Raw genomic sequence first — 57671 nt, 5'->3', positions numbered from 1 at the left:
GCGCTCCCGGGGCGCGCAACGCCCGCGTGAACGCCCGGCGGCGTACCGCCTGGTCGAGACAGACCAGTGCGGGGTGTACATACGCACCCCGGCCGGGCAGCGTACCGCGAGGATCAGGGACGCACTCGTCCTTGATCGCCACGATGCGCAGCAGATCAGTCTTGGCCGCTCGCTCCCGGCACCCCACACAGGTGCGTTCAGGGCATGCGCGGACGCGTGTCCGGCCAGACACAGTTCAGTCTACCTCCCCGTACGCTCCTCACCCCTTTGGGGCAGGATTCGAACAGTTGCCGCGCGATAACCTGACGTAATCTGAGCGACCTGCGGCTTGGATCTATTCCCCGGTCTGCTCGGTGTCCGGACGGATGTCGATCCGCCAGCCGGTGAGCCGGGCCGCAAGTCGGGCATTCTGCCCTTCCTTGCCGATGGCCAGCGACAGCTGGTAGTCGGGCACGGTCACACGCGCCGAGCGGGCGGCCATGTCCACGACCTCCACCTTGGAGACCCGGGCCGGCGAGAGCGCGTTCGCCACCATCTCGGCCGGGTCGTCCGACCAGTCGACGATGTCGATCTTCTCGCCGTTCAGCTCGCCCATGACATTGCGCACACGGCCGCCCATGGGGCCGATGCAGGCGCCCTTGGCGTTCAGGCCGCTGCGGGTGGACCGGACGGCGATCTTCGTACGGTGACCGGCCTCACGCGCGATGGCGGCGATCTCGACGGACCCGTCGGCGATCTCCGGCACCTCCAGGGCGAAGAGCTTCTTCACCAGGTTGGGGTGCGTGCGCGAGAGGGTGACGGACGGGCCGCGGACGCCCTTCGCCACCCGGACGACGTACGACCGAAGCCGCATCCCGTGCGGATACGTCTCCCCCGGGACCTGCTCCTGCACCGGCAGGATGGCCTCCAGCTTGCCGATGTCCACGAGGACGTTCTTCGGGTCGCGGCCCTGCTGGACCACGCCGGTGACGATGTCGCCCTCGCGCCCCGCGTACTCGCCGAGCGTCGCGTCGTCCTCGGCGTCGCGCAGCCGCTGCAGGATGACCTGCTTGGCGGTGGTGGCGGCGATACGGCCGAAGCCGGACGGGGTGTCGTCGAACTCGCGGGGCTCCTGCCCCTCCTCGATGTCCTCGGGATCCTCCTTCGCCCACACGGTCACATGCCCGGTCTCCCGGTTGAGCTCCACGCGCGCGTGGCGGCGGCTTCCCTCGGTGCGGTGGTAGGCGATGAGGAGGGCCGACTCGATCGCTTCGACCAGCAGGTCGAAGGAGATCTCCTTCTCCCGTACCAAGCCCCGCAGGGCACTCATGTCGATGTCCACGGCTACGCCTCCTCTTCCTTCTCGTTCTTGCTGTCCTTGCGGCTGAACTCGACCTGCACGCGCGCCTTGGCGATGTCAGGGAAGCCGAGTCTGCGGCTGGTGGCCTTGCGGCCCTTCACTCCGGGCACTTCGAGGTCGAGGCCGTCGTCGTCGACCTTCAGGATGCGGGCCACCAGCTCGCCGCCCTCGGCCAGTTGGAACTTCACCAACCGGTCGACGGCGCGCACGTAGTGCCGGTGCTCCGAGAGGAGGCGCTCAGCGCCCGGGGTGCCGACCTCGAGGGTGTACTCGCCCTCGCCCATCGCGTCCGTCTCGTCGAGCTTCGCCGAGAGCGCACGGCTCACATCGGCGATCTGGTCCAGGTCGGCCCCGGTGTCGGAGTCCACGACGACGCGCAGCACGCGCTTGCGTCCGACGGAGTCCACCGCGATCTCTTCGAGATCCAGGCCCTGGGAGCTGACGAGGGGTTCCAGCAGTTCTCGCAGCCTCTCGCTCTGGGTGGTGCTCATCCGGGTGACTCCTCGGCCGCGTGTGCTGTTGTGGGATGGGTCGCGTGTCTGGTCAAAGGGTATCCGGTCGCAGGGAGTGTTGCCGTCCACCTGCATGCGAACGGTGCCGCTGAGTGGTGCCGTCCGGTGGCGCGGGTACGGTGATCACGGGCCTGCGGCCCGCTGGTTCCGCAACTGCCTTCGCAACTGCTTTCGTAACTGCTTTCGTACGAGTTCCCCGAGGACGTCTGCCGTGCCGTACCCCTCGCCGCCGCGCTCCCCCTCGGGGCCGCGCAGAAGAACCCTGCTCGCCTCGGCCGCCGGTGCCGTCCTGCTGGTGGGCTGCTCCGCCGGGTCGGAGGACTCGGACGGCACCACGAGCGGCAGCCCGTCGCTCGCCGAGCGGGCACGCGCGCGTGCGGCCCGGGACAGCGAGGGGCTGGTCGAGCGGTACGACGCGGTGCTCGCCGCCCATCCCGGGCTGGCGGAGCTGGTGGGGCCGTTGCGGGCGGAGGCCGTACGGCATGCGGAGGCGTTCGGCGGCGGGCGTGCCTCGGCCAGTGCATCACCTTCGCAGTCGCCGTCGGCTCCCGGGTCGGCATCCCCTTCCGGGTCGCCGTCGGTCACCGTGCCCGCGAACGAGAAGGACGCCCTGGCGGAGCTCGCGGCAGCCGAGCGGGCGCTCGCGGACCGGAGGGCGAAGGCGCTCCTGGACGTACCCGGCGAGCTGGCACGGCTGCTGGCCTCCGTGGCGGCGGCCGGGGCGGCGCACGCGTTTCTGCTGACGGAGGGGGCCAAGTGAGCGAGGCACGCGAGAGCGGGAAGAAGCAGCGGCTGACGGCGCTCCAGGCGGCGCTCGCCGCCGAGCACGCGGCCGTGTACGGATACGGCGTCGTCGGCGGCCGGATCCGCGAGGGACGGCGCTCGGAGGCACGCGCGGCGTACGACGCGCACCGGGCGCGGCGGGACGCGCTGGCGCGCGAGGTGCGCGAGCTGGGCGCCGAGCCGGTCGCCGCGAGCGCCGCGTACGCGCTGCCGTTCCCGGTGCCGGACTCGGGCGCGGCCGTGCGGCTCGCCGCCGAGTTGGAGGACCGGGTGGCCGGGGTGTACTCCGACCTCGTGCGGGCAGCCGAGGGTGAGTTGCGCCGTACGGCCGCCGAGGCGCTGCGGGAGGCGGCGGTGCGGGCGGTGCGCTGGCGGGGCGAGAGCGTAGCCTTCCCTGGGCTCGCCGAGCGGGCGGGCACCGCGTCGGCATCGGCGGCGCCCACCGCGTGACGTGGGCCCGGGGAGCACGTACGGCAGTACGGGAAGGGAACGGCTCGCGCATGGCTTTCGAACCGCCGCAGCGTCTGGTCAGGGCGCTCGGTGAGACGGCACCGGACGGTGACGACTGGTTGGAGAAGCTGCCGGAGGCGGCCCGCCAGGCCGTCGCGCTACGCGAGTTGACCGTTGAGCGGGTGCAGGTGCCCGGCGGGCGCAGCAGCCTGGTGGTACTGGTCCGGCGCCCCGACGGGACCCCCGCCGTGCTGAAGCTGGCCCCGCCCCGGGCCCGTCCCGAGAGCGAGCGGGCGGCACTCGCCCATTGGGGCGGACTGGGCGCCGTACAGCTTCTGGAGCCCTCCGTGACCGAGGGTGTGCTGCTGTTGGAGCGGCTGCATCCGGATCTGTCGGTGCGGTCGCTGCCGGAGGCGAAGGCGCTGTTGGAGGCGGCGGGGACGTTGCGGCGGCTGTGGGTGGAGCCCCCGGCCGGGCATCCCTTCGAGACCGTGGCCGAGCGGACCGGACGGCAGGCCGAGGCGATGCGGGCGACCGCGTCGGCGGACGCCGAGGTGGCGGTGCTGGTCGATGCCGCGCTCGCCGCCCGGGAGGAGCTGCTGGCCGCGCCGCCGGAGCAGCGGTTGCTGCACGGGACGTTCCGGCAGAGCAAGGTGCTGGCCGGGGAGCGGATGCCGTGGCTGGCGGTGGGGCCGGATCCGGTGGTGGGTGAGTGCGCGTTCGATCTGGCGCGGCTGGTGCGGGACCGGGTGGAGGACCTGATCGCCCAGCCGTCGGGAGCGGCGACGACCCGGCGGCGGGTGAAGCGGCTCGCGGAGTCGCTGGACGTCGACCAGGAGCGGCTGCGGGGCTGGACGCTGTTCCGGGCCGTGGAGTCCGGAGTCAGGGCACGCAGGGTCGGACGGCCGCAGGACGCCGAGCTGTTGCTGGAGTTCGCGGGGTGGCTCTGAGCATGCCGGTGCGGGTCCCGGAACCGGAACCCGCACCGTGGGTCCGCCCTATGCGGCGAGGCGCGCGATCGCCTCGTCGACCGTGAGCTCCTCGCGCTCCCCGGTCCTGCGGTCCTTGAGCTCGACGACGCCCTCGGCCGCGCGCCGCCCGGCCACCAGGATCTGCGGTACGCCGATCAGCTCGGAGTCGGTGAACTTCACGCCCGGCGAGACACCCGCCCGGTCGTCGCACAGGACGCGCAGGCCGGCCGCGGCCAGCTTCTCGGAGACGTCGAGGGCGAGTTCGGTCTGCAGGGCCTTGCCCGCGGCGACCACGTGCACGTCGGCCGGGGCGACCTCGGCGGGCCAGCACAGGCCCTTGTCGTCGGCGGTCTGCTCGGCGAGGGCCGCGACCGCGCGGGAGACGCCGATGCCGTAGGAGCCCATGGTGACGCGGACCGGCTTGCCGTTCTGGCCGAGGACGTCGAGCTTGAGGGCGTCGGCGTACTTGCGGCCCAGCTGGAAGATGTGGCCGATCTCGATGGCGCGGTCCAGCTTGAGACCCGTGCCGCACTTCGGGCAGGGGTCGCCCTCCTGCACGACCACCACGTCGACGTACTCGTCGACCTCGAAGTCACGGCCCGCGACGACGTTCTTCGCGTGCATGCCCTCCTTGTTGGCGCCGGTGATCCAGGCGGTGCCGGGGGCCACGCGCGGGTCGGCGAGGTACTTGACCTTCTCGCCCAGGCCCTGCGGGCCGACGTAGCCGCGGACCAGGTCCGGGCGGCCGGCGAAGTCCGCCTCGGTGACCATCTCGACGACGGCCGGGGCGAAGTGGGCCTCGACCTTGTCCATGTCGACCTCGCGGTCGCCGGGGACACCGACGGCGACGATCTCGCCGTCGACCTTGACGAGGAGGTTCTTGAGGGTGGCCGAGGCCGGGACGCCGAGGGAGGCGGCGAGGGTCTCGATGGTGGGGGTGTCCGGGGTCGGGATCTCCTCGGCGGCGGGCGCGTCAGCCGCGTCCACCGGCTTGAGCTCGTACGTGATCGCCTCGGTGTTCGCCGCGAAGTCGCAGTTCGGGCAGTCCGCGAAGGTGTCCTCGCCGGCCTCGGCCGGGGCGAGGAACTCCTCCGACTTGGAGCCGCCCATCGCACCGGCGGTCGCGGCGCAGATGCGGTAGTCGAGGCCGAGGCGCTCGAAGACGCGCTGGTAGGCCTGGCGGTGCAGGGCGTAGGACTTGGCCAGGCCGTCGTCGTCGGTGTCGAAGGAGTAGGAGTCCTTCATCAGGAACTCGCGGCCGCGCAGGATGCCGGCCCGCGGGCGGGCCTCGTCGCGGTACTTGTGCTGGATCTGGTAGAGGATGACCGGCATGTCCTTGTAGGAGGACGCCTGGTCCTTCACCAGCAGGGTGAAGATCTCCTCGTGGGTCGGGCCGAGCAGGTAGTCGCCGCCCTTGCGGTCCTTGAGGCGGAACAGCTCCTGGCCGTACTCGTCCCAGCGGCCCGTGGCGTCGTACGGCTCACGCGGCAGCAGCGCGGGGAGCAGCACCTCCTGGGCGCCGATGGCGTCCATCTCCTCGCGGACGATGCGCTCCACGTTGGCGAGGACCCGCTTGCCGAGGGGCAGCCAGCTCCAGATACCGGCGGCGGTGCGGCGGACGTAGCCGGCGCGCACCAGCAGCTTGTGGCTGAGGACCTCGGCGTCCGCCGGGTCGTCGCGCAGCGTCTTCGCCATCAACTGGGACATGCGCTGGACCGGTGCGTTCGCCATCGTTCTCGTACTCCTGCCGGGTTTGGGTTATGGCAGGAGGTTAGCCGGGTGGGACGGGGCGGTGGAAATCGGTTGGCGGCGGCGCGATCGCCTACCGGCGGCGGAGCGGGAGTGGGGCGCCCATGACCGCGTACGGCTTCGGGGCGCTCGGGAACAGGACCTGGCGGGCGAGGTCCTGGTAGCCGAGGGAGCGGTACAGCCCGCGGGCCGGGCTTTCGACGTCGATCGCGGAGAGGATCGAGCGGGGTTCGACGGCGCCGTCCGTGATCGCGGTGATCAGGGAGCGGCCGATGCCACGGTTCTGGTAGCGGGGGTGGACGTGGAGTTCCGTGATGACGAAGGAGTTGTCGAGCCAGTCGTCGTGGCCCTGGGCTCGGAGGTAGGGCTCCACGACGGTGGACCACCAGTGGGTGCGGTCATTCGGCATGCCGTACACGAACCCGACGAGGCGCCCGGCGGTGGTGGCGCCGAGGGCGCGGGCGCCGGGGTAGGTCATGTGGCGCAGGACGATTTGACGGCGTACGGCTACCTCGTCGGGACCCAGGCCGAAGGCGACGGCTTGGACGGCGAGGGCCTCGTCGACGCGGGCCGGCAGGTCCAGGGGGCCGATCACGATGTCGTCTGGTTGGCGGCGGTGTCCGTGACCGGGAAGGCGCATGTGGGGGAGCCTACAGGGGGGTTCGCGCTGTGTTCCGGGTGCGGCTCGTTCGTGGTTGCTCGCGCAGTTCCCCGCGCCCCTAAGGGCGTTGCACTGCCGCCTCTCCGAGGGGAACGCGATCAGAACAGGACGCTCATGAACGCGCCCACCTCTTGGAAGCCCACCCTCGTGTACGTCCTTCGCGCCGCCGTGTTGAAGTCGTTGACGTACAGGCTCACCACCGGGGCCACGTCAGCCAGCGCGTAGCGCAGCACCGCCGCCATTCCGGGGGCCGCCAAGCCCTGGCCCCGGTACTCGGGGGCCACCCACACTCCCTGGATCTGGCAGGCGCGGTCCGTCGCGGCGCCGATCTCGGCCTTGAAGACGACCTTGCCGTTCTGGTCGAGGCGGGCGAAGGAGCGGCCGGAGCCCACGAGTTCGGCGACTCTCGCCTGGTAGAGGAGGCCGCCGTCGCCGGCCAGCGGCGATACGCCGACCTCCTCGGTGAACATCGCCACGCAGGCCGGCATGATCGTCTCCATCTCGTCCTTGCGGATGCGGCGGACGTACGGATCCGGGGTGATGTCGGCCGGCATACGGTCGGTGATCATGAGGGGCTGGTGGGCGCGGACCTCGCGGGCCGGGCCCCAGCCGGGTTCCAGCAGGCGCCACAGCTGGGCGGTGGATTCGGCGGGGCCGACGATGGACGAGCAGCGGCGGCCCGCTCGCCGGGCCCGGTCGGCGAACGCCCGTACCGCTCGCGGAGTCGCGCAGATCGGTACGAGGTTGGCGCCCGCGTAGCACAGGGACCTCAGCATGCCGTCCTCGTACCAGCCCCACATCTCGCCGCCGAGGCGCCACGGGTCGAGGCCGGCGACCTGGACGCGGGACGTCACGAAGGCGTTCACGACCGGCTCGCGGTCGAGGACGGCGAGTGCGGCGTCCAGGTCGCTCGGTTCGAGCACCCGTGAGGTGGTCTGGGTCAACACGTTCGGGGGGCCTCCGGGGAGCTGCTGGTCTCCGCACTGTACCTGCGGAAGCTGAGCCGTGCCGCCCTGCCTGGTGCCGCCCGCTTGGAGGTACCCGGCGTTGTCGTTGCCGTCGGCTGGGGGCTGCCGCCCCCAGACCCCCGCTTCGGCCCCGAAAGGGCCTCGTCCTCAACCGCCGGACGGGCTGACTGTTCCGACCGGCGTCAGCCGGCCACCGATACCGAAGGCTCGCCCGACGTCACGCCGTCCGCCTCCATCTGTTCGGCCAGCTTCATGGCCTCCTCGATGAGGGTCTCGACGATCTTGGACTCGGGGACGGTCTTGATGACCTCGCCCTTGACGAAGATCTGGCCCTTGCCATTGCCGGAGGCGACGCCGAGGTCGGCCTCGCGGGCCTCGCCGGGGCCGTTGACCACACAGCCCATGACGGCCACCCGCAGCGGGACCTCCATGCCGGTCAGGCCTGCCGTGACCTCTTCGGCCAGCTTGTAGACGTCGACCTGGGCGCGGCCGCAGGACGGGCAGGAGACGATCTCCAGGCCGCGCTGCTTGAGGTTCAGGGACTCCAGGATCTGGTTGCCGACCTTGACCTCCTCGACCGGCGGGGCCGAGAGGGAGACGCGGATGGTGTCGCCGATGCCCTGCGAGAGGAGGGCGCCGAACGCCACCGCCGACTTGATGGTGCCCTGGAACGCCGGGCCGGCCTCCGTCACACCGAGGTGCAGCGGGTAGTCGCACTGGGCCGCGAGCTGGCGGTACGCCTCGATCATCACGACCGGGTCGTTGTGCTTGACCGAGATCTTGATGTCGCGGAAGTCGTGCTCCTCGAAGAGGGAGGCTTCCCAGAGCGCGCTCTCGACCAGGGCCTCGGGCGTCGCCTTGCCGTACTTCTGGAGCAGGCGCCTGTCCAGCGAGCCGGCGTTGACGCCGATGCGGATCGGCGTGCCGTGGTCCTTGGCGGCCCGCGCGATCTCCTTGACCTTGTCGTCGAACTGCTTGATGTTGCCGGGATTGACGCGGACCGCGGCGCAGCCGGCCTCGATGGCCGCGAAGACGTACTTCGGCTGGAAGTGGATGTCCGCGATCACCGGGATCTGGGACTTGCGGGCGATCGTCGCGAGGGCGTCCGCGTCGTCCTGCGTCGGGCAGGCCACGCGCACGATCTGGCAGCCGGAGGCCGTGAGCTCGGCGATCTGCTGGAGGGTGGCGCCGATGTCCGACGTACGCGTCGTCGTCATCGACTGGACCGAGACCGGCGCGTCCCCGCCGACCGCCACGGATCCGACCTGGATCTGCCGGCTCTTCCGGCGCTCGGCGAGCTTGGTCGGAACGGACGGCATGCCGAGAGAAATCGCAGTCATCTGCTGTGCAACCCCAAGTCGTGGATCAAGGTCCGGTCCCGTCAGCAGCGGGCTCCAGGCTTCGAGATTACGGCACAGGCGCGGGCCCCAGCACATCACGGTGCGTAAACCCACTCAATGGAAGGCGGCCCGGGATACATGATCCCAGGCCGCCTCGAACTCCATGTGACTAGGAGATTCTCACCGGGTTAACCACGTCCGCCACCAGCACGAGCAGCGTGAAGCAGACAAAGATCCCGGCGACGACGTACGCCACCGGCATCAGCTTCGCCACGTCGAACGGGCCGGGGTCCGGGCGGCGCAGCACCTTCGCCGTGTTGCGGCGCAGCGACTCCCACAGGGCGCCCGCGATGTGGCCGCCGTCGAGCGGCAGCAGCGGGAGCATGTTGAAGAGGAACAGGGAGAGGTTGAAGCCGGCCAGGAGGAAGACGAAGGTGGCCAGCTGCTGCGAGGCCGGGATGTCGAGGGTGGCGATCTCGCCGCTGACCCTCGCCGCTCCGACGATGCCCATCGGGGAGTCCGGCTCGCGCGGGCCGTCACCGAACGCCGCGTCCCACAGGGCGGGGATCTTGGAGGGCAGGGCGACGAGGGAGTCGACGGCGTCGCCGACGCGGTCGGTCATCCAGGTCACGGAGTCGCCGAAGTCCTGTTTGACGACGCCGGTGGCGGCACTGAAGCCGAGGAAGCCGGCCTGGACGTAGTCGTCCTTGACGTACGCCCCGCCGGCGTCCTTCTTCACGACCCAGTTGGTGGCGATCTTCGCGTGCAGGGTCAGTTCCTCGCCCTTGCGGTCGACGACGATCGGCACGTCCTTGCCGGCGCTCTCGCGGATGAGGTCGGAGAGGGTGTTCCAGTCCTCGGTGCGTACCCCGTCGAAGGAGACGATCTTGTCGCCGGCCTTCATGCCCGCGGCGGCGGCCGGGGACCTGTCGTCGGACGCCTTGCAGTCCTCGCGCTTCTCGGTCTGCGCGATGACGCACTGGGAGACCGAGCTGACGGTGGTGGTCTGCTGCTGGATGCCGAAGCCCATCAGCACGGTGAGGAACAGGCCGAACGCGAGGACCAGGTTCATGAACGGGCCCGCGAACATCACGATGACCCGCTTCCAGGGCTTGCGGGTGTAGAAGAGGCGGGTCTCGTCGCCGGGCTTGAGTTCCTCGAAGGCGGCCGAGCGGGCGTCCTCGATCATGCCGCGCCAGGGAGATGTGGAGCGGGCCTCCAGGCGGCCGTCCGGTCCCGGCGGGAACATGCCGATCATGCGGATGTAGCCGCCGAACGGGATCGCCTTGATGCCGTACTCGGTCTCGCCCTTCTTCCGCGACCAAAGGGTCGGGCCGAAGCCCACCATGTACTGCGGCACGCGGATGCCGAACAGCTTGGCCGTGGACAGGTGGCCCAGCTCGTGCCACGCGATCGAGAAGAGCAGCCCGACCGCGAACAGCACTATGCCGAGGATGAACATCAGGGTCGTCATGCACGGGCCTCCGCCGTGTGTGCCGCCAGTTCCTGTGCCCGCCTGCGGGCCCAGCTCTCCGCTTCGAGGACGTCCGCGACGGTGAGGGAAGTTCCCGCCCGGGGGGTGCCGTGCTCCTCCACCACCCGCGTCACGGTCTCCATGATCCCGTTGAACGGCAGTGCGCCGGCCCGGAAGGCCTCCACGCACTCCTCGTTGGCCGCATTGAACACCGCGGGCGCCGTGCCCGCGAGCTCACCCACATGGCGCGCCAGGTCGACCGACGGGAACGCGTCGTTGTCGAGCGGGAAGAACTCCCACGTCGACGCCTTGCTCCAGTCGAACGTGGGCGCGGCGTCGGGGACGCGCTCCGGCCAGCCGAGGCCGATGGCGATGGGCCCGCGCATGTCGGGGGGCGTCGCCTGGGCGATCGTGGATCCGTCCGTGAACTCAACCATCGAGTGAACATACGACTGGGGATGCACGACCACCTCAATGCGGTCGAAGGAAATGTCGTAGAGGAGGTGCGCCTCGATGACCTCCAGACCCTTGTTGACGAGGGTCGCGGAGTTGATCGTGATGACCGGGCCCATGGCCCAGGTGGGGTGGGCGAGGGCGTCCTCGACGGTGACGTTCGCCAGTTCCTCCTTGGTACGGCCGCGGAAGGGGCCGCCGGAGGCGGTGACGACGAGTTTGCGTACGTCGGCACGGTTGCCGGAGGCCAGCGCCTGGAACAGGGCGGCGTGCTCGGAGTCGACCGGGATGATCTGCCCGGGCTTGGCGAGGGCCTTGACCAGCGGGCCGCCGACGATGAGGGACTCCTTGTTGGCGAGCGCGAGGGTGCGGCCCGCCTCCAGGGCGGCGAGGGTGGGGGCCAGGCCGATGGAGCCGGTGATGCCGTTGAGGACGGTGTGGCAGTCGGAGGCGGCGACCTGGGTGGCCGCGTCGGGGCCGGCCAGGATCTCGGGGAGCGGCTCCCCCGTGCCGTACTGGGCCGTCAGCGCTTCCCGCAGTGCGGGTACGACGTCCTCGCGGGCGACCGCGACGGTCCGCGCCTTGAGCCGGTACGCCTGCTCGGCGAGGAGGGCGACCCGGCCGCCGTTGGCGGACAGGGCGGTGACCCGGAACCGGTCGGGGTTGCGCAGCACGAGGTCGATGGCCTGGGTGCCGATCGAGCCGGTGGAGCCGAGGATCACCACGTCCTTGGGGCCGTCGCCCGCCACGGGGTCGTAGACGAGATGCGGGTCGGCGAGAGGGGCTGGACTGTCGCTCATCCCTCCATTGTGGCCGTAACCGTTGTCGGGGAGGACAGGGTGTCCCCTTCGGAGGGTTACAGGATGGTGAGAGGTCACTGCGGGCAGTGACCTCTCAGCGACCTCTCAGCAACCTCTGACCGCGTCGGTCACCGGATCGGGCGGTGCACGTTCTCCCGTGCGCTCGGGCCGGGCGTCGCGTCCGCGATCCATACACCGCCGTCGTCCGACGGGTCCACGATGCCCTGTTCCAGCCACTCGTACGTGCCCGACATCACTCCCTTGACGACCTTGCGGTCGAGGTCGTCGGTGTTGGACCAAAGACGGCCGAAGAGCTCCTCGATCCGCAGGCGGGCCTGGCGGCAGAAGGCGTCGGCGAGCTGGTAGGCCTCGCGGCCGTGCTCGCCCTGGCCGCGCAGGTGCTCGGCGCGGACACAGACCGCGCTCATGGCGAACAGTTCGGCGCCGATGTCGACGATACGGCCGAGGAAGCCCTGTTTGCTCTCCATGTGGCCCTGCCAGCGGGACATGCCGTAGAAGGTGGAGCGGGCGAGCTTGCGAGAGGTGCGTTCGACGTAGCGCAGATGCGCGGAGAGGTCGACCTGCTGCTTGAACTCGCCGTAGGTGTACGGCAGTTGCCCCTGACCCGCGACCAGCTTCGGCAGCCACTTGGCGTAGAACACGCCCGCGTTCGCGCCCGCCTTCGCCTTGTCCTGGAGGGACTTCTCGGGGTCGATGAGGTCGCCGGCGACCGACAGGTGGGCGTCGACGGCCTCGCGGGCGATGAGGAGGTGCATGATCTCCGTCGAGCCCTCGAAGATGCGGTTGATGCGCAGGTCGCGCAGGACCTGCTCGGCGGGGACCGCGCGCTCGCCGCGCGCCCTGAGCGACTCGGCGGTCTCGAAGCCGCGGCCGCCGCGGATCTGGACGAGTTCGTCGGCGATCAGCCAGGCCATCTCGGAGGCGTACAGCTTGGCGAGGGCGCCCTCGATGCGGATGTCGTTGCGGTCCTCGTCGGCCATCTGCGAGGCGAGGTCGGTGACGGCCTCCAGGGCGAAGGTGGTGGCCGCGATGAAGGAGATCTTCGCGCCGACCGCCTCGTGCTGGGCGATGGGCTTGCCCCACTGTTCGCGTGCCGCGGACCACTCGCGGGCGATCTTCAGGCACCACTTGCCGGCGGCGACGCAGGAGGCGGGGAGCGAGAGCCGGCCGGTGTTGAGAGTGGTCAGGGCGATCTTCAGGCCGGCGCCCTCCGGGCCGATGCGGTTCGCCGCCGGGACGCGGACCTGGTGGAAGCGGGTGACGCCGTTCTCGATGCCGCGCAGGCCCATGAAGGCGTTGCGGTTCTCGACGGTGATGCCGGGCGAGTTGGTCTCCACGACGAAGGCTGTGATGCCGCCCTTGTGGCCCTCGGACTTGGGCACCCGCGCCATGACGACGAGGAGGTCGGCGACCACGCCGTTGGTCGTCCACAGCTTGACCCCGTCGAGGATGTAGTCGTCCCCGTCCGGTACGGCGGAGGTGGCCAGGCGCGCCGGGTCGGAGCCGACGTCGGGCTCGGTCAGCAGGAAGGCGCTGATGTCGGTGCGGGCGCAGCGCGGCAGGAACCGTTCCTTCTGCTCCGGGGTGCCGAACAGCTTGAGCGGCTGCGGTACGCCGATCGACTGATGGGCGGAGAGCAGCACACCGATCGCGGGCGAGGCCGAGCCCGCCAGGGTCAGCGCCTTGTTGTAGTACACCTGGGTGAGGCCGAGGCCGCCGTACTTGGTGTCGATCTTCATGCCGAAGGCGCCGAGTTCCTTGAGCCCGTTGATCACCTCGTCGGGGATCCGGGACTCGCGCTCGATCAGGGCGCCGTCGACTTTCGTCTCGACGAAGTCGCGCAGTTTGGCGAGGAATTCCTCTCCGCGCTGGGCGGCCTCGTCGGTCGGCATCGGGTGGGGGTGGATGAGGTCGAGGCGGAAGCGGCCGAGGAACAGTTCCTTGGCGAAGCTGGGCTTGCGCCACTCCTGTTGCCGGGCGGCCTCCGCCACCTGGCGTGCCTCACGTTCGGTGACAGTAGGGCGTCCGGAGGACGACGTGGGTGCTGCGGACATGAGGCTCACCTCGCCGCGAATCGGGATCTTGGGGGCCGTTGGTTACCGACGGGTGCTACCCGATCGTATGTACCCGATTACGGGCGACCCCACCACCCTGCGTGCAGCCGTTCAGCCGATGTTGACGGAGTACGCCTGGGTGCCGAGGTGGCTGGTTCCGTTGAAAGACCTCGGTGACGGACGCGATGCCGGGGACGTACGGCACACTTCTTGCTCGGCTCTCCAGAAAAGCTGTTCCCCAGAAAAGCTGTCGAAGCGCTTCGACAACCTATGGACACCTACGCGCGCCAGAGCTAGTGTCGAACCACCCTCACAACCGCCCCTGTACACAATGCGCACTGTCGAAGCGCTTCACACGCTTGGAGAGCTGGATGGTCACCCTCGCCGAGGTCGCCCAGCACGCCGGAGTCTCGGCGAGCACGGTGAGCTATGTCCTCAGCGGCAAGCGGTCCATCTCCGCGACCACCCGGCAGCGGGTCGAGCAGAGCATCCGCGAGCTCGGCTACCACCCGAACGCGGGTGCCCGTGCCCTGGCCAGCAGCAGGTCGAACATCATCGCGCTGATGATCCCGCTGCGCACCGACATGTATGTGCCGGTGATGATGGAGATCGCCATCGCGGTGGCGACCACGGCTCGTACACACGGGTACGACGTGCTCCTGCTGACCGGCGAGGAGGGCCCCGACGCCGTGCGCCGCGTCACCGGCAGCGGGCTCGCCGACGCGATGATCCTGATGGACGTCCAGCTGGACGACGAGCGGCTGCCGCTGGTGCGCGGCACCGACCAGCCGTCCGTGCTGATCGGACTGCCCGCCGACACCACGGGGCTGACCTGCGTCGACCTCGACTTCAAGGCGACGGGCGCGCTGTGCGTGGAGCATCTGGCCATGCTGGGGCACCGAGACATCGCGGTCATAGGCGAGGCCCCGGCCGTCTACGAACGGCACACTGGTTTCGCCGAGCGCACGCTCGACGGACTCCGGGCGCGCTCCCAGGAGTTGGGGATGAGGCTGCTGCACCGGCCCTGCGAGGGCGGGTACGACGCGATGGCCGTCACCCTCGCCCGGATCCTCGACGAGCGGCCGAGCACCACGGGGTTCGTCGTCCAGAACGAGTCGGCGGTCGAGCCGCTGCTCGCCCTGCTGCGCCAGCAGGGCCGTGCCGTGCCCGAGGACGTGTCGGTGGTCGGCATCTGCCCCGACCAGGTCGCCACCCAGGCGTCGGTGCGGCTGACCTCCGTCTCCATCCCCGCGCAGGAGATGGGCCGGCACGCCGTGGAGCAGCTGGTCGCCAAGCTCGACGGGCGCGGGAGCGACGACGTCGTGCTGCTCGCCCCCGAGTTGACGGTCCGGGCGAGCACGGGCCCGGCGCCGGCCGCCACGCACTGACCTCCGCACCGCCGTGCCCTCGCCGGGCACCTCCATGTCTGCATCCGCCGCCCGCTTCAGGAGCACCCACGTGAATCAGCCTGCCGAGCACCAGCCCCAGCCTGGGACGGTCAGCCTGGCGCAGTCCTCCCCGACCGTCGGCACGTTCCGCGAGCGGGACGGCGCGCTGGAGTGGAGCGGCCGCCAGGAGACCGTACGCGTCGAGCCATGGGGGCCGGACGCGGTCCGGGTGCGTGCCCGGCTCGGTGGACCGGTCCTGGACGGACTCCAAGGTGCCCTTCTCGACGAGCCGCCGGCCACGGAGAGCTCGGTCAAGGTCGGTGACGGAGAGGCCCAGTTGACCGTGGGCGCACTGACCGTCCACGTCGACGCCGAGGGCCTGATCCGCTTTCTGCGCACCGACGACCTCACGGAGATCCTGGCCGAGGAGCGCGCCCACTTCTGGTGGCCGGGCCCGCGCCTGTACACGGCCGTGGGCAACGGTCACCACCGCCTCGAGCAGCGCTTCGCCGCCTACGACGACGAGAAGCTGTACGGCCTCGGCCAGCACCAGCACGGCCGCTTCGACCAGAAGGGCCTGGTCCTCGACCTGGTCCAGCGCAACGCCGAGGTCGGCATCCCGGTCCTCGCCTCCAGCCGGGGCTACACCCTGCTGTGGAACAACCCGGCGATCGGCCGCGTGGAGCTCGCCCACAACGGCACCCGGTGGGTCGCCGACTCGGCCCGCCAGATCGACTACTGGATCACCGCGGGCACCCCGGCCGACGGCCAGCGCCGCTACAGCGCGGTGACGGGCCGCACGCCGATGCTGCCGGAGTGGGCGGCGGGCTTCTGGCAGTGCAAGCTGCGCTACCGCACCCAGGACGAACTCCTCGCCGTGGCACGGGAGTACAAGCGCCGGGGCCTGCCCATCTCGGCGATCGTCTGCGACTTCTTCCACTGGACGCACCTCGGCGAGTGGAAGTTCGACCCGAAGGAGTGGCCGGACCCGGCGGCGATGGTGCGCGAGCTGGAGGAGCTCGGCATCAAGCTGGTGGTCAGCGTCTGGCCGTCGGTCTCCCCGCTCTCCGAGAACCACCCGGTCATGGAGCAGCGCGGCTACTTCATCGGCACCCAGTACGGCCCGCTGGCGCACGCCGACTGGCCGGACAAGGAGGTGGCCTCCACGGTCCAGGTGGCCTTCTACGACGCGACCAACCCCGAGGCCCGTGAGTTCGTGTGGTCGAAGGTCAAGGAGAACTACCTCGACCCCTACGGCATCACGGCCTTCTGGCTGGACGCCTGCGAGCCGGAGCTGAAGCCGGGCTTCCAGGAGAACCTGCGCTACTGGTCGGGCCCCGGCCTGGAGGTCGGCAACAGCTACCCCGCCGAGAACTCCCGGACCTTCCACGAGGGCCTGGTCGCCGCCGGTGAGACCGAGGTCGTCACCCTCAACCGCTCGGCCTGGGCCGGCAGCCAGCGCTACGGCGCCGCCCTGTGGTCCGGCGACATCGGCACCGACTTCCCGACCCTGCGCCGCCAGATCGCGGCCGGCCTCAACACCGCGCTGTCCGGCATCCCGTGGTGGAACACCGACATCGGCGGCTTCCACGGCGGCGACCCGGACGACCCGGCGTACCGCGAGGTGATGGTCCGCTGGTTCCAGTTCGGCGCCCTGTCCCCGCTGATGCGCCTGCACGGCTTCCGCGACCCGGGCATGCCGCTCGGCCCCGCCATGACCGGCGGTCCGAACGAGGTGTGGTCGTACGGCGAGGAGGCCGGCGCGATCCTGGAGAAGTACCTGCGGCTGCGCGAGCGCCTGAAGCCGTATGTCCTCGACGTCATGCGTGAGGCCCATGAAGAGGGTCTGCCGGTGATGCGGCCGCTGTTCCTGGAGTTCCCCGAGGACAAGCGCGCCTGGCAGGTCTCCGACGCCTACACGTTCGGGCCGGATCTGCTGGTCGCACCGGTGCTGGAGCCGGGCTTCACCACCTGGACGACGTATCTCCCGGCGGGTGCCCGGTGGACCGACGCGTGGACCGGCGAGACGTACGAGGGCGGCGAGGCCGTCACCGTCGACGCCCCGCTGGACCGCATCCCGCTGTTCCTGCGGGACGGGGCACGGCTGCCTGTAGCGGAGTAGCCGTGTCGGAGGGGGTGGCCGGTGGGGAGGTCTTCCGGTCACCTCCTCCGCATGTTCGGCCAACTTCCGTACTCCCTCGGCCAGTTCGACGGGATAGGTTCCCTGCGTGTCCTCGTCTCCGCTCGCCCTCACCCTCGCCGACCTGCTGCTGCGCCCCGGCTTCGGCTCCCGGCGCGATCCCGACCGGGTCTTCGAAAGGATTGCCGCAGACGCCGGGCAGGCGCCCGGTGACGAGCAGTTCGTCGACGACTTCCGGTCGCTGCTGGGCTGGTGGGCGAAGGCGGAGAACCTGACCCCGGTCGGCTGGCAGTCCGCGCAGGCCTTCGTCCGCCGGCACCTCGCCAACCGGGCCCGCGTGCGGCGGCTGATCGCCGAGCACCCGGAGATCGAGCGGGAGCCGATCGAGAGGCCGGTGTTCGTGGTGGGCCTGCCGCGCACCGCGACGACCGTAACCCATGCCGTGCTGTCGCTGTCGGACGAGCACCGAAGCCCCCTGTTGTGGGAACTGCTGGCGCCCGACCTGGAGTTGCCGCCCCGGCAGCGACGGAAGGCGATCACGACCGGGCGCCGGATGGTCCAGGGCACGGACCTTTTCGCGCCGCGCTTCCGGGACATCCACGCGATGGTGGCCGAGGGCCCGGAGGAGTGCACATTCGCGCTCCCGCACGCCCTGATGCCGTTCTCCCAGGCCCGTATCCCCGAGTACCGGGACTGGCACCGCGAACGGGACTTCGTCCCCGACTACCGGTATCTCAAGCAGGTCTACCAGGTCCTGCAGTACGGCCGTCCGTGCCGCCGCTGGGTGCTGAAGTCCCCCATGCACCTGGAGAACCTGGACGCCCTGCGCACGGTGTTTCCCGACGCCACGATCGTGTGGTGCCACCGCGACCCGGTCACCGCCGTGGCGTCCTTCTGCAGTCTGATCGAGCACGGCATGGCCGTCAGCTCCCGTCCTCTCGATCTGACCGGCATCGGCGCCACCTGGCTCGATCTGCTGAGCCGGGCCATGACGCGCGGCCTGGCGGCCCGTGCCGCCATCCCTGCGGAGCAGTTGGTGGATGCCCCGTACTCCTGGCTCGGCTCCGATCCGGTCGCCGGCGCCCCCAAGCTGTACTCGGCCGTCGGCGCCCGCTGGACCGACGCGGAGGCAGCCCGGCTGCCCGGAGCCGTCGCCCGCCCGAAGGGCAGCCGCCCGCACCGGTACGACCTGGCCCGCTACGGTCTGCCCCGCGCCCAGGTCGAGTCGGCCTTCGCGGACTACAACGCGCTGCGGGCCGAGGTCGACCGCGCCTGAGCACGGACGCGGACCGACCCCGGCCCTGAGGGCAGGTCAGCTGCTGCTGACGGTCAGGTTGTTGGTGACGAAGTCGAGTCCGCCGGACGACGAGGTGATCTCGTAGCCGAACTGGACGTCACCGATGGTCTCGTTGCTGGACATCCAGCCCTTGGTGCCCGAAATCCACTGGAGGATCGGCTTGATGTTCACGGTGCCGGAGCTGGAGTCGGAGGTCCGCAGGAACGAGAAGACCTCGTTCGCCCCGTTGGTGCCCTTGTAGACGGTCCAGGTGTGGCCGCCGAGCGTGACGTTGCCCTGCGAGGTGCCGAGCGGGCCGACGGCTCCGTTGTAGTTGACCCAGAGCATGATCTCGTAGTCGTGGTCGGTGTCCCAGATGTCGTACGACGTGTTGTACGCGCCGGACGACGGGACGCTGACGTTGTAGCTGCTGGTGAGCGAGCCGAGGGAGGCGATCGTCTTGTTGATCGCTTTCGTCGAGTTGGGGTAGGACTTGATGCCGCCGGTGTTGGGGTGGTTGGCCCAGACACCCCAGCTGGTGCCAGAGTTGGCCCAGATGCACTGGCTGCCGGCGCCGGAGCCCCAGATGTTGTTGTAGAGCGTGTAGCCGTTCAGGCTGGTGTTGCCCCACTGGTCGCAGGAGTTCCAGACGGCGGCCGAGGCGGGGGCGGTGGCGAGTCCGACGGTGGCGCCCAGGGCGAGCGCGGGGGCCAGCATCGCCTTGGCGATGCGGCTCAGTGTGCTTACTGCCATGGTGTCCCTTTCCATGGGTGGGGGGAAATGAGTGGGGAGTTACCACGCCCCTAGGCGAAGGACGTGGTCTTCTCCGGCGACGAGGTCGAGCGGTTCGGCGCCGGAAGAAGTCCGGAGTTCGACCCGGTGGGTACGCGTGGGGCGGATCACCGCGGTCGTTGAGTGGGGGGTCCAGGTGAGGTCGACCTCGGCTCCGCACCGGGTGCGGATGCCGCGGAGCTCCCCCTGGGGGTACGCCGCGGGCAGGGCGGGGAGGAGCACCAGCCGGTCCGGGGTCGACTGCACGAGCATCTCGATCAGTACGGCGGGCAGGCTGTGGGCGGCGTCGGCGTTGTAGACGTGGCGGTTCGGGTAGTGGGCGCTCATCAGGGAGGCGTGGAAGAAGTCGCCGCCCAGGACCTGGTCGAGGGCGTGGGCGACCCGGTCGCCGTCCCTGAGGCGGGCCGCGATCAGGGCGTGGTGGAGGTGGCCGTGCGCGGAGTCGTTCTCGGCGCCCCGGAGTTCGAGGGCGCGGTGGGCGGCCGCCGCGAGGTCGGGGGTGTCGTACGGGGTGATCTCGTCGAGCGGCCAGACGCCGTACAGGTGGCTGAGATGACGGTGGTCGTAGCTGTCCGCGAGGCCCGGCCAGGCCCATTCGGCGAGGGCGCCGTCCTCGTTGATCCGGTGCGGGGGGAGGCGGTCGGCGAGGGCGCGCCAGCGGTCGGCGTCCGGGGTGTCCGGGTGGTAGCGGGCGGCCGTGAGCAGGGCGTGCCGGGCCGCGGAGAGGTCCATGGCGGCGTTGATCGTGTCCCAGCTCGCGTTGGCCGGGCGGTTCTCGGGTGAGTAGGAGGGGACGACGACCACGTGCCCGTTCTCGTCGGTCCGGGTGAGGAAGTCCTCGTAGAACCGGGCCACTTCGGCGAGGGCGGCCGCGGTGCGCGGGTCGCGGTCGCCGCGTGTCTCGTCGTGGTCGACGAGGGGTTTGAGGAGCCAGTCGGCGCCGGCGGTCCACAGGTGGAGGGGGTACTCGCGGCTGAAGTGGTAGATGTGCCCGGACTCGCCGTCGGTGTGGGCGGGGGCCACGACGCCACGGGTGCCGAAGATCGCGCGGGCGTTGTCGCGCCAGTGGGCCACCTGACCGTGGATGAGGGTGGCGTGGGCCTCCGTGACTTCCGGGAGGGCGGCTGAGGCGGCCGATGCGGTCTGGAGGTTGAGGTTGGCGTCGGTGGTGAACGCGCCCGACCACGCCGTGTTCCAATCGCCGGTCCACAGGCCGGTCAGACGGGGCGGGAGCATGCCGGAGGCGGAGAGGAGGTGGTAGCGGCCCGCTGCGAAGAGGCGTTCCAGGAGGGCCGGGCTCTTGGGGCGGCTGAGCAACTCGGATCCGGGCAGGGCGCGTTCGGCGGGGTCGGCGGACAGGTCGAGGGTCACGCGTGCGTAGGCGGCGCGGTGGAGCGGCGTGTGGCGGTCGAGGAGGTGGGCGTACGCGCCGGAGTCGGTGAGCAGGTCGCGCAGGGCGTCGGCGTGGGCGGTCGTGTCCAGTTCGCCGGTGTGCCGAACGACCCGGGTCAGGAGGAGGACGGATGCGGCTCCGGTGACGCGTGCGCCCGGCGGGACGAGCGCGGTTCGGCCGCCCGTCGGCACGATCAGGGTCATTCCGGTGTAGGCACGGTCGCTGTCGGGGTAGCGGACGCGGAGGGTGAGGAGAGCCCCGTCGCAGGCGCGGACGATGCTCTGGCCGACGACCAGTGCGGCGGGGGCGCCGGGGAGCCGGTGGTCGAGGGTGACGACGAGGTCGGCCGCCTCGACGTACTGGACGACGACGTCGTCCGCGCGTGAGACGAAGACCTTGCTGCTCCAGTCCGCGCAGTGCGCGTGCGTGACGCCGGTGGTGAAGTCGACGGACCGGCGGTAGCCGGAGGTGCCGGCGGCCGAGCGGCTCAGTCGTATCTGGAAGGCGGGGTGGAAGGGCTGCACCCACTGCAGCTCCCGTCCGTCGGTGAAGCGCTCGGCCGCCGTGACGTCTCCGGCGAGCAACTTCTCCTGGAGGGAGGGGAGTTCGGCGGCGAGGGCGGGGGGACGGGCGTGTTCGCCGCCGTTGGGGCGGACCAGGGTGTGATGGTTGACGATGACCCGGTCGGCGTTCGGATCGCCGAACACCATGACGCCGTACCGGCCGTTCCCGCTCAGGAAGGCGTCCTCCCAGCGGGTGGCGGGGGCGGACTCCCAGGTGCCGTGCACCGGCCCGGTCATGACGCCTGCTCCAGCACGGCCACCCCGTACCGCCCCAGCTCCACCTCGCCGGTGACGTCCGCGCCGGTCAGCAGGTCGCGGTGGCGGCCCGGCACCGGCACCGCGACGCCGTCGCGCCCGTGGTTGAGCAGGAACAGCAGCCCGCCCCGTCGTACGGCCTCCACTCCGGCCGGGAGCCCGGCGAGGAGCGGCCGTACGCCGGCTTCGGCGGCGATGTCGGCGAGCAGCGTGCGCAGGGCGTGCGGCTCGGGGAGGGTCGAGACGTACCAGGCGCGGCCCTTGCGCAGGACGGCCGGGAGTCCGTCCAGCTCGCCGCCCTTGTAGGGGATTACGGCGTCGATGTCGTCCGCCGCCTCGATCTCCTCGGACCACAGGGTGCCGTGGAAGCCCTCGACGTCGGCCTTCTCGCCCGCGTCGAGCGGCCACCACTCGTGCAGGACGCGGATGCCGAACAGCTCGCGCAGCCGTACGTCCATGCCGCCGGGACGCACGCGGTCGTCCTCGTCGGCGACGCCGGTCTGGAAGCCGGCGACGAGGGTGCCGCCTGCGTTGACGTACGCGATGAGGTTATCGATCGCCGCGTCCGTCATCAGGTACAGCTGCGGGACGACGACCAGCCTGTAGGCGGACAGGTCGTGCTCGGGGTGGGCGAAGTCGGCGGTGGTGTTCGCCTCCCACAGGGCCCGGTGCCAGGCGCGGACGATCTGCGGGTGGTCGGCCTCGGAAGAGAGCCGCCCGTCCTGCTGGCTCGCCCACCAGGCGTTCCAGTCGAGGAGTACGGCGACCTCGGCGCGTTCGACCCGACTGCCCGTCACCTTCTCGCTCAGCAGGGCGAGTTCGGCACCGATCCGCTTGACCTCCTGGAAGATACGGCCGTGCTCCCCCGCGTGGCTGACCATCCCGGAGTGGAACTTCTCCGAGCCCTGCCGGGACTGCCGCCACTGGAAGTAGCAGACGGCGTCGGCGCCGCGGGCCACGGCCTGGAGGGACCACAGGCGGTTGAGGCCGGCCGGTTTGGGGTGGTTGACCCCGCGCCAGTTGACCGGTCCGGCGGCCTGCTCCATGACCATCCAGGGACCGCCGCGGGCCTGCGAGCGGGTCATGTCATGGACCAGGGCGCCGAACTGCCCGCCGAACGGATCCCTCGGATCCGGATAGACGTCGATCGAGACGACGTCCTCCTGCCCGGCCCACCTCCAGGCGTCCAAGCCCCGCCACACCGCCATGAAGTTGGTGGTCACGGGGATGTGCGGACTGTGCCGGGCGACGATGTCACGTTCGGCGAGGTAGCACTCCAGCAGCGCGTCGGACGTGAACCGCTTGAAGTCCAGCACCTGCGTGGGGTTCTTCATGTAGTGCGCCCGGCGCGGCGGCAGGACCTCGTGCCAGTCGCCGTAGCCCTGGCTCCAGAAGGCGGTACCCCAGGCCTCGTTGAGGGCGTCGAGCGTGCCGTACTTCTCCTGGAGCCGGCGGCGGAAGGCGGCCTCGGCCTCGTCGCCCCAGTCGTAGGTGCAGTACTCGTTGTTGATGTGCCACATCCGCAGGGCCGGGTGGCTGCCGTAGCGGGCGGCGAGGTCCTCGGTGATGGCGGCGGCGTAACGCCGGTAGGTGGCGCTGGAGTGGGAGAAGTGCTGGCGGGAGCCCCACCACTCGGTGCGCCCGTCCTCGTCGCGCGGGAGGGTCTCGGGGTGCAGGCGCCCCATCCACGGGGGCGGCGAGGAGGTGGGGGTGGCGAGGACGACGCCGATGCCGTTGTCGTGCATCAGGTCCATCAGCCGGTCCAGCCAGCCGAAGTTCCGCTCCCCCGGCCGGGGTTCGAGCTTCGCCCAGGAGAAGACGCCGAGGGTCACCGAGTTGACGCCGGCCTCCTTCATCAGGCGGACGTCCTCGTGCCAGGTCTCCTCGGGCCACTGCTCCGGGTTGTAGTCGCCGCCGAAGAGGAGGCGGCCACGGGTGGCGTCGGCGAGGGTCGGTCGTTGCGGCTCGGGCATCACACCGGGTCCCCGTACTGGACGCCGCGTCCGTTGGTGGCGAGGTAGACACGGCCGTGGATCCGCGGGTCACCCGTGATCACCTCGCCGATCCAGCCCCATTGGTGCCGGTCGTCGTTGATCCGCACCCAGGTCTTCGCCCCGTCGTCGGAGCGGTACACGGCGGTGATCGTCTCGGTCGAGCCGACCATGTAGATCGCCGGATAGTCGGCGCCGTCGGCGGCCTTGCCGAAGCCGACGGTGTGCGAGGCCCGGCAGCCGGTGACCTTCGAGAAGCTCGCCCCGCCATCGGTGGACCTGTAGAGGCCGTTCCCCTTCACGCTCAGCCACAGGTCACCCGAGCGTCCGGGTGCCGCGACCAGCTCGAACTGGCTGTCCCCGGAGGGCAGTCCGGTCGCACGGGCGGTGAAGGTCCGGCCACTGTCAGTGCTGGCGTATAGCGTTCCTGTGTCGGTGTCGTACGTGTAGAAGAGCGTCGGGTCGGCCGGGTCGGCGACCGGCGTGGCGCCCTTCGGGAAGGAGGAGACCTCGGACCAGGTGGCGCCGTTGTCCGCGGAGCGGTAGGCGGGGTACTTCGTGCCGTCCCAGTGCACGAACACCCACAGCAGCACGCTGCCGTCGGCGTTGGTGGCGATCGGCCCCGGTGCGTCCTTGGCGATGGAGGGCTGGGCCTTGAAGGGCGCCCAGGTCTGCCCGCCGTCGTTCGAGTAGGCGCCGTTGCCGTTGTCGCCCCAGCCGGTACGGACGACGTACGCCGGCTCGGCGGCAGCCTGAGCGAGCCCCGTCGCCGACCCGAACACGGGGTTCGACGCCATGCCGCGCGAGGGCGATGCCGTGAGCGACTCGTGGTACATCACGCCGATGTCCCCGTTGCCGCTGATCAGATGCGCCTCCCCGACCGGGGGCGAGATCAGCTGGCGCACGGCCGTCTCCTCCAGGCCGCGGATCTGCGGGGCCCAGTTCCTCAGGTCCCGCGTGCCGTAGAGGGTGGCGCCGGTGCCGTAGACGATGTGCCGCGAGTCGTACGGGTCGAGGGCGAGGGCCTGGATCCACCAGCCGAACTTGGGCTTGTCCTGGCCCCACTTGAGGTACGGGGTCTCGGAGACGTCGAGGACGGCCGTGTCCTTCAGGGACGTCCAGGTGCGGCCGCCGTCGGTGGTCCGGTACAGGGTGTCGATGTCCGCCCACCGGTTGTTGGTGGAGACGACGACCGTGCCGGGGCGCCGGGCGTCGACGGCGACACCGCCGTACCCGAAGGTGTCGGCGGACCCGTCGGCCGTCGTCCCGCCCGGCTTCACGGGTGTGACCTCGGTCCACTTGCCGTTGAGGGTGCACAGCTTGTGCACGCTGCCGTCGGACTGGCCGTTGGGGCCGGGCGCGTTGGCGTAGGTCACGTACAGGTGGCTGGTGCCCCGGTCGAAGGCGGCCCGGATCGGGACCTTGGCGGCGGTGCCGGAGGGCTGGCCGGGCACGGCCTCCCAGGTGGTGCCGTCAGTGGTCCGGTAGAGGTTCCTGGTCCCGGCCGTGCCGTCACCGTCGCCCCAGCCGACGTAGAGGGTGCGCCCGGCGGCGACGAGCAGGGTGACGCCCTGACCGGTGGCGCTCGGGGAACCCGGGAATCCGGTCGCGGCCGCCCAAGTGGCTCCACGGTCGGCCGACTTGAGCAGCCCGTCGTGCCGGGTGCCCAGCCACAGGGTGTTGCTGTCCCGCGGATCGACGAGCAGCCGCTCACCCGTACCCCGCCCGTCCTCGTTGGCGCCGAGCTTCACGGTGAGATCGGTGCGGGTCCAGGTGGCGCCGCGGTCGTCGGACCGCAGGACGGCGCCGTTGGTGGCCCAGGGCTGGGCGTAGGTGCCGAGGGCGAGGTAGAGGCGGTTGGGGTGGGCCGGGTCGACGGCCATGGCCTCGACGCCGAGGAGGTTCCAGTCGTCCCAGCCGAGGTGATCGGTCAGCGGGACCCAGCTCGCGGTGCGGTCGTCCCAGCGGTAGGCGCCGCCGATATCGGTACGGGCGTAGGCGAGGCCGCGGACGGAGGGGTGGAAGAGGACGCCGGTGACGAAGCCGGTGCCGCCCATGACGGCGGTGCGCCAGCGGTAGGCGGGAGCGGTGGTGGCCTCGGCCTCGACGGCGTGGGCCCGTCCCGGGAAGGACGGGACGGAGGTGAGCGCGGCGGCGGCCGCGGTCCCGGCGAGAACGGCACGTCTGGACAAGCGGGACGGACGCATGGACATACCTCGTTCGAAAAGATGGGGGGACTGGAGAGACCTCAAGGGGCGCGGGGAACTGCGGGACCAGCCACGAACAACCCGCAGTCGCCGAACAACCGAAGCACCTTGTTCAGTGGGCGTCGGTCAACCCTTCACCGCGCCCGTGAGCATGCCCTTCTTGAAGTGCCTCTGGACGAAGGGCGAAAGCACGGCCACCGGCAGCAGAGCCATCACCATGACCGCCATCTGCACGGCCAGCCCCGACAGTTGCCCCGTCTTGATGGCCTGCCCGAGACCAACCGGCGCTTCCTGCTTCTGCACGAGCTGGATCATGACGTTCTGCAGCGGCATCATGTCCTGGTCGTTCAGGTACAGGGAGGCGTTGAACCAGGCGCTCCAGTACCCGACGGCGTAGAAGAGTGTGATCACCGCGATGACCGCGCGCGACAGTGGCATGACGATCTGCCAGAGAATCCGGAAGTCACCGGCGCCGTCGATCCGTGCGCTGTCGATGAGTTCCTGCGAGATGCCCATGAAGAAGCCGCGCAGGACCAGGATGTTGAACACGCTGATCGCGCTCGGGAGGATCAGCGCCAGGTAGGTATCGGTCAGGCCGAGCGTCTGCACCAGCAGGTAGGTCGGGATGAGACCGGCGCTGAAGAACATGGTCGCCAGCAGCGTCATCAGGATCCAGCGGTGGCCGAGCGAGCCGGTGCGGGAGAGGCCGTAAGCGCACAGGACGGACACGGTCATCGAGAACAGCGTGCCGACCAGGGTGACGAGGATGCTGATGATCGTCGCGCGGGTGACCTGGCCGCCGCTGAGCAGTTCCTGGTAGGCGATGAAGGTGATGTCCTTGGGCACTATCACCAGCCCGCCGGCCTCGTCGATCGTCTTGCGCGAGGAGATGCTGGTGACGACGACGATCCACAGCGGGAAGAGGATCGCCAGGCAGGCGATCCCCAGGACGAGGCCTTTGCTCGCCAGTCCGGCCTTGGTGGGGGTCTCCTCCCACACCGGCCGGGGCGGGGCCTGCCACCGGCGGGGCTTGCTCACGGGCTTGTCGATGACGGCGGTCACTTCTTGTACACCCCCTGCTCGCCCATGAGATGGGCCACCTTGTTCGCGGCGAGGACCAGGCCGATGCTGACGACGCCCTTGACGAGACCGGCGGCGGCCGCGTAGCCGAAGTCCTGGTTGCGCACGCCGTTCCACCACACGAATGTGTCCAGGACCTCGGCCGCACCGGGTCCGACGGAGTCGCGTTGCAGCAGGATCTGTTCGAAGCCGACGGTGAGGGCGTCGCCGACGCGCAGCACCAGCAGCAGGGCGATCACCGGCCGCAGCGCGGGCAGGGTGACGTGCCACATGCGGCGCCAGCGCCCGGCGCCGTCCATGGCGGCGGCCTCGTACAGGTCGGGGCTGACCGAGGCCAGAGCGGCGAGGAAGACGATGATCCCCCACCCGGCGTCCTTCCATACAGTCTGCGCGGTGACCAGGAAGGCGAAGGTGTCCGGGTTGGTCATGATGTCGAGGCCGTTGTAGCCGTTCTCCCGCAACAGCTGGGAGAGCATTCCCGCGCCGCCGAACATCTGCTGGAACACGGCGATGACCAGCACCCAGGAGAAGAAGTGCGGCAGGTACAGGACCGCCTGCGCGACCGCCCGCACCCTGGGCCTGACCACGCTGTTGATGAGCAGAGCGAGCAGGATCGGGATCGGGAAGAACAGCGCGAGCTGGAGGAAGAACAGCACCAGTGTGTTTTGGACGGCGGCCCAGAAGGCCGAGTCCGCGAAGATCCGCTGGAAGTTCTCCAGCCCCACCCAGGGGCTGTTCAGGATGGACACGACCCCGTTCTCGCTGATGTAGGGGTCGTAGTCCTGGAAGGCGACGACGTTGCCGAGGATCGGCACGTAGTTGAAGAGCAGGACCAGCACAAGGGCCGGCAGCGTCATCAGGAGCAGCAGGCGGTCACGCCGGAACCTGTTTCTGAAGCTCACCTTCCCCGTGGGGGACGTGTCGGCGGAACCGGTGGCGCCGCTGGACGCCACCGGGGTCTTCGCCGTCGTGTCGGCCTCGGCCCTGCTCCGAGGCACCGTGCTGTGGGACACAGCCGTTCTCCTTGCCTCAGAGCCTGGTCAGCCGGCCGCCGAGCCGTTCTCGTCGAGGATCTTCTGGTACCAGTCGCGCAGCTTGTCCCCGCCCTTGCTCTTCCAGTCGGAGACGAACTGCTGCATGTCGCTGATCTTCTTGCGGCCGCGGACGATGTCGTCCTCGAGCTGCTCGGCGTCGTTTTGGAGGTTGGTGTATCGGGCGGGCTCGGTGATCTGCATGCCCCAGAAGGAGGACTTCTTGGCGAAGGCGCCCATCCGCTGCTGCCACTCGACCTGGCCCTTGGCGACCTCGGGGAAGTCGGGGTGCGCGAGGGTCGCGGCGGGGCTCGCGACCATGACGTAGGCGTTCATCACCTCGATGTTGCCCTGGTCGGTCTTGGTGGGCACGCCGTCCTTGACGGTGTAGTGGGTGCCTTCGACGCCGTAGTTGGTCATCATGTACTCCTTGGTGCCGTACGGCGCCGCGGTGACGTTGGCGACGGCCAGCACATCGCGGATGACCGACTCGGAGGCCTTCTTGTTGACGAAGGCGAAGATGCCGGCGGGCTGTTCGGCCCACAGGGTGGGGTTGCCGCCGTCGTGGCCCCAGATGTCCATGCCCCAGATCTTGAAGTCCGGGTTCTGGGTGGCCTGTTCGGCGGTGCGGCCCCACCACTGGGAGATGTTGTTGGGGTAGATCAGGAACTCGCCCGCCGCGAACTTGGGGCCCGGGTCGGGGGCGTTCTTGCCCATCTTGGAGTCGGGGTGGACGACGCCGGCGGCGAAGAGCTTGCGGGACCACTCCAGCGCCTCGAGGAATTCCTCGGTCTCGATGCGGTTGACGAGCTTGCCGTCGACCAGGTTCCAGCCGAGCGGCTTCTCGGCGCCCGAGAGCACTCCGAAGGCCTGGAAGGCGGTCCACTTCATGTCCAGGCACGCCCACCGCTTGGCCTTGGCGTTGGTGATCTCCTTGGCCAGGGCCATGAACTCGTCGCAGGACTTCGGGATTTCGTAGCCCTCCTCGTCGAAGATGTCCTGCCGGTACAGGGGCACCATCGAGGGGGCGGACGGCGCCGGCATCGGCAGGCCGCGCAGCTTGCCGCCGAAGATGGAGCGCTGCCAGGCCCCCGTCGGGATCGCGGCGAGGTTCGGGTACTCCTTGACCGCGTCCCCGGAGAGGTACGGCCCGAGGTCGGCGAACTTGCTGATGATGGCGCTGGGTATCTTGCCGCCCATGTTCCAGCCGGGGACGACCACCACGTCCGGGACATCGCTGGAGGCGAGGACCGCGCCGAGCTTCTGGTCGTAGGTGTTGCCGTCCTGGTTCTGCCAGACGACGTCGACGCCGATCAGGTCGTTCATCGCCCTGTAGTAGGCGTTGTTCTGCTTCGGCGGCGAGCCCCAGAACGGCGACATGACGGTGACCTTGCCGCCCTTGCCGAGCTTCTTCGGGACCGAGGTCTTGAGCGTGGCGAGGTCCAGCTTGCTGGTGAAGCCGATCGCCGAACCGTTCTTGGACGGGATGTCCGGCGTCACCACGTTGCTGGCCACGTACGCCGGAAGGATCTTCTTGGCGTCCTTGCCCGACGTGGTGCCGTCGCGCGAGCCGCTGTCCGAACCGCCGCAGGCGGCGAGCAGTGGCATCCCACCGGCCACCGCTGCGGTGGCGACCGCCGTGGAGGCGAGGAAGCTTCTCCGGCTGGGGCCGGAAGGACCAGGGGAGGGGGCGGCGGCGTTCGGCGTCATTGCGTCAACCCTTCGTGGCGCACCTGGACACCCGGCGGTAGGCCGTCGGCTGCGGTGTCGTAAGTGGAACTGGCTGAGCTGAAGCGCTCCTTCGAACCGTGCGGCGAGACTGCCGTAGTCGAAGCGCTTCGATGTTGCTGCGAGGTTAAGTGAAGGCCTGTGGGTGCACAAGGGTCGTTCCCAAGATTCCTGTGAGGCTCGGAAAGGGACCTTTTCTTATGCACTGCTTGAAGTCATGGTGCCGATCCCTTGACACCCGCCCTTGCGTCGAATGAGCATCGAAGCGCTTCGAAAGCATCGAACCGATCCATTGCAAAGGGATCCCCACGTGACCGCACACACGCCGCCCACGCCGCCTTTCCGCGATCAGCACCTGCCGTTCGCGAAGCGCATCGACGACCTTCTGTCGCGGCTCACACTCGACGAGAAGATCGGCTTCCTGCACCAGTTCGTCCCCGCCGTCGAGCGGCTCGGCATCGCGGAGTTCCGCACCGGCCAGGAGGCGCTGCACGGCGTGGCCTGGATGGGTCCGGCCACCGTCTTTCCGCAGGCGGTGGGCCTGGGCGCGACCTGGAACACCGATCTCGTACGACGGGTGGGCGAGGCGGTGTCCAAGGAGGTCCGGGCGATGCGCGCCCGCGACGACCGCGTGGGCCTGAACGTCTGGTCCCCCACCGTCAACCTGCTGCGCCATCCCCTGTGGGGCCGCAACGAGGAGGGCTACTCGGAGGATCCGAAGCTCACCTCGGCCATCGCCACCGCCTACACGCGCGGCCTGCGCGGCGACCATCCGACGTACTGGCGCACCGCGCCCGTCCTGAAGCACTGGCTGGCGCACAACAACGAGACGGGCCGCGACGTCACCTCCTCCTCGGTGCGCCCGCGCGTCCTGCACGAGTACGACCTGCGCGCCTTCCGCGAGACGGTCGAGGCGGGCGCCACGGCCGGGGTGATGCCGGCGTACAACCTGGTCAACGGCCGCCCCAACCACGTCTCGCCGTATCTGCGCGAGCACCTGCGCACCTGGACCGACGAGGACCTGCTGGTCTGCTCGGACGCGGGCGCGCCCTCCAACCTGGTCGATTCCGAGCACTACTTCGACACCCACGAGGAGGCCACGGCCGCCGCGATCCTCGCCGGCGTCGACAGCTTCACCGACCACGGCACCGACGGCTCCAAGATCACCGCCCGGGTGCGCGGCGCCCTGGAGCAGGGCCTGCTGACCGAGGCGGACATCGACACGGCCGTCCGCCGCCAGCTCTCCGTCCGCTTCCGCCTCGGCGAGTTCGACCCCGAGTACGACCCGCACGCGCTCACCACCGACTTCGACACCCCGACCCACCGGGCCCTCGCCCAGGAAGCGGCCGAGCAGGCGATCGTGCTGCTCAAGAACAGCGGCGGTCTGCTGCCGCTCGCGCCCGGCGCCCGGATCGCGGTGGTCGGCCTGCTCGCGGACGAGTGCAAGCTCGACTGGTACAGCGGCACCCTCATCCACCGCTCCACCCCGCTGGAGGGCCTGTACGAGCGGTTCGGCGCCGAGCGCGTGCAGTTCGCCGAGGGCGTGGACCGCATCCGGCTGAAGACCTCGGCCGGAACCTTCCTCCACGTCCCCCGGGCGGACGCCGCCGACGAGGTCCGCGGTGCCGAAGGCGCCCTCGACCCGGCGCTGCTCGCCGGCCGCACCGACCTGCCGCCGCTGACCACCGACCCGACCGGCACCGAACTCGCCCTCGTCGACTGGGGCGAGGGCGTGCTGACCCTGCGCGCCCCCGAGGGCCGCTACCTCTCCGTCGCCGAGGACGGCTACCTCCGCGCCTCCGCCGACCAGCCCGGAGGCTGGATCGTCCAGGAGACCTTCCGCCTGGAACCGCACGAGAACGGACACCTCCTGAGGCACATCGGCACGGGCCACCACGTCTCAGTCGCCGCCGACGGCGTCAGAGTTGCCGAAGCGCACCCGGAAATCTTCGAGCTGATCATCGTCGAACGCGGCGAGGACGCGGTGACCAGAGTCGCCTCGCAGGCGGACGTGGTCCTGGTGGTCGCGGGCAACGACCCGCACATCAACGGCCGCGAGACCGAGGACCGCACGACCCTGACCCTCCCCGCCCACCAGGAGCGCCTCCTGCGCGCGGCCCGCGCGGCCAACCCGGACACGGTGCTGGCGCTGGTGTCGGCGTACCCGTACGCGCTCGATCACGGGGATGTTCCGGCGCTGCTGTGGACGGCCCACGGCGGCCAGGCGGCCGGCACCGCCCTGGCCCGGATCCTGGCCGGCGACGTCTCCCCCGCCGGCCGCCTCCCGCAGACCTGGTACGCCGCCGACACCGACCTGCCCGACCTCCTCGACTACGACGTCATCGGCAGCCGCCAGACGTACCTCTACTTCGAGGGCACGCCTCTCTTCCCGTTCGGCCACGGCCTGTCCTACGCGACCTTCGCCTACGAAGGCCTCACGACCCGGGTGACGGACGACGCGCTGCACGTGTCCTTCACCGTCACCAACACCGGCGACGTGACGGCCGACGAGGTCGCCCAGCTCTACACCCGCGCCGTGGACCCGGCGGTGCCACGCCCGCGCCGTGAGCTGGTGGCACACAGCCGGGTGCGTCTGGAACCCGGCGAGGAGAGCGAGCTGACCTTCGAAGTCCCCCTGTCCTCCTTCGCCTTCTGGGACGTGGCCCGCGGCGGCTGGCGCCGGGAGCCGGGGCCGTACGAGCTGCTGGCGGGCGCGTCCAGTGAGGACATCCGCCTGCGGACGACCGTGATCCTGGACGGCGAGGCGGCGGCACCGCGTCCCGTGCTGCGGCGCGGACTGGACGCGGCCGACTTCGACGAGCAGAGCGGCGCGGCGATCGTCGACCGTACGAAGACGTCGGGCGACGCGGTGACGGCGGCGCAGGGCAGGTCGTGCCAACTGGTCTACCGCGACTGCGACTTCGGGGACGGCGTGGCGGAGGTGACGGCGACGCTGTCCGGCGAAGGGGCGGTCGACATCTCAATGGACGGGGGCCCGGTGCTCGCCGTAGTGACGTCGCCGGCGCCGGATGCGGGCCCGTACGACTACACGACCGTGCGGGCCGGAATCATCGCCGAGGGCGTCCGCGACGTCCACCTCAGGCTGCGCGGCCCGCTGCGGCTCGCGCACGTCGGCTTCTCCGGTTGAGGGTCCGGACGAGGCCGGCACATGAAGGGGCCCGGCACCGGAAGGCATCGGTGCCGGGCCCCTTCGGAAAGCCTAGCTGAAAATGGTTCCCATTTACTAGAGGGCGAGGCCGGTGAGGACCATCACCCGCTCGTAGGTGTAGTCGTCCATCGCGAACTTCACGCCCTCACGGCCCACGCCCGACTGCTTGGCGCCGCCGTACGGCATCTGGTCGGCGCGGTAGGAGGGCACGTCGCCGATGACGACGCCGCCGACCTCGAGGGCCCGGTGGGCGCGGAACGCGGTCTGCAGGTCGTGGGTGAACACACCCGCTTGCAGGCCGTACTTGGAGTCGTTGACGGCGGCGAAGGCGGCGGCCTCCCCGTCGACCTTCTGCACGGTGAGGACGGGTCCGAAGACCTCCTCGCACGCGATCGTGGTGTCGGCCGGTACGTCGGTGAGGACGGTCGGCGCGTAGGAGGCGCCGTCGCGCTCACCGCCCGTGAGGAGCTTGGCCCCGGCGGCGACGGCCTCGTCCACCCACGTCTCGACGCGCTTGGCGGCGTCCTCGCTGACGAGCGGTCCGACGTCCGTCTTGTCGTCGCTCGGGTCGCCGGTGACCTGGGCCTCGACGGCGGCGACGATGCGCGGCAGGAGGCGGTCGTACACGGACGCGTCCGCGATCACCCGCTGCACGGAGATGCAGGACTGGCCGCCCTGGTAGTTGGAGAAGGTGGCGATGCGGGTCGCGGCCCAGTCGAGGTCCTCGTCGGAGGCGTAGTCGCCGAGCACGACCGCGGCTCCGTTGCCGCCCAGCTCCAGGGTGCAGTGCTTGCGCGGCGCGGAGTCCATGATCGCGTAGCCGACCTTCTCGGAGCCGGTGAAGGAGATCACGGGCAGCCGCGGGTCCTGGACGAGCGCGGGCATACGGTCGTTGGGGACCGGGAGGATGCTCCAGGCGCCGGCCGGCAGCTCGGTCTCGGCGAGCAGATCACCGATGATCAGCCCGGACAGCGGGGTGGCCGGGGCGGGCTTCAGGATGATCGGCGCGCCGGCGGCGATGGCCGGGGCGATCTTGTGGGCGCACAGGTTCAGCGGGAAGTTGAACGGCGCGATGCCGAGTACGACGCCCTTGGGGAAGCGCCGGGTGATGGCGAGGCGCCCCTGACCGCCGAGGTCGGTGTCGAGCCGCTGGGCCTCGCCCCCGTTGAACCGCCGGGCCTCCTCGGCCGCGAACCGGAACACGGACACGGCACGGCCGACCTCGCCGCGGGCCCACTTGATGGGCTTGCCGTTCTCGGCGGAGATCAGCCGGGCGATCTCCTCGGTCCGCTCGACCAGCCGCCTGCTGACGTGGTCGAGGGCGGCGGCGCGCACGTGGGCCGGGGTGGCGGCGAACTCGTCCCGTACGGCGTATGCGGCGGCGACGGCCTCCTCGATCTGCGCGTCCGTCGGCACGCTCACCTTGCCGACGACCCGCCCGTCCCACGGGGAGGTGACATCGAAGCTGTCCTCGCCGGTGACCTGGCGGCCGGCGAGCCAGAAGGCGTGGGTGGCAGCCACATTTTCCTTTGGCATGTCGATTTCCCGGCCCTTCCGCGTTGGGGGTGTTCTTGGGTTCGGGGTCCACGGTAGGGGGTGGAGGCGAAGGGGTGTTTGTCCGGGGTGGAGTGGTGGGGGGCGATGGTGCGCCGGTTCGGCGAGGTGGTGGTGCCGGCTCCTCGAACGCCGGGCGGCTACTCGGCCGACGTCGCCTTCAGCGCCAGCCAAAGCTCCATCCGCACATCCGCGTCATCCAGTGACCGCCCCAGAATCTCCTCCACCCGCCGCATCCGATACCGCAGCGTGTGCCGATGCACCCCCAGGTCCGCAGCCGCCGCATCCCACTGCCCATGCCGCGACAACCACGCCCGCAGCGAGGCCACCAGATCCCCCCGCCCCGTCGCGTCATGCTCGTGCAGCGCCCGCAGCAACCCGTCCGCGAACGCCTTCACCGCATCGTCCGCGAGCAGCGGCAGCACGGACCCCGCGGCCAGCTGCTCGTGCTCCACACACACCCGCCCCCGCCGCCGGGCCACCGACAGCGCCTGCTCGGCCTGCTTGTACGCGGCCGCGGCGGCGATGGGGCCGGCCGGCGCCGACAGCCCCACGACCACCTCGTCCTCGTCGGCGGCGGCCCCCGGCTGCTCCGGTACGACCCCCGCCCGCGCCGCCTCCAACGCCGCCGCGTACTCCGCGCAGGCCGCCACCGCCGCACCCCCGTCCGCCGCGAGCACCACGACCCGCGCCGCGTCCCCTTCCCCCTCCGGCACCACGAGCACCGCCTCCCCGGCCCGGGCCGCCGCGGACTCCACGACCTCGGTGAGTGCGCCCAGCGGATCGCCCTGCGCGCCGGACGCGTCGACCAATACGGCGGCTGACGTTTTGGGGAGCGGCACCCGCGCCCCGGAGTCCACGACCCGCGCCGCCGACACCGACGCCGCCTCGGCGACGATCACCCGGAAGGGCGCGTCCAGCAGGTCGCCGTAGAGATCCCCCGCCACGGCCCGCGCGTGATCCGGCTCCCCGGCGAGCAGCATGCGCAGCACCGCCGCCCCCACCCGCTGCTCAGCCGCGTGCAGCGACCGCGACCGCTCGGTCGTCAGCGTCAGCAGCGCGATCGCCGAGTGGACGGCGTACCGCTCCGCCGTGCCCAGCGCGGCCGCCGTCCCGACCGCCAGCGCGGCCCGCGGCCGGCGCCCCGTGCCCAGGGTGTGCAGCTCGACCCGGTCCTCGTGCTCCGGCCCGCCGACCACGGACGACGCCGGCGCGGGCCGCTCCCGCAGCCGTTCCACGTCCGCCGTGAGCCGCGCCGCCCGCCGCCCCGCCCACTCGGGCGCCGTCGCGACCACGGCACCGGAGGCGTCGTACAGCGCCGCCCAGCCGTCCACCTGCGACGCCAGCGCGGCCAGCAGTCCTTCCGGCCCGTCGGTCAGCGCCTGCTTCGTCAGCTCCCGCTGTGCCGCGAACCCCGCCGTCACCGCCCGGTACTGGTCCGCCGCGATCGCCGCCGACACGGCCTTGCTGATGGCGAGGAAGGGCGTGCGACGGGGCACCTCCAGCAGCGGCAGGCCCTCCTCCCGGGCCGCGTCGACGAGGGCCTTGGGGATCTCCTCGTAGTTGACGCCGACCGCGAAGCCGAGACCGACCACGCCCGCCCCGACCAGCCGCTTCACATAGCGCCGCATGGTGTGCGGATCCTCCGCGTCCAGCTTCAGCGCGGTGATCAGCAGCAGCTCCCCGCCCTCCATGTAGGGCACCGGATCGGCGAGCTCGCTCACGTGCGCCCAGCGGACGGGGACGTCCAGACGGTCCTCGCCCGCCCGCACGGTCAGCTTGAGCGCGGAGTGGTGGACGAGCGAGGCGAGGGTGGGGGGCATGAGGCCTTCAGTGGGATGTGATCGTCGTGATCTTTTGGCCGCCGTGTATGAACGACCTGTGACGATTCTGCCTCACCGTACGGTCGACCCGTCACCTCATCCGCGCAGATCCACCAGCAGCGGCGGCGCGTGCTCGCCCTGCACGCTGGTGAGCGACAGCACCGCATGGCCCGGCGGCACCGCGTGCGCCAGCTCGGACGCCGACCACCGCTCCCGCTCGACCTGACGGACGGTGACGGCTTCCGTGGTCACCGCCTTGCCCGTCACCAGCTTGCGCAGGGCATGCATCGCTCGGGTCATCGGCTGATCGGCGAACACGGTGTGCTGGGCGACATCCTTGGCCTCCACCCACTCCGTGCCCCAGGCGTCGGCAAAGCGGCTGCCGTCCCAGGTCGTCACCCCGGACAGGGCCATCCGGCAGCCGACAGCCCCGTACAACGGCCCGTGGAGGGCCTCAGGCACGTCGGAGACCGTGCGCAGCGCAAGCACGACGCCGGCGTTCTGCGAGCGCAGCCGCTGAATCCGCCGAACCGACTCGGGAGTGACGGTGCCCGTGGCGTCGTCGAGGACGAGACTGACGAAGTGGTCGCTCGATCCGCCCCGTACGACCTCGGTGAACTGGGCCAGCACGAGCCTGGAGATCAGGCGGGAGACCTCCTCGTGACCGCGCTCGGGCAGGTCGATACGGACACGCAAGGGGTGGTGGGTGACAGCGCGTAGCGAGAACGGGCGGTTCGCGCCGCTGCCCGAGCCGAAGAAGTCGGCGAAGGCGGGCCGGTCCAGCAGGGCGAGCCGGTCGGCGAGCACCGGGCCGGGATCACCGGCGGCGCCGACCTGCCGGATACGGGCCTCGAGTTCGCGGCGCATCACCATGTGCTGGTCGTCGGCCAGCCGCGCACGCAGATCGGAGAGTGCCGACTGGTCCCCTTCCAGCAGATTCCGCAGTACGGGCAGGGCAGGGAAGTGGCCGTACCCGGCCCGGTAGGGGCCAAGAAGCTGAGCCAGCGCGGTGCTCGCGCGCTCGGCGCCGACGGTGTCGAGGTCCCCGGCCAGCGCCTCGGCGAGGAATGCGGCTGCCTCGTCGGGGTCTTCGGTGTCCGCGTACGGGTCGAAGTCATACTCCGAAGCGGGGTCGCCGATGCGCACCACGACGTCGTACGACGAGTCCGCCCCAACCGGCGTGCCCGCGCGGCACACCACGACGACCGCGCAGGTGCCGGTGAGCGCCTGGAGCGCGAGGGACTCGGCCACCGGGGCGATCACCTGCCGGGTCTTGCCGGCGCCCGACGGTCCGACGACCAGCAGGGAGGTGCCCAGCGTCTCCGGCCCGAGAGCCGCGCCCACGCCGCCGTAGGCCGGCGGGGTGCGCTCGGAAGAGGCCCACTGTCCGATGCGCACCTGCCCGCTGAGGATGTCGTGCCGGGCGGTACGGCCGGACAGGTCCCGGGCGCCGGAGGGATGCGTGAACGCGGCGGCACCCTCACGCAGGACCGTGTCCGTGAAGGCAGCCACTCGGCCCTGGCTGCGGGCACGGACCCACCCGTACTCGATGCGGGCGCAGTCCACGTCGTTCATCCGCCCGGCGAGCACCTCGGCGGTGAGTACGTCAGCGGCCTGGTGCTGGCCGGCGTCGCGCAGCTCGGGCCAGCGGGCACGGGGCTCTGCGGCGACTGGCGACGGGCCCTGCGCGGCACGGCCCCGGGCCGCGAGCCAGGCCCGGGCCAGGGACCACCAGCCACCGAGCCGGGCGAAGGGCCACAGGACGAGGGCGGTGATGAGGACGTGGAGCACGGTGTCCCACAGCGAGGTGTAGACCTCGTACCCACCGCTGATCAGCACGATGAGGGAGAACAACGGGCTCACGACGGGCAGGGGGTCCCAGCCGACGCCGGGGAAGGTGTCCGGGTAGACGAGGCTGAGGGCGACGAGGGCACCCAGGGCGGCCAGAAGGGCACGGGCCGGCTGAGGTTTGCGGCCCACGAGATGACGGACGACAGCGAGCCAGCTCCCCAGTCGGCCCACCGTGTAGACGAGCACGGCGAAGAAGAGGCCGTTGTACACGTCCAGGGCCTCGACGCCCGGGTACTGCAGTGTCTGGCCCTCCAAATGCCTGGGAGAGGCGAGGGTGCCACCCCACCACCAGTCTTCCGGGGTGAAAAGCCGCAGGACCGTGAACTGGTAGGGGATCCCCCCGCGCTGCCAGAAGGACCACACCACAAGCGCCACGGCAAGCGGAATGAGCATGCCGACGACGGTCATGGGATTGACCCGCTCCGTGTTCAGCGCGGCCTTCGGCGTCCGGTATCCGAAGCGCCAGATGCCGGGACCGGTCTCGGGCCGGGCTTCGTTCAGCCAGTCAGCCACAGACGTGCCCGGAGCGTGCGTCGGCCGCGGTGGCGCCGCGGGGGCCTCCGGCGGCACCGCCGGACGTGGCACAGGCGTCGCGTGCGTGCCCCGCGCGTCCTGCGTCCCGTCGCTGTCCATCGCCCTTGCCCCCTGACCAGCCGCTCCGTCCACCATCAGCGAGCCAATCTAACGCCCTTGCATGGGGAGTTCACCGCTTACACGGCCGACGGAACGGACCGAGATGCTCCGGATATCGTCATGGCCTGGCCTGGACGCGCGGAACAGGAGACGGAGATTCCCTGGCGACCGACCAACTGCCCTTCCGCGGCAAGGACTCGACCGGACCGACGAGTGCCGCCTGGGACGCTGCGGCGACCCGGCGAGCGTGGTGCCGGCAGACGGGACGGAGCCTGCTCATCGTCGGTGCGTGCGCCGGATGGTGGATGTACGTCGACGAGCGGGCGACCCGCCTGTGGATGGCGGGCGACCCCCAGGGGCCCTGCGTGGTCTCCGTCCCCGGCGGCGCCGAGCCCGTCCGGTCGCTATGTCCAACACGGACAACCGGCGCTCCTGACAACGCCCACATGGAGCATGCCCACCCCCCACTCCCCGCCCTAGCCTGCGAGAAAAGACAAGACAAGCGTCCGCAAAACCCCCAGGAGCCCCTCATGAGCGCACTTCCGCAGGAGCGCCGCGTCGTCACCGCCATCCCCGGCCCGAAGTCGCAGGAGCTGCAGGCCCGCCGTACCGCCGCGGTCGCCCAGGGCGTGGGCTCCGTACTGCCCGTGTTCACCGCGCGTGCGGGCGGCGGCATCATCGAGGACGTCGACGGGAACCGGCTCATCGACTTCGGCTCCGGCATCGCCGTGACGTCCGTCGGCGCGTCCGCCGAGGCGGTCGTGCGCCGGGCCTCCGCCCAGCTCGCCGACTTCACCCACACCTGTTTCATGGTCACCCCGTACGAGGGCTACGTGGAGGTCGCCGAGGCCCTCGCCGAGCTCACCCCGGGTGACCACGCCAAGAAGTCCGCGCTGTTCAACTCGGGCGCCGAGGCGGTCGAGAACGCCGTCAAGATCGCCCGCGCGTACACCAAGCGTCAGGCCGTCGTCGTCTTCGACCACGGCTACCACGGCCGCACCAACCTCACGATGGCGCTGACCGCGAAGAACATGCCGTACAAGCACGGCTTCGGCCCGTTCGCGCCCGAGGTCTACCGCGTGCCGGTGGCGTACGGCTACCGCTGGCCGACCGGCCCGGAGAACGCGGGCCCGGAGGCCGCCGCGCAGGCCATCGACCAGATCACCAAGCAGGTCGGCCCGGACAACGTCGCCGCGATCATCATCGAGCCGGTCCTCGGCGAGGGCGGCTTCATCGAGCCGGCCAAGGGCTTCCTGCCGGCCATCAGCAAGTTCGCCTCCGACAACGGCATCGTCTTCGTCGCCGACGAGATCCAGTCCGGGTTCTGCCGTACGGGTCAGTGGTTCGCGTGCGAGGACGAGGGAATCGTGCCCGACCTGATCACGACCGCGAAGGGCATCGCCGGTGGTCTGCCGCTCGCCGCCGTGACCGGCCGCGCGGAGATCATGGACGCCGCCCATGCCGGTGGCCTCGGTGGCACCTACGGCGGTAACCCCGTCGCCTGTGCGGGTGCGCTCGGCTCGATCGAGACGATGAAGGAGCTCGACCTCAACGCCAAGGCGAAGAACATCGAGGCGATCATGAAGGCCCGCCTCACCGCGATGGCCGAGAAGTTCGACATCATCGGCGACGTCCGCGGCCGTGGCGCGATGATCGCGATCGAGCTGGTCAAGGACCGCGCCACCAAGGAGCCGAACCCGGAGGCGACCGCCGCGCTCGCCAAGGCCTGCCACGCCGAGGGCCTGCTGGTCCTGACCTGTGGCACCTACGGCAACGTGCTGCGCTTCCTGCCCCCGCTGGTCATCGGCGAGGACCTGCTGAACGAGGGCCTCGACATCATCGAGCAGGCCTTCGCCCGCATCTGATCCCGCATTCGAGGTCACAGCAAAACCACTGGTGAACGACCGGATCCCGGTCCCACGCACCCCATCCGCCCCAGCCCTGGCACCCTCCGTGATTCCGGGGCTGGGGCGGCTGTCGGCAGAGCGTGTGAAGAAGGTGTGCGAGGTGGATGTCAGGACGCGATTCCGTCTGTCTTACGCCGTCGCCCTGCCGTAGGTTCTAACCAGATGAGAGATACACCCCGCCCAGAGGGGACTCTGGGTGACATCGGGCCGAGGCCTCCCCAGCTTCGACCTGGTCGTGCCCTCGCGCACACAACCGGGGCCTCCGGCTCCGGATCTCCTCACCGATCGGACAGTCGCCCGCCCCAAACCCCCCGGGGCGCGCGACCATCCGGTCCGGACGGCCGCCCCGGAACCACCCCCCCTGTTCCGGGGCGGCCGACCTCCCTCTTCCTCCTTCTCGGTCTCCCGGCCCGTCTCTTCGCCCTGATCACCTGGCAGGTCGTCGCGGAAGGGCCGCTCGTGCGTGTGGACGAGCGGGTCAGCCGGGCGCTGATCCAGCCGGACCGCTTCTCCGAGCTCCTGTCCGACCTGGGCAATGTCCAGGTCGCGGTCCCGGTCCTCGCCGTGGTCCTCATCCACACAGCGTGGCGGTCCCGCCGCACTGGTACAGACCGCTGGTGGCTGCCGGCCACCGCGGCTGCCGTCCTGATGGCGCTGGTCCCGGCCTTGATCGTGCCCCTCAAGGAACTCACCGACCGCCCGGGCACCCCCGCCGTGCCTCCGGCGACCGGCTACTTCCCCTCCGGCCACACCGCCACGGCCGCCATCGCCTACGGCTCCGCGGCCCTGGTCCTCCTCCCCTGGCTCCGCACCGCCCGAGCCCGTCTGGCGCTCGTCCTCACCTACGGCGTCCTCGTCCTCGGCGTCTCCTTCGGCCTGGTCCGCCGCGGCTACCACTGGCCACTGGACGTCGTGGCCAGTTGGTGCCTGTGCACGGTGCTCCTGGTCTCGCTGCGGCTCTTCCTCAGCCGAAGTAGCCGTCGAACGTCCGCTGGAACTCCCAGCCGCCGTACCGGTCCCAGTTGATCGACCAGGTCATCAGGCCGCGCAGCGCGGGCCAGGTGCCGTGGGTGGCGTACGACCCGCAGTTCGTCCTCTTCGTCAGGCAGTCGAGGGTCTTGGTGACCTCGGCCGGGGGGACGTGGCCGTTGCCCGCGTTGGTCGAGGCGGGCATGCCGATCGCCACCTGGTCGGGACGCAGGGGCGGGAAGACGTTGTTCGGGTCGCCCGCGACCGGGAAGCCGGTGAGCAGCATGTCGGTCATGGCGATGTGGAAGTCGGCGCCGCCCATGGAGTGGTACTGGTTGTCGAGGCCCATGATCGGTCCCGAGTTGTAGTCCTGGACGTGCAGCAGCGTCAGGTCGTCGCGCATCGCGTGGATGACCGGGAGGTACGCCCCCGCCCTCGGGTCCTGGCCACCCCACTTGCCGGTGCCGTAGTACTGGTAGCCGAGCTGGACGAAGAAGGTCTCCGGCGCCATGGTGAGGACGAAGTCGTGGCCGTACCTGGCCTTCAGGGTCTTCAGGGCCGAGATGAGGTTGACGATCACCGGGGTCTTGGGGTTCTTGAAGTCGGTGTCGTCGGCGTTCAGGGAGAGCGAGTGGCCCTCGAAGTCGATGTCGAGGCCGTCGAGGCCGTACTCGTCGATGATCTTCGAGACCGACGTCACGAAGGTGTCCCGGGCCGCCGCGGTCGTCAGCTGTACCTGGCCGTTCTGCCCGCCGATGGAGATCAGCACCTTCTTGCCGGCCGCCTGCTTGGCCTTGATCGCCGCCTTGAAGTCGGCGTCGCTCTCGATGTTCGGGCACTCGGTGGCGGGGCAGCGGTCGAAGCGGATGTCGCCCGAGGTGACCGATGTCGGTTCGCCGAAGGCGAGGTCGATGACGTCCCAGCTGTCGGGGACGTCCGCGAGGCGCGTGTAGCCGGAGCCGTTGGCGAAGCTCGCGTGGAGGTAGCCGACCAGGGCGTGGGCCGGGAGGTCCGTGCCCCCGCCGCCCGTCCCGGCGGTGGTCGTGGCCGTCACCGTGGCCGACCTCGCGGACTCGCCCGCCTCGTTCACCGCGGTGACCTGGAAGCTGTACGCGGTGGACGGCGAGAGACCGCCGATCGTCGCCGAAGTGCCACTCACGGTCTGGCCTTTGGCGCCGTCGCGGTAGACGGCGTAGCTCGTCGCGCCCGGGACCGGCGACCAGGACAGGGCGACGCTGGAGGACGTGACCGTGCCGGTCTTCAGGCCGGTCGGCGCTGCGGGCGGCTGACCGGCGTCGACGCCCGGTCCGACCAGGGAGATGTCGTCGGCGTGGTAGGCGCCGGTGCCGTACCAGCCGTGGGTGTAGAGGGTGACGCGGGTGGTGGAAGGGCCGGTGCGGAAGGTGGTCGTGAGCTGCTGCCAGGTGGTCGCCGACTGGGTCCAGGTGGAGACGTCGGTGGTGCCGGTGCCGCTCGCGCCGAGGTAGACGTACGAGCCACGGACGTATCCGGACAGCGTGTACTGGGAGTCCGGTTTCACGGTCACCGTCTGCGCGCACCGGGCGTTGTCGGTGCCGGCAGGGGTCGCCTGCAGCGCGGAACTGCCGCTCCGGACAGGTGAGTTGACGGTCATTCCGGCCGTGCAGGTCCAGCCGTCGAGGCCGGCCTCGAAACCGCCGTTGCGGGCAAGGTCCGCGTCGGCCGCACGGGCGGCCGACGAGAGTGCGGTGATGCCGGGCAGGGTCAGTGCTGCGGCGGCGAGGAAGGCGAGGGGTCTGGAGCGATCCACAAGTGCCTCCGGGCATGGGGGAATTGGAGGGGCGGAGCGCGCCCAACTTGGTCCAGACCAATCGGATTGTCAAGGCTTCCGGTGGGGAGCGACCAGCCACGACACCGCCGCAGCCGACCGACAACCCCTCGCGGCACCCCCCTCAGCCGTCGTCGGCCAAGCCGGCGGCAGCCTCGTGCATGGCCAGTTCCAGGAGTGCCGGGTCGGTGAGGGTGCCCGTGCCGTCCGGGGGGACCAGCCAGCGGATGCCGCCGGTGGAGCGGCCCGGGTACGGGACGACGATCCAGGTGCCGGCTCCGGCCGTACGGATGCCGGTGCCGAGCCAGCGGGCGGCCGTGCCGGGCGGCACGAAGAAGCCCATGCGTGAGTCGCCGAAGTCGACCAGGACCGGGCCGAGTTGATCGAGGATGCGGGTGAGGACGTCGAGGGTCGGGTAGCCGAGCTCGCCCGGCAGGATGAGTACGTCCCAGGCCTTGCCGGCGGGCAGCAGCGCGACCCCGAGGGGGTTGCGCTCCCACTCCCAGCGGCAGGCTTCGGGATCCGGAGCAACGGATGCCAGCCACTCGACCGCCGTCTTCGCCCCTGTCATGACGGTGACCTCCCTTTCCTTCGGGGACGCTGATCGCGTCACAAGGGAGAGGGAGGCCCCTGCCAGGCATTACGCGGGTTTTCGCCACCAACTGGATGTGACCTGGGTCACATTCGACCGACGGCCGTCAGCTGTCGAAGCCGAGACCCAGTCTGTCCATCGCCTTCAGCCACAGGTTGCGGCGGCCGCCGTGCGCGTCGGCGCGGGCCAGCGACCACTTGGTGAGCGCGATGCCGGTCCAGGCGAAGGGCTCCGGCGGGAAGGGCAGCGGCTTCTTGCGGACCATTTCGAGCTGCGTGCGTTCCGTGCGCTCCCCCGCCAGCAGGTCCAGCATCACGTCCGCGCCGAACCGGGTCGCGCCGACGCCGAGGCCGGTGAAGCCCGCCGCGTACGCCACCTTGCCCTGATGGGCCGTCCCGAAGAACGCCGAGAAGCGGGAGCAGGTGTCGATGGCGCCGCCCCAGGCGTGGGTGAAGCGAGTGCCCTCCAGCTGCGGGAAGCAGGTGAAGAAGTGCCCGGCGAGCTTGGCGTACGTCTCCGGGCGGTCGTCGTACTCGGCGCGGACCCGGCCGCCGTACGGGTAGATGGCGTCGTAGCCGCCCCAGAGGATGCGGTTGTCGGCGGAGAGGCGGAAGTAGTGGAACTGGTTGGCCGAGTCCCCGAGGCCCTGCCGGTTCCTCCAGCCGATGGACGCCAGCTGGTCGGCGGTTAGCGGCTCGGTCATCAGGGCGTAGTCGTAGACCGGGACCGTGTAGGCGCGGACGCGCTTGACCAGGTTCGGGAAGATGTTCGTGCCGAGGGCGACCTTGCGGGCGCGGACCTGGCCGTAGGGGGTGCGTACGGCCATGCCGGCGCCGTACGGCTTCAGGGTGAGGGCGGGGGTGTGCTCGTAGACGCGGACGCCGAGGTCCAGGCAGGCCCGCTTCAGGCCCCAGGCCAGCTTGGCGGGGTTGACCATGGCCACGCCCCGGCGGTCGTAGAGGCCCGCCTGGAATGTCGGTGAGTCGACTTGTTCCCTCACGGCGTCGGCGTCGAGGAACTCCACGCCGTCGGCCAGGCCCTGGCGTTCGATCTCCTCGTACCAGTCCCGGAGTTCCCAGGCCTGGTACGTCTCGGTGGCGACGTCGATCTCGCCGGTGCGCTCGAAGTCGCAGTCGAGGGAGTAGCGGGCGACCGCCTTCTCGATCTCGTCGAGGTTGCGGGCGCCCAGCTCCTGGAGCTTGTGGATCTCGTCCGGCCAGCGGGCGAGCCCGTTGGGCAGGCCGTGGGTGAGGGATGCGGCGCAAAAACCGCCGTTGCGGCCGGAGGCGGCCCAGCCCACCTCGCGGCCTTCGAGCAGGACCACGTCCCGCTGTGGGTCGCGCTCCTTGGCGAGGAGCGCGGTCCACAGTCCGCTGTAGCCCCCGCCGACGACCAGCAGGTCGCAGGTCTCGGCGGTGGTGAGGGCGGGTTCGGGGTGGGGCTTTCCGGGGTCGTCCAGCCAGTACGGGACCGGCTGGGCTTCAGAGAGTGCCTTTGTCCAACTGTTCATGGCGCTTGGGGCCATGATTTCAACTCCCTACAGGGGTTTTCCCTGGGCTTGTGCCTTGTGGCTTATGCCTTCTGCTTGTTTCTGCGGTTTCCGATGACCATGGAGGTCAGGACGAACAGTACGGCGACGACGAACATGGCCGTACCGATGACATTGATCTGAACGGGCGTTCCGCGCTGGGCCGAGCCCCAGACGAACATCGGGAAGGTGACGGTGGAGCCCGCGTTGAAATTGGTGATGATGAAATCGTCGAAGGAAAGGGCGAAAGCGAGCAGCGCGCCCGCCGCGATACCGGGAGCGGCAATCGGCAGAGTGACGCGGATGAACGTCTGGAACGGGCCGGCGTACAGATCCTGAGCCGCCTGCTCCAGCCTCGGGTCCATCGACATGACACGGGCCTTCACGGCCGTCACGACGAAGCTGAGGCAGAACATGATGTGGGCGATGAGGATCGTCCAGAAGCCGAGCTGGGCGCCCATGTTGAGGAACAGGGTGAGCAGCGAGGCCGCCATGACGACCTCGGGCATCGCCATCGGCAGGAAGATCAGCGAGTTCACGGCGCCGCGTGCTCGGAAGCGGTAGCGGACCAGCGCGAAGGCGATCATCGTGCCCAGCAGCGTGGCGCCGAGCGTCGCCCAGAAGGCGATCTGGAGGCTGACCGACAGCGAGCCGCACAGGTCGGAGACGCCGCACGGGTCCTTCCAGGCGGCCGTGGAGAACTCCTGCCATTCGTAGTTGAAGCGCCCCTTCGGTTTGTTGAAGGAGAACACCGTCACGACGATGTTCGGCAGAAGCAGGTAAGCGAGCGTCAGCAGTCCCGCGATGACGACGAGATGGCGCTTGAGCCAGTTGACGAAGGTCATTTAAACCAGATCCTCCGTTCCCGACCTGCGGATGTAGAAGGTCACCATGACGAGGATGGCGGCCATCAGGATGAAGGACAGGGCCGCGGCCGTCGGATAGTCCAGGATCCGCAGGAACTGCGTCTGGATGACATTGCCGACCATGCGGGTGTCGGTGGAGCCGAGCAGGTCCGCGTTCACGTAGTCACCGGCGGCCGGGATGAAGGTCAGCAGGGTGCCGGAGACGACGCCCGGCATCGACAGCGGGAAGGTGACCTTGCGGAAGGTGGTGGTGGGCTTGGCGTACAGGTCGTGCGCCGCCTCGTGGAGGCGTGGGTCGATGCGCTCCAGCGAGGTGTAGAGCGGCAGGATCATGAACGGCAGGAAGTTGTACGTCAGACCGCACACCACCGCGAGCGGCGTGGCCAGCACGCGGTCGCCGGAGGTCATGCCGAGCCAGCTGGTGACGTCCAGGACGTGCAGCGTGTTGAGGGCGCCGACGACCGGGCCGCCGTCCGCGAGGATCGTCTTCCAGGCGAGGGTGCGGATCAGGAAGCTGGTGAAGAACGGCGCGATCACCAGGATCAGGATCAGGTTCCGCCAGCGGCCCGCGCGGAAGGCGATGAGGTAGGCGAGCGGGTAGCCGAGGACCAGGCACAGGATGGTCGCCGAGCCGGCGTAGAGCACCGAGCGCAGGAACTGCGGGTAGTACTCGGACAGGGCGTCCCAGTAGGTGGCGAAGTGCCAGGTGACCTTGTAGCCCTCCTCCAGGGAGCCCGTCTGCACGGACGTGGATGCCTGGTAGATCATCGGCAGCGCGAAGAAGACGACCAGCCACAGGATGCCGGGGAGGAGGAGCCAGTACGGCACCAGTCGGCCACGCTTGCGCGGGGGCTTCTTCTCGGGGGCCGTCGGGGAGAGAGGCGGTGGCGCCTCGGTGAGCGTCGCCATCAGACCGCCGCCTCTTCCTCGGTGCCCGCGTCGATGTCCTGCGTCGCGTCGAGGCCGAAGGTGTGCGCCGGGTTCCAGTGCAGGACGACGTCCGCGCCGGGCACGAGCCGGGGGTCGCGGTCGATGTTCTGGGCGTAGACCTCGAACTCGGGGCAGACCGGGCTGTCGACCAGGTACTGCGTGGAGACGCCGATGAACGAGGAGTCGGCGATCTTCCCGGTGATGCGGTTGCGGCCCTCGGGGATCTCGCCGGCCTCGTCGGCGTGGGTGAGGGAGATCTTCTCGGGGCGTACGCCGACCAGCACCTTGCCCCCGGTCGACGTGGATGCGCTGCACCGCGCCTCGGGGAGGACGAGCTTGCCGCCGCCCGCCTTCAGCACGATGTCGTCGCCGCTCTTGGAGTCGACCTCGGCCTCGATGAAGTTGGAGGTGCCGAGGAAGTTGGCGACGAAGGTCGTGCGCGGGTTCTCGTACAGGTCGGCCGGCGAGCCGAGCTGCTCGACGCGGCCCGCGTTCATCACGGCGACCCTGTCGGCCATCGTCATGGCCTCCTCCTGGTCGTGCGTGACGTGGATGAAGGTGATGCCGACCTCGGTCTGGATGCGCTTGAGCTCCAGCTGCATCTGGCGGCGCAGCTTGAGGTCGAGGGCGCCGAGGGGCTCGTCGAGGAGGAGCACCTTGGGGTGGTTGATCAGCGCACGGGCCACGGCGACGCGCTGCTGCTGGCCGCCCGACAGCTGGTGCGGCTTCTTGCGGGCCTGCTCGCCGAGCTGCACGAGGTCGAGCATCTCCTCGACCTGCTTCTTCACCGACTTGATGCCACGCCTGCGCAGGCCGAAGGCGACGTTCTCGAATATGTCGAGGTGCGGGAAGAGGGCGTACGACTGGAAGACGGTGTTCACCGGCCGCTTGTACGGCGGGAGGGCCGTCACGTCCTGCTCGCCGAGGTGGACGGTGCCCCCGGTGGGCTCCTCCAGGCCGGCGATCATGCGCAGGGTGGTGGTCTTGCCGCAGCCGGAGGCGCCGAGCAGGGCGAAGAAGGAGCCCTGCGGCACGGTCAGGTCGAGCGGGTGGACGGCGGTGAAGGAACCGTAGGTCTTGGTGATGCCGGAGAGGCGGACGTCGCCGCTGGTGTCGTTCGTCATTGGTGTCACGCCCCTGTGAGCTTCGCGAACTTCTCTTCGTAGGCCGTCTCTTCCTTCGCGCTCAGGGAGCGGAAGGCATGGGACTGGGCCTGCATGGCCTTGTCGGGGAGGATCAGCGGGTTGTTCGCCACGTCCTCGTCGATCTTCGCGAGCTCTTCCTTCACGCCGTCGACGGGACAGACGTAGTTGATGTAGGCGGCGAGCTCGGCGGCGGCCTTCGGCTCGAAGTAGTAGTCGATGAGCCGCTCGGCGTTCGTCTTGTGACGGGCCTTGTTGGGGATCAGCAGGTTGTCACTGGACGTCATGTAGCCGCTGTCCGGGATGAGGAAGTCGATGTCCGGGCTGTCGGCCTTGAGCTGGACGACGTCACCGGCCCAGGCGAGGCAGGCCGCGAAGTCTCCGCTGGTGAGGTCGGAGGTGTAGTCGTTGCCGGTGAACCGGCGGATCTGCTTCTTGTCGACGGCCTTCTGGAGGCGGGCGACCGCCGCGTCGTAGTCGTCGTCGGTGAACTTGGCGGGGTCCTTGCCCATGTCGAGCAGGGTCATCCCGATCGTGTCGCGCATCTCGGTGAGGAAGCCGACGCGGCCCTTGAGCTTTGGGTTGTCGAGCAGGTCGGAGACCGTCTTCACCTCGACGCCGTCGAGCGCCTTCTTGTTGTAGGCGATGACCGTCGAGATGCCCTGCCAGGGATACGAGTACGCGCGTCCCGGGTCCCAGTCCGGGCTGCGGAACTGCTGCGACACGTTCGCGAAGGCGTGCGGCAGGTTGGACGCGTCCAGTTTCTGGACCCACCCCAGACGGATGAGACGGCCGGCCAGCCAGTCGGTGAGGACGACGATGTCGCGCCCGGTGTCCTGCCCGGCGGCCAGCTGCGGCTTGATCTTGCCGAAGAACTCGTTGTTGTCGTTGATGTCCTCGGTGTACTTGACCTTGATGCCGGTGCGTTTCGTGAACTGCTCCAGCGTCGGATGGTGCTTGCCGCTGTCGTCGACGTCCATGTACTCGGTCCAGTTGGAGAAGTTGACGACCTTCTCCTCGGCCGAGTGGTCCTCGGCGGACGTGCCGCCCTCGGTCTTGCCGGCCGCGGGGATCCCGCAGGCGCTGAGCGTGCCCAGTCCGCCCAGCGCGAGCGCGCCGCCCGTGGAGGCGCGCAGCAGCGAACGGCGGGTCATGGCGGCCCTGCCGTTGCGCAGGCTGCGCCGCATGGCGGCCACCTGGGCCGGGGACAGGCGGTCGGGCTCGTACTGCTCCATGCGCGTGGTGCCCTTTCGGGAGAGATCGGAAAGGTTGGGGAGGCCGGTCGTGGGTCGGGCGGCCGGCTGCTCCCGCCTGATCTGGCTATCGGTCCCCGAAGACGGTGCGGTGCCAGTCCTTGGCGGCGACCGCGGTGTTGTCGAACATGACGTGCTTGATCTGGGTGTACTCCTCGAAGGAGTAGGCTGACATGTCCTTGCCGAAGCCGGACGCCTTGTAGCCGCCGTGCGGCATCTCGCTGATGATCGGGATGTGGTCGTTGACCCACACACACCCCGCCTTGATCTCGCGGGTGGCGCGGTTCGCCCGGTAGACGTCACGGCTCCAGGCGGAGGCAGCGAGCCCGTACGGGGTGTCGTTGGCGAGCCGGATCCCCTCGTCGTCGCTGTCGAACGGCAGGACGACCAGAACCGGCCCGAAGATCTCGGACTGGACGATCTCACTGTCCTGGGGCGCGTCGGCGACGAGGGTGGGACGGTAGTACGCGCCGTCCTTGAGGTCCCCCTGCGGCGCCTCGCCACCGGTCACCACGCGCGCGTAGGCACGCGCACGGTCGACGAAGCCGGCGACGCGGTCGCGCTGGACATGCGAGATGAGCGGCCCGAGGTCGGTGCCCGGCGCGAACGGATCACCGAGTCGGACGGTGTCCATGAGGGCGGCGGTCTGCTCCACGAAGGCCTCATAGAGCGGGCGTTGCACGTACGCGCGCGTGGCGGCAGTGCAGTCCTGCCCGGTGTTGATGAGCGCGCCCGCGACGGCGCCGTGGACGGCGGCTTCGAGGTCGGCGTCGTCGAACACGACGAAGGGTGCCTTGCCGCCCAGCTCCAGGTGGATCCGCTTGACGGTGCCGGTGGCGATCTCGGCGACGCGCTTGCCGACCACGGTGGAGCCGGTGAAGGAGGTCATGGCGACACCGGGGTGACCGACGAGGCGCTCACCGGCTTCCCTTCCGGTCCCGGTGACGATGTTGACGACCCCGTCCGGGATCCCGGCGTCGGTGGCGGCCTGCGCGAAGAGCAGCGAGGTCAGGGGCGTGAGCTCGGCGGGCTTGAGCACGATGGTGTTGCCCGCGGCGATCGCCGGGAGGATCTTCCAGGCGGCCATCTGGAGGGGGTAGTTCCAGGGGGCGATGGAGCCGACGACACCGATGGGTTCACGGCGGACGTAGGAGGTGTGGTCGCCGGAGTACTCCCCCGCGGACTGCCCCTGCAGATGCCGGGCGGCCCCCGCGAAGAACGCGGTGTTGTCGATGGTCCCCGGCACGTCGAACTCACGGGTCAGCTTCAGCGGCTTGCCGCACTGCAGGGACTCCGCGCGGGCGAATTCCTCGGCGCGCTCGGCGAGGACGGCGGCGAAGCGGTGCAGCGCGTCGGAGCGCTCGCCCGGGGTGGCGGCGGCCCAGCCGGGGAAGGCCTCGCGGGCGGCGGCGACCGCGGCGTCGACGTCGTCGGTGCCGGCCAGGTCGTACGTGTACACCTCCTGGCCGGTGGCGGGGTCGACGACGGCGTGCGTACGTCCCGAGGTCCCCTTCGCCGGGCGGCCCGCGATGTACTGCGCGCCCTCCGCGAAGCGGTCCTGGGCCGGGAATCGTTCCGGGGTGGCGGTGCCCGGGTTGTGCATGTCGCTCCCTCCGTGTCCCCGTGAGGGGGCCGGCGTGGCTCAGGCTCGATTTGAGTGCCGATCCTGACAGAGGCGGAGGGCTCCAACAAGTGATTCCGTTGTTGCCTTTTGGTTACGCGACGGAATCTGTCGACCAGGTGTCGAGTTGGCATTGAAAACCGGGGACGGATTGTCTGTGGTGCGTGCCAGACTCGGCCACATGGCGAAGATCGATTCTTTGGACGTCCTGATCCGGGAGGTCCGTGCGGGGGCGAGGGTCAGGTATCTGCACTTCTGGGGGCACCGGCCGCTGCCCGACGGCCGGGTGGGCGCGAGCTGTCTGAGCCAGTGGTGGGAGTCGCCGTTCACCGTGGACGGGGTGGAGTACGCGACGGCCGAGCACTGGATGATGGCCGAGAAGGCACGGCTGTTCGGTGACGCGGAGGCGGAGCGGCGGGTGCTGGACGCCGGGCATCCGTCGGTGGCGAAGAAGGCCGGGCGGCTGGTGCGGGGGTTCGACGACGCGATATGGGAGCGGGAGAGGTTCCGGATCGTGGTCGAGGGGTCGGTGCACAAGTTCGCCGCGCATGCGGATCTGCGGGGGTTTCTGCTGGGCACGGGGGATCGGGTGCTGGTGGAGGCCAGTCCGGTGGACCGGGTGTGGGGGATCGGGCTGGCGGCGCGGGATGAGGGGGCGGGGGATCCGGAGCGGTGGCGGGGGCCGAATCTTCTGGGGTTCGCGTTGATGGAGGCGCGGGAGCGGTTGCGGGGGTAGGCGGTTTTCGCCCCCGCCGCCCCGACCCGTCCCATCCTCCAGGGGCGCTGCCCCTTCGACCCCGTTCCTGGGGGCTGCCGCCCCCAGACCCCGCTTCGGCCCCGAAAGGGCCTCGTCCTCAAACGCCGGACGGGCTGAATTGCCTGGACCGGCGCCGGAAAGTGACGGATACCGGGGGGTTCAGCGGAGAGCCGCGACGGACACCGGCACCGCCGGCAAGGCTCCGTAGTCGTCGTCGTGGCGGTCCGAGTTGATGGCGGCCGTGATTCCGATGGCGATCAGGACGATCACGACGACGCCGAGGACGATGCCGATGATGCCCGTGATCAGACCGGCCTGCGCCTGGCCGTGGTTGTTGGCCTCGCCGCGCTCGGCCTTCCGGCGTCCCTTGATGCCGAAGATCACGGCGAGGATGCCGAGGACCAGGGAGACCACGCCGTACAGGCAGAAGAGACAGCAGGACAGGATGCCGAGCACCAACGCCGCGACGCCCATTCCGTTCTGCGGCTGCATCGGCATGCCGGGCCAGCCGTAGCCCGGGGGGTAGCCGGGGTAGCCGTAGCCGCCCGGGGCGCCGGGGCCGGTGGGCGCGATGGGCGGGGGCGGGACGGCGGCGGCGGGCGGAGGGTAGACGGGCGGGGCGTATCCAGGGACGGGGGCTCCCGGTCCGGAGCCGGCCGGGGCCGTGTCGCCGGGCGCTGCGAAACCGTCGGACGGCATCGACGTGACCGTGGCCTGGTCGTGGACGGACGGCGGCTGCGAGGCGTCACCGGGCGCCGGGTTCTTCTCCAGCGACGGTCTGTTCTCGGGCGGCGCCCACGGGTTGTGGCCTCCCCCGGCCTCCCCGCTGGGATGCATTGCCTCCGTCATGTCATGTCCCCCCTGGGTCGTTCGTGCCGCCATGCTACGGCCTCGCCACCAGCGCTCCACCGCCGGTATCCGGGCCCCACGGCCGGCATCCCGACCACCGGCTCCCGCCTCGCTCCCTCCCCGTCTCCACCTCCGTCCCCCTGCCTACGATGGCACTGCATTCGATCAGCCGATCACCCGCGTCCCGCCGAGCCGGCGCACCCGGCCGCGGACGCCGTTCCCGGGGAGGAACCTTGACCGACCGTCTCGTCGACGCACGCGCCCCGCGTGACCTGCACGCCTTCATCGCGGGCCTGCCCAAGGCCGAACTGCACGTCCACCACGTCGGCTCCGCCTCCCCCCGCATCGTCGCGGAACTCGCCGCCCGCCACCCCGACTCCAAGGTCCCCACCGACCCCGAGGCGCTGGTCGACTACTTCACGTTCACGGACTTCGCCCACTTCATCGAGGTGTACCTGTCCGTCGTGGATCTGATCCGCACCCCGGAGGACGTACGGCTGCTGACGTACGAGGTGGCCCGCGACCTGGCCCGGCAGCAGGTGCGCTACGCCGAGCTGACCATCACCCCGTTCTCCTCCACCCGCCGAGGCATCGACGAGCGGGCCTTCATGGACGCGATCGAGGACGCCCGCAAGGCGGCCGAGGCCGAGTTCGGCACCGTGCTGCGCTGGTGCTTCGACATCCCCGGCGAGGCCGGTCTGGAGTCCGCCGAGGAGACCGTGCGGCTCGCCACCGACGACCGGCTGCGCCCGGAGGGCCTGGTGTCGTTCGGGCTCGGCGGGCCCGAGATCGGCGTACCGAGGCCGCAGTTCAAGCCGTACTTCGACCGGGCGATCGCCGCCGGACTGCACTCCGTGCCGCACGCCGGCGAGACCACCGGTCCGGAGACGGTCTGGGACGCCCTCACCCACCTGCGCGCCGAGCGGATCGGGCACGGCACCAGTTCCGCGCAGGACCCGAAGCTGCTCGCGCACCTCGCCGAGCACCGGATCCCGCTGGAGGTGTGCCCGACCTCCAACATCGCCACGCGAGCGGTCCGCACGATCGACGAGCACCCGATCAAGGAGTTCGCGAAGGCCGGGATCGTCGTCACCATCAACTCCGACGACCCGCCCATGTTCGGCACCGACCTCAACAACGAGTACGCGGTCGCCGCACGCCTCCTCGACCTCGACGAGCGGGGCCTGGCCGACCTCGCCAAGAACGCCGTGGACGCGTCCTTCCTCGACGAGGCAGGGAAGGCACGGATCGCCGCCGAGATCGACACATACACCGCCGGCCGGCTCGCCCCCTGAGCCCACCGAGCCCGCTCCCCCTCCACGCCTCCACGCCTGCACGCCGGCCCCCGTCCCCACCACAATGTCCCCATGCAGAACGTGACCGCCGTCGCCCACCGCGGCGACCCCTACCGCGTCCGCGAGAACACGCTCGACTCGCTGCGCTCCGCGCTCGAACTGGGCGCGGACGCGGTGGAGATCGACGTACGGCTCACCAAGGACGGCGTGCCGGTGCTGCTGCACGACGAGACACTGAAGCGGCTGTGGGAGCAGGACCGGCCGCTGCTCGGACTGTCGGCGGCCGAGGTGCGGGGGCTCACGGCGGGCGGGGTGCCGACGCTGGAAGAGGCGCTCGCGGCGTGCGACGGGAGCCGGGTGATGCTCGATCTGCCGGGCACGCCCGACGTGCGGGCGGCACGCCGGGTCGTGGACGTCGTGCGTGACTGCGGGGCCCAGGACCGCGTGTACTACTGCGCGGGCCCGGCGGCCATGCTCGCCGTGCGCGCCGCCGACCCGGCCGCCGAGATCGCCCTGACCTGGACGACCCTGGCGCCGCCGCGTCCGGCCCTGCTGGAGGCGGTCCGCCCCCGCTGGCTCAACTACCGCTTCGGCCTGGTCGGCCACGCCCTCGCCGAACGCGTCCACCGCGACGGCTACCTGCTCTCCGTCTGGACCCCGGACACCCGCCGCTCCATGCGCCGTCTGCTGGACCTCGGCGTCGACTCGATCACGACGAACCGCGTCGCCGTACTGCTGGGGCTGCGCGACGGCCAGGCTGACGGGAGCGGCCGGATCTAGGCTCGGCTCGCCTGCAAGCACCTGTCTCTGGCAGCCGGCCCGACCGGGAGGACCCCCTCTAGGGACGGCCGGCCGCGAACGCCAGCGGCGGCGCGATCGCCTGTGCGTCCGCCCCCTCCCCCACCCACAGCCCGATCAACAGTGCCGCCGTCGCCTCCAGCAGCCCGGCCCGGTCCAGTCCCCCCGCGTTCAGCGGCTCACAGCCGAGGTCGTGCACGAGTCGTCGTACGACGGACAGGGCCCCCTCGTCGTCCCCGCACAGCGGCACCGCCAGCGGGCGGCCGTCGAAGACCGGCGGGGTCATCCGCCAGACGTCGACGTGGCAGAGGTTGAAGGCCTTGACCACGTGCGCGGCCGGCGCGGCGGCGGCGATGCACTCGGCCGCGGCGGGGCCGCCCGCAGTGAGCAGCCCGAAGCCCGGGCCCACCGGATTGGTGCAGTCGATCAGCACCCTCCCCCGCAGCACCGGTTCGAGCCCGGCGACCACCTCGACCACAGCCGCGTACGGCACCGCCAGCAGCACCGCGTCCGTCCCGAACTCGACGGCCTCGCGCAGCCCGCCCGCCGAGCGGCTCCCGGCGCGCACCTCGTGCCCGGCCCGCCGCCACTGCGTGCCCAAGGCATCCGACATTCCCCCGGTTCCAAGAATTCCTATCCGCATGCGCAGCACAGTAGGAAGCCGCTCGGGCACCATTCAGTACGTGACCGTCGACCAGCCCTTCCTCGCCGACTGCCGCGCCCGTCTCGCCTTCGACCTGCTCGCCAACACCTGGAACGCCGTGGTGCTCTGGGCGCTGCGGCACGGCCCCGTGCGGCACGGTGAACTCCGCGACCGCATCGGCGGGATCAGCCAGAAGGTGCTGACCGAGACCCTGCGCCGGCTGGAGTTCAACGGGCTCGTCGCGCGGCAGGCGTACGGCGGTGCCCCGCCGCGCGTCGAGTACGAACTCACCGCGCTGGGACGGTCGTTGCTCGGCCCGATCGAGGCCTTCGGTGCCTGGGCCTTCGAGCACGGCGACGAGGTGATGGCGGCCCAGGACCGCTACACGCGGGACTCCTGAGGCACGGTCGCCGCGTCCGCCGGGGTCTCCCGGGTGACGTACTGCGGCACGGGCGTGTCGTCCTTGCCGGTGTCGCGGACGAGGCCGTAGCGGATCACGCCGTCGGGCGGTCCCTGCTGGATGTCCTTGTTCGCGGCGTCCCAGCTGGAAGGGAAGACGCTGAGGCCGTAGTCGGCGCCGCGCTCGTTGACGGTGAGGGTGACGCTGCCGTCGAGGTAGAAGTACTCGTTCTGCCACATCTGCTGGGTGCCGGCCGGCAGGACGGCGTAGCCGGTGGCCGCGTTGCCCATGCCGGTGGCGGAGCCGTCGGTGCCGCTGACGCGGTCGTCCATGCGGCGGCCGCCGCCCGAGGCCACGTGGAAGAGCTTGCCCTTCAGACCGGTCCAGGCCGGCATGACGAGGCCGCCCGCCCGGTACTGGGGCGAGATCTGCCAGCGGACGAGGACGTAGCCCTGGCCGGTGAGCGTGACGCTGTCGCCGCGGTGGTTCATCACGGCGTGCGCGCCGCCGGTGCTGGTGATCCCGGACTCGGGGCGGTGCGGGAGGGCCGCGGGCCGGGCGTCGGGGTCGGGGGCCTGGTCGACGGCGTCGACGACCGTGCCGTAAAGGTCGGCCTTCCGCGTCGGTGACGGCGACGGTGAAGGCGTCGCCGACGGTGACACGCGCGGCGTGGGCGACGGCGGGCGGGCCGTGCTCGCCGCGGTGGGGGCGGCCGTGCGGGGCGGCGGGGCGTCCGGGGGCTGGGTGACGACGTAGGCGCCGCCCGCGACGATCGTCGCGCCGGCGGTCACCGCGACAACGGGCTGGGTGAGCGCGGCCATCACCTTGGCGGACCAGCCGACGGAGGTCGCCGTGGCCGTCGCCGCGACCGCCGTCTTGCCGCCGAGGGCGAGCGAGAGGGTGACACCGACGGGGATCGGGGTGAGCGCGATGCCGACGAGGAGCCGTTCCGCCGGTACGACGGCCTCGCGGGTGTCGCCGCAGTAGCCGCAGCCCCTGATGTGCCGGGCCAGCCGCTTGCGCCAGACCGAGTCGGGGCGGCCGTTCCAGCGGGCGGTCAGCTCGCGCAGGCCGGGGCAGGCGCCGTCCAGCGCCCGTACGATGCCGCGCGCGGTCTCCAGCCTCTCCTTCACGCGCTGGACGCGCACCGCGGCGTGCTGCCGGCTGATCCCGGCGGCCGCGGCCAGCTCGCGCCGGGTCAGCTCGCCGGCGACCTCCAGCCACCACAGCGACAGCAGTTGCCGGTCCTCGTCGTCCAGCCAGCGCACGGCCTCCGCGACCTCGCGCCGCTGCCCTTCCAACTGGAGCCGCAGCACGGTCAGTTCGGCGAAGTCGGTGGCCTCGCGCGCGGCCGACTCGTCCAGCTGCGCGGTCTGCCTGCGGCGCGCCCGGTCGCGTATCTGCCGCATGGCGATGGCGACGAGCCAGGAGCGGAAGCTGTCCGGGTCCCGCAGCGAGCCGAGGTTGTCGACGGCGCGCAGCATCGTTTCCTGGACGACGTCGTCGACGTCGGCATGGCCGTTCAGGGCGCGCCCGACCACGTTGTAGACCAGCGGCAGCCAGCCCTCGACCAGTTCGTCCAGCGCATGCCGGTCACCGGCCTGCGCCGCCGCGATGGTGGCGCGCCACTGCCGGCCGGCTGCCTCGTCCACGTGCGTCCTCTCCCGGGTCACTTGCTGCCCGTACGCACCTTCTCAGCCTGACCTGCACTGTTGGCTATATCGGAGATCACATTCCGCTTCCGGTACGGGCGAGGCATGGGCGGCTCCCGGGGTGTGGGGGGCGGGGGACGCGAGTGGAGACGCGGTGAAGGGGGCGGCGATAACACTTTTTCGGCGAGGCGAACGGCCTGGGGGCTTGGGGCA

General features: G+C 70.6%; 44 protein-coding genes (1 of these 44 only partly in view). 13 read left to right on the top strand and 31 right to left on the bottom strand.

Annotated features, from left to right (window positions below):
• The 3 genes from ACQEV2_RS30945 to rimP all read right to left on the bottom strand — a co-directional run.
• Positions 1 to 232: the 5' portion of a YlxR family protein gene (locus ACQEV2_RS30945; protein ID WP_433048666.1), read on the bottom strand. It extends 65 nt beyond the left edge of the window; the window shows 232 of its 297 coding nt (coding positions 1–232); its start codon is at positions 230 to 232; its stop codon lies off the left edge, out of view.
• 102 nt (positions 233 to 334) lie between these two features.
• The gene (nusA, locus tag ACQEV2_RS30940) at positions 335 to 1321 is read right to left on the bottom strand and encodes a transcription termination factor NusA (protein WP_433048663.1); all 987 of its coding nucleotides are present in this window, start codon (positions 1319 to 1321) and stop codon (positions 335 to 337) included.
• A gap of 2 nt (positions 1322 to 1323) precedes the next feature.
• Complete coding sequence (rimP, locus tag ACQEV2_RS30935; RefSeq protein WP_433048660.1) at positions 1324 to 1830, bottom strand: ribosome maturation factor RimP; 507 nt, start codon at positions 1828 to 1830, stop codon at positions 1324 to 1326.
• 232 nt (positions 1831 to 2062) lie between these two features.
• On the opposite strand from rimP, the gene ACQEV2_RS30930 reads away from it, so the two are divergent.
• Genes ACQEV2_RS30930 through ACQEV2_RS30920 form a run of 3 tightly spaced genes read left to right on the top strand, consistent with a single transcriptional unit; the run spans position 2063 to position 4034 of the window.
• Positions 2063 to 2611, top strand: coding sequence for a hypothetical protein (locus tag ACQEV2_RS30930; protein ID WP_433048657.1), 549 nt, complete (start codon positions 2063 to 2065; stop codon positions 2609 to 2611).
• Positions 2608 to 3084, top strand: coding sequence for a ferritin-like domain-containing protein (locus ACQEV2_RS30925; protein WP_433048654.1), 477 nt, complete (start codon positions 2608 to 2610; stop codon positions 3082 to 3084). The genes ACQEV2_RS30930 and ACQEV2_RS30925 overlap by 4 nt, the downstream gene beginning before the upstream one ends.
• 50 nt (positions 3085 to 3134) lie before the next feature.
• Positions 3135 to 4034: an aminoglycoside phosphotransferase family protein gene (locus tag ACQEV2_RS30920; protein ID WP_433048651.1), complete on the top strand. Its 900-nt coding sequence runs from the start codon at positions 3135 to 3137 to the stop codon at positions 4032 to 4034.
• A gap of 48 nt (positions 4035 to 4082) precedes the next feature.
• On the opposite strand, the gene ACQEV2_RS30915 is transcribed toward ACQEV2_RS30920, so the two are convergent.
• The 7 genes from ACQEV2_RS30915 to ACQEV2_RS30885 form a co-directional block, all read right to left on the bottom strand.
• Positions 4083 to 5786 (bottom strand): proline--tRNA ligase, encoded by a 1704-nt coding sequence (locus ACQEV2_RS30915; RefSeq protein WP_433048648.1) that lies wholly within the window; start codon positions 5784 to 5786, stop codon positions 4083 to 4085.
• Positions 5787 to 5877: 91 nt separating this feature from the next.
• Positions 5878 to 6444, bottom strand: a complete 567-nt coding sequence (locus ACQEV2_RS30910) for a GNAT family N-acetyltransferase (RefSeq protein ID WP_433048645.1) — start codon at positions 6442 to 6444, stop codon at positions 5878 to 5880.
• Positions 6445 to 6563: 119 nt separating this feature from the next.
• Entirely contained in the window at positions 6564 to 7412 is an 849-nt protein-coding gene (locus ACQEV2_RS30905; RefSeq protein WP_433048642.1) for a GNAT family N-acetyltransferase, read from the bottom strand.
• A 203-nt stretch (positions 7413 to 7615) separates the two neighbouring features.
• A complete protein-coding gene (gene ispG / locus ACQEV2_RS30900) occupies positions 7616 to 8773 on the bottom strand; it encodes a flavodoxin-dependent (E)-4-hydroxy-3-methylbut-2-enyl-diphosphate synthase (RefSeq protein WP_399109300.1) in 1158 nt (385 codons plus the stop codon).
• Between the two features lie 169 nt (positions 8774 to 8942).
• Positions 8943 to 10235, bottom strand: coding sequence for a M50 family metallopeptidase (locus tag ACQEV2_RS30895; protein WP_433054898.1), 1293 nt, complete (start codon positions 10233 to 10235; stop codon positions 8943 to 8945).
• Positions 10236 to 10243: 8 nt separating this feature from the next.
• Positions 10244 to 11500 carry a 1-deoxy-D-xylulose-5-phosphate reductoisomerase gene (gene dxr, locus ACQEV2_RS30890; RefSeq protein WP_433048639.1) on the bottom strand — a complete coding sequence of 419 codons (1257 nt, stop codon included), beginning with the start codon at positions 11498 to 11500 and terminating at the stop codon, positions 10244 to 10246.
• Positions 11501 to 11628: 128 nt separating this feature from the next.
• Positions 11629 to 13575 carry an acyl-CoA dehydrogenase family protein gene (locus ACQEV2_RS30885; protein WP_433048635.1) on the bottom strand — a complete coding sequence of 649 codons (1947 nt, stop codon included), beginning with the start codon at positions 13573 to 13575 and terminating at the stop codon, positions 11629 to 11631.
• 371 nt (positions 13576 to 13946) lie between these two features.
• Between ACQEV2_RS30885 and ACQEV2_RS30880 the strand changes: the two genes are divergently transcribed.
• The 3 genes from ACQEV2_RS30880 to ACQEV2_RS30870 all read left to right on the top strand — a co-directional run bounded on the left by ACQEV2_RS30880 (position 13947) and on the right by ACQEV2_RS30870 (position 18379).
• A complete protein-coding gene (locus ACQEV2_RS30880) occupies positions 13947 to 14963 on the top strand; it encodes a LacI family DNA-binding transcriptional regulator (RefSeq protein ID WP_433048632.1) in 1017 nt (338 codons plus the stop codon).
• Positions 14964 to 15033: 70 nt separating this feature from the next.
• Positions 15034 to 17085, top strand: a complete 2052-nt coding sequence (locus ACQEV2_RS30875; protein ID WP_433048629.1) for a glycoside hydrolase family 31 protein — start codon at positions 15034 to 15036, stop codon at positions 17083 to 17085.
• A gap of 106 nt (positions 17086 to 17191) precedes the next feature.
• Complete coding sequence (locus tag ACQEV2_RS30870) at positions 17192 to 18379, top strand: sulfotransferase family protein (protein WP_433048626.1); 1188 nt, start codon at positions 17192 to 17194, stop codon at positions 18377 to 18379.
• A gap of 36 nt (positions 18380 to 18415) precedes the next feature.
• On the opposite strand, the gene ACQEV2_RS30865 is transcribed toward ACQEV2_RS30870, so the two are convergent.
• From ACQEV2_RS30865 to ACQEV2_RS30835, 7 genes are all read right to left on the bottom strand, one after another.
• Complete coding sequence (locus tag ACQEV2_RS30865; protein WP_433048623.1) at positions 18416 to 19132, bottom strand: glycoside hydrolase family 12 protein; 717 nt, start codon at positions 19130 to 19132, stop codon at positions 18416 to 18418.
• A 39-nt stretch (positions 19133 to 19171) separates the two neighbouring features.
• Positions 19172 to 21364, bottom strand: coding sequence for a glycosyl hydrolase family 95 catalytic domain-containing protein (locus tag ACQEV2_RS30860; RefSeq protein ID WP_433048620.1), 2193 nt, complete (start codon positions 21362 to 21364; stop codon positions 19172 to 19174).
• On the bottom strand, positions 21361 to 23355 hold the full coding sequence (locus tag ACQEV2_RS30855) for a beta-galactosidase (protein WP_433048617.1): 1995 nt from the start codon (positions 23353 to 23355) through the stop codon (positions 21361 to 21363). The genes ACQEV2_RS30860 and ACQEV2_RS30855 overlap by 4 nt, the downstream gene beginning before the upstream one ends.
• Positions 23355 to 25580 (bottom strand): 1,4-beta-glucanase, encoded by a 2226-nt coding sequence (locus ACQEV2_RS30850; RefSeq protein WP_433048614.1) that lies wholly within the window; start codon positions 25578 to 25580, stop codon positions 23355 to 23357. Before ACQEV2_RS30850 ends, ACQEV2_RS30855 begins: the two co-directional genes overlap by 1 nt.
• A 126-nt stretch (positions 25581 to 25706) precedes the next feature.
• Positions 25707 to 26642, bottom strand: coding sequence for a carbohydrate ABC transporter permease (locus ACQEV2_RS30845; protein ID WP_433048611.1), 936 nt, complete (start codon positions 26640 to 26642; stop codon positions 25707 to 25709).
• Positions 26639 to 27673 carry an ABC transporter permease gene (locus ACQEV2_RS30840; protein WP_433048608.1) on the bottom strand — a complete coding sequence of 345 codons (1035 nt, stop codon included), beginning with the start codon at positions 27671 to 27673 and terminating at the stop codon, positions 26639 to 26641. The genes ACQEV2_RS30845 and ACQEV2_RS30840 overlap by 4 nt, the downstream gene beginning before the upstream one ends.
• A gap of 27 nt (positions 27674 to 27700) precedes the next feature.
• On the bottom strand, positions 27701 to 29401 hold the full coding sequence (locus ACQEV2_RS30835) for an extracellular solute-binding protein (protein WP_433048605.1): 1701 nt from the start codon (positions 29399 to 29401) through the stop codon (positions 27701 to 27703).
• Between the two features lie 328 nt (positions 29402 to 29729).
• Here ACQEV2_RS30835 and ACQEV2_RS30830 point away from each other — a divergent pair, with 328 nt between their 5' ends.
• Positions 29730 to 32567: a glycoside hydrolase family 3 C-terminal domain-containing protein gene (locus ACQEV2_RS30830; protein WP_433048602.1), complete on the top strand. Its 2838-nt coding sequence runs from the start codon at positions 29730 to 29732 to the stop codon at positions 32565 to 32567.
• A gap of 96 nt (positions 32568 to 32663) precedes the next feature.
• Here the strand turns inward: ACQEV2_RS30830 and ACQEV2_RS30825 are convergent, their stop codons facing one another.
• The 3 genes from ACQEV2_RS30825 to ACQEV2_RS30815 form a co-directional block, all read right to left on the bottom strand.
• A complete protein-coding gene (locus tag ACQEV2_RS30825) occupies positions 32664 to 34109 on the bottom strand; it encodes an aldehyde dehydrogenase family protein (RefSeq protein ID WP_433048599.1) in 1446 nt (481 codons plus the stop codon).
• Positions 34110 to 34282: 173 nt separating this feature from the next.
• Positions 34283 to 35965 (bottom strand): PucR family transcriptional regulator, encoded by a 1683-nt coding sequence (locus ACQEV2_RS30820; RefSeq protein ID WP_433048596.1) that lies wholly within the window; start codon positions 35963 to 35965, stop codon positions 34283 to 34285.
• A gap of 96 nt (positions 35966 to 36061) precedes the next feature.
• Positions 36062 to 38449 (bottom strand): ATP/GTP-binding protein, encoded by a 2388-nt coding sequence (locus ACQEV2_RS30815; protein WP_433048593.1) that lies wholly within the window; start codon positions 38447 to 38449, stop codon positions 36062 to 36064.
• A gap of 530 nt (positions 38450 to 38979) precedes the next feature.
• Between ACQEV2_RS30815 and gabT the strand changes: the two genes are divergently transcribed.
• Positions 38980 to 40314: a 4-aminobutyrate--2-oxoglutarate transaminase gene (gene gabT / locus ACQEV2_RS30810; RefSeq protein WP_433048590.1), complete on the top strand. Its 1335-nt coding sequence runs from the start codon at positions 38980 to 38982 to the stop codon at positions 40312 to 40314.
• Between the two features lie 234 nt (positions 40315 to 40548).
• Entirely contained in the window at positions 40549 to 41382 is an 834-nt protein-coding gene (locus ACQEV2_RS30805; RefSeq protein WP_433054895.1) for a phosphatase PAP2 family protein, read from the top strand.
• Here ACQEV2_RS30805 and ACQEV2_RS30800 read toward each other — a convergent pair.
• The 8 genes from ACQEV2_RS30800 to ACQEV2_RS30765 form a co-directional block, all read right to left on the bottom strand.
• Complete coding sequence (locus ACQEV2_RS30800; protein WP_433048587.1) at positions 41321 to 43114, bottom strand: chitinase; 1794 nt, start codon at positions 43112 to 43114, stop codon at positions 41321 to 41323. The genes ACQEV2_RS30805 and ACQEV2_RS30800 overlap by 62 nt on opposite strands.
• A gap of 142 nt (positions 43115 to 43256) precedes the next feature.
• Positions 43257 to 43703 carry a hypothetical protein gene (locus tag ACQEV2_RS30795; protein ID WP_433048584.1) on the bottom strand — a complete coding sequence of 149 codons (447 nt, stop codon included), beginning with the start codon at positions 43701 to 43703 and terminating at the stop codon, positions 43257 to 43259.
• A gap of 127 nt (positions 43704 to 43830) precedes the next feature.
• Positions 43831 to 45249 (bottom strand): NAD(P)/FAD-dependent oxidoreductase, encoded by a 1419-nt coding sequence (locus ACQEV2_RS30790; protein WP_433048581.1) that lies wholly within the window; start codon positions 45247 to 45249, stop codon positions 43831 to 43833.
• Between the two features lie 47 nt (positions 45250 to 45296).
• The gene (locus tag ACQEV2_RS30785; protein ID WP_433048578.1) at positions 45297 to 46097 is read right to left on the bottom strand and encodes an ABC transporter permease; all 801 of its coding nucleotides are present in this window, start codon (positions 46095 to 46097) and stop codon (positions 45297 to 45299) included.
• A complete protein-coding gene (locus ACQEV2_RS30780) occupies positions 46098 to 47027 on the bottom strand; it encodes an ABC transporter permease (RefSeq protein ID WP_433048575.1) in 930 nt (309 codons plus the stop codon).
• Positions 47027 to 48172 (bottom strand): ABC transporter ATP-binding protein, encoded by a 1146-nt coding sequence (locus ACQEV2_RS30775; protein ID WP_433048572.1) that lies wholly within the window; start codon positions 48170 to 48172, stop codon positions 47027 to 47029. Before ACQEV2_RS30775 ends, ACQEV2_RS30780 begins: the two co-directional genes overlap by 1 nt.
• Positions 48173 to 48177: 5 nt before the next feature.
• Positions 48178 to 49425, bottom strand: a complete 1248-nt coding sequence (locus tag ACQEV2_RS30770) for an ABC transporter substrate-binding protein (RefSeq protein ID WP_433048569.1) — start codon at positions 49423 to 49425, stop codon at positions 48178 to 48180.
• Positions 49426 to 49510: 85 nt separating this feature from the next.
• Complete coding sequence (locus tag ACQEV2_RS30765) at positions 49511 to 51046, bottom strand: gamma-aminobutyraldehyde dehydrogenase (RefSeq protein ID WP_433048566.1); 1536 nt, start codon at positions 51044 to 51046, stop codon at positions 49511 to 49513.
• A gap of 199 nt (positions 51047 to 51245) precedes the next feature.
• Here ACQEV2_RS30765 and ACQEV2_RS30760 point away from each other — a divergent pair, with 199 nt between their 5' ends.
• Positions 51246 to 51800: an NADAR family protein gene (locus ACQEV2_RS30760; protein ID WP_433048563.1), complete on the top strand. Its 555-nt coding sequence runs from the start codon at positions 51246 to 51248 to the stop codon at positions 51798 to 51800.
• 180 nt (positions 51801 to 51980) lie between these two features.
• Here the strand turns inward: ACQEV2_RS30760 and ACQEV2_RS30755 are convergent, their stop codons facing one another.
• Positions 51981 to 52670: a DUF4190 domain-containing protein gene (locus tag ACQEV2_RS30755; RefSeq protein ID WP_433048560.1), complete on the bottom strand. Its 690-nt coding sequence runs from the start codon at positions 52668 to 52670 to the stop codon at positions 51981 to 51983.
• Between the two features lie 233 nt (positions 52671 to 52903).
• Here ACQEV2_RS30755 and ACQEV2_RS30750 point away from each other — a divergent pair, with 233 nt between their 5' ends.
• A complete protein-coding gene (locus ACQEV2_RS30750; protein WP_433048557.1) occupies positions 52904 to 53965 on the top strand; it encodes an adenosine deaminase in 1062 nt (353 codons plus the stop codon).
• Between the two features lie 72 nt (positions 53966 to 54037).
• Positions 54038 to 54745 carry a glycerophosphodiester phosphodiesterase gene (locus ACQEV2_RS30745; protein ID WP_433048555.1) on the top strand — a complete coding sequence of 236 codons (708 nt, stop codon included), beginning with the start codon at positions 54038 to 54040 and terminating at the stop codon, positions 54743 to 54745.
• Positions 54746 to 54803: 58 nt separating this feature from the next.
• On the opposite strand, the gene ACQEV2_RS30740 is transcribed toward ACQEV2_RS30745, so the two are convergent.
• Positions 54804 to 55406 (bottom strand): NADPH-dependent F420 reductase, encoded by a 603-nt coding sequence (locus tag ACQEV2_RS30740; protein WP_433048552.1) that lies wholly within the window; start codon positions 55404 to 55406, stop codon positions 54804 to 54806.
• A 40-nt stretch (positions 55407 to 55446) separates the two neighbouring features.
• Here ACQEV2_RS30740 and ACQEV2_RS30735 point away from each other — a divergent pair, with 40 nt between their 5' ends.
• A complete protein-coding gene (locus tag ACQEV2_RS30735) occupies positions 55447 to 55806 on the top strand; it encodes a winged helix-turn-helix transcriptional regulator (protein WP_433048549.1) in 360 nt (119 codons plus the stop codon).
• On the opposite strand, the gene ACQEV2_RS30730 is transcribed toward ACQEV2_RS30735, so the two are convergent.
• A complete protein-coding gene (locus tag ACQEV2_RS30730) occupies positions 55788 to 57458 on the bottom strand; it encodes a sigma-70 family RNA polymerase sigma factor (RefSeq protein ID WP_433048546.1) in 1671 nt (556 codons plus the stop codon). The genes ACQEV2_RS30735 and ACQEV2_RS30730 overlap by 19 nt on opposite strands.
• Positions 57459 to 57671: the final 213 nt, after the last annotated feature.

It is taken from the genome of Streptomyces sp. CA-251387, from assembly GCF_050936625.1.
GTDB lineage: Bacteria > Actinomycetota > Actinomycetes > Streptomycetales > Streptomycetaceae > Streptomyces.
Note: the sequence above shows the minus strand (reverse complement) of the source record. Positions and strands in the feature narration are given on the sequence as shown.

Excerpts from the sequence above, each read along its gene's own strand:
- rimP (WP_433048660.1), bottom strand. The coding sequence starts at position 1,830 with ATGAGCACCACCCAGAGCGAGAGGCTGCGAGAACTGCTGGAACCCCTC.
- ACQEV2_RS30920 (WP_433048651.1), top strand. The coding sequence starts at position 3,135 with ATGGCTTTCGAACCGCCGCAGCGTCTGGTCAGGGCGCTCGGTGAGACG.
- ACQEV2_RS30915 (WP_433048648.1), bottom strand. The coding sequence starts at position 5,786 with ATGGCGAACGCACCGGTCCAGCGCATGTCCCAGTTGATGGCGAAGACG.
- ACQEV2_RS30910 (WP_433048645.1), bottom strand. The coding sequence starts at position 6,444 with ATGCGCCTTCCCGGTCACGGACACCGCCGCCAACCAGACGACATCGTG.
- ispG (WP_399109300.1), bottom strand. The coding sequence starts at position 8,773 with ATGACTGCGATTTCTCTCGGCATGCCGTCCGTTCCGACCAAGCTCGCC.
- ACQEV2_RS30895 (WP_433054898.1), bottom strand. The coding sequence starts at position 10,235 with ATGTTCATCCTCGGCATAGTGCTGTTCGCGGTCGGGCTGCTCTTCTCG.
- dxr (WP_433048639.1), bottom strand. The coding sequence starts at position 11,500 with ATGAGCGACAGTCCAGCCCCTCTCGCCGACCCGCATCTCGTCTACGAC.
- ACQEV2_RS30885 (WP_433048635.1), bottom strand. The coding sequence starts at position 13,575 with ATGTCCGCAGCACCCACGTCGTCCTCCGGACGCCCTACTGTCACCGAA.
- ACQEV2_RS30880 (WP_433048632.1), top strand. The coding sequence starts at position 13,947 with ATGGTCACCCTCGCCGAGGTCGCCCAGCACGCCGGAGTCTCGGCGAGC.
- ACQEV2_RS30865 (WP_433048623.1), bottom strand. The coding sequence starts at position 19,132 with ATGGCAGTAAGCACACTGAGCCGCATCGCCAAGGCGATGCTGGCCCCC.
- ACQEV2_RS30860 (WP_433048620.1), bottom strand. The coding sequence starts at position 21,364 with ATGACCGGGCCGGTGCACGGCACCTGGGAGTCCGCCCCCGCCACCCGC.
- ACQEV2_RS30855 (WP_433048617.1), bottom strand. The coding sequence starts at position 23,355 with ATGCCCGAGCCGCAACGACCGACCCTCGCCGACGCCACCCGTGGCCGC.
- ACQEV2_RS30850 (WP_433048614.1), bottom strand. The coding sequence starts at position 25,580 with ATGCGTCCGTCCCGCTTGTCCAGACGTGCCGTTCTCGCCGGGACCGCG.
- ACQEV2_RS30835 (WP_433048605.1), bottom strand. The coding sequence starts at position 29,401 with ATGACGCCGAACGCCGCCGCCCCCTCCCCTGGTCCTTCCGGCCCCAGC.
- ACQEV2_RS30820 (WP_433048596.1), bottom strand. The coding sequence starts at position 35,965 with ATGCCCCCCACCCTCGCCTCGCTCGTCCACCACTCCGCGCTCAAGCTG.
- ACQEV2_RS30815 (WP_433048593.1), bottom strand. The coding sequence starts at position 38,449 with ATGGACAGCGACGGGACGCAGGACGCGCGGGGCACGCACGCGACGCCT.
- gabT (WP_433048590.1), top strand. The coding sequence starts at position 38,980 with ATGAGCGCACTTCCGCAGGAGCGCCGCGTCGTCACCGCCATCCCCGGC.
- ACQEV2_RS30795 (WP_433048584.1), bottom strand. The coding sequence starts at position 43,703 with ATGACAGGGGCGAAGACGGCGGTCGAGTGGCTGGCATCCGTTGCTCCG.
- ACQEV2_RS30790 (WP_433048581.1), bottom strand. The coding sequence starts at position 45,249 with ATGGCCCCAAGCGCCATGAACAGTTGGACAAAGGCACTCTCTGAAGCC.
- ACQEV2_RS30785 (WP_433048578.1), bottom strand. The coding sequence starts at position 46,097 with ATGACCTTCGTCAACTGGCTCAAGCGCCATCTCGTCGTCATCGCGGGA.
- ACQEV2_RS30780 (WP_433048575.1), bottom strand. The coding sequence starts at position 47,027 with ATGGCGACGCTCACCGAGGCGCCACCGCCTCTCTCCCCGACGGCCCCC.
- ACQEV2_RS30775 (WP_433048572.1), bottom strand. The coding sequence starts at position 48,172 with ATGACGAACGACACCAGCGGCGACGTCCGCCTCTCCGGCATCACCAAG.
- ACQEV2_RS30770 (WP_433048569.1), bottom strand. The coding sequence starts at position 49,425 with ATGGAGCAGTACGAGCCCGACCGCCTGTCCCCGGCCCAGGTGGCCGCC.
- ACQEV2_RS30765 (WP_433048566.1), bottom strand. The coding sequence starts at position 51,046 with ATGCACAACCCGGGCACCGCCACCCCGGAACGATTCCCGGCCCAGGAC.
- ACQEV2_RS30760 (WP_433048563.1), top strand. The coding sequence starts at position 51,246 with ATGGCGAAGATCGATTCTTTGGACGTCCTGATCCGGGAGGTCCGTGCG.
- ACQEV2_RS30755 (WP_433048560.1), bottom strand. The coding sequence starts at position 52,670 with ATGACGGAGGCAATGCATCCCAGCGGGGAGGCCGGGGGAGGCCACAAC.
- ACQEV2_RS30745 (WP_433048555.1), top strand. The coding sequence starts at position 54,038 with ATGCAGAACGTGACCGCCGTCGCCCACCGCGGCGACCCCTACCGCGTC.
- ACQEV2_RS30740 (WP_433048552.1), bottom strand. The coding sequence starts at position 55,406 with ATGCGGATAGGAATTCTTGGAACCGGGGGAATGTCGGATGCCTTGGGC.